This is a genomic window from Rubrivivax gelatinosus (genome assembly GCF_016583785.1).
GTDB lineage: Bacteria > Pseudomonadota > Gammaproteobacteria > Burkholderiales > Burkholderiaceae_C > Rubrivivax > Rubrivivax gelatinosus_B.
This window is the reverse complement of record NZ_NRRU01000011.1, coordinates 1-57,238: the sequence shown is the minus strand read 5'-3', so window position 1 is coordinate 57,238 and position 57,238 is coordinate 1. Positions and strand designations below refer to the sequence as shown.

General features: G+C 70.7%; 43 protein-coding genes, 1 pseudogene and 1 riboswitch. Of the genes and pseudogenes, 12 read left to right on the top strand and 32 right to left on the bottom strand.

The features are described from left to right. Positions 1 to 35: 35 nt before the first annotated feature. A complete protein-coding gene (gene atpB / locus CKO43_RS04775; protein ID WP_200231068.1) occupies positions 36 to 908 on the bottom strand; it encodes a F0F1 ATP synthase subunit A in 873 nt (290 codons plus the stop codon). Between the two features lie 25 nt (positions 909 to 933). Continuing rightward, the gene (locus CKO43_RS04770; protein WP_200231069.1) at positions 934 to 1,410 is read right to left on the bottom strand and encodes an ATP synthase subunit I; all 477 of its coding nucleotides are present in this window, start codon (positions 1,408 to 1,410) and stop codon (positions 934 to 936) included. Between the two features lie 211 nt (positions 1,411 to 1,621). Here CKO43_RS04770 and CKO43_RS04765 point away from each other — a divergent pair, with 211 nt between their 5' ends. Then, positions 1,622 to 3,769 carry a protein-disulfide reductase DsbD family protein gene (locus CKO43_RS04765; protein WP_200377986.1) on the top strand — a complete coding sequence of 716 codons (2,148 nt, stop codon included), beginning with the start codon at positions 1,622 to 1,624 and terminating at the stop codon, positions 3,767 to 3,769. Positions 3,770 to 3,776: 7 nt separating this feature from the next. Here the strand turns inward: CKO43_RS04765 and CKO43_RS04760 are convergent, their stop codons facing one another. Genes CKO43_RS04760 through CKO43_RS04740 form a run of 5 tightly spaced genes read right to left on the bottom strand, consistent with a single transcriptional unit; the run spans position 3,777 to position 8,313 of the window. Then, positions 3,777 to 5,354 (bottom strand): FAD-dependent oxidoreductase, encoded by a 1,578-nt coding sequence (locus CKO43_RS04760; protein ID WP_200377985.1) that lies wholly within the window; start codon positions 5,352 to 5,354, stop codon positions 3,777 to 3,779. Then, a complete protein-coding gene (locus CKO43_RS04755) occupies positions 5,351 to 6,238 on the bottom strand; it encodes an SMP-30/gluconolactonase/LRE family protein (RefSeq protein WP_200231074.1) in 888 nt (295 codons plus the stop codon). The genes CKO43_RS04760 and CKO43_RS04755 overlap by 4 nt, the downstream gene beginning before the upstream one ends. 5 nt (positions 6,239 to 6,243) lie before the next feature. Beyond that, positions 6,244 to 7,095, bottom strand: a complete 852-nt coding sequence (locus tag CKO43_RS04750) for an aldose 1-epimerase (protein WP_200231075.1) — start codon at positions 7,093 to 7,095, stop codon at positions 6,244 to 6,246. Between the two features lie 4 nt (positions 7,096 to 7,099). Beyond that, positions 7,100 to 7,615, bottom strand: coding sequence for a GNAT family N-acetyltransferase (locus CKO43_RS04745; RefSeq protein WP_200377984.1), 516 nt, complete (start codon positions 7,613 to 7,615; stop codon positions 7,100 to 7,102). An 8-nt stretch (positions 7,616 to 7,623) separates the two neighbouring features. After that, positions 7,624 to 8,313, bottom strand: a complete 690-nt coding sequence (locus tag CKO43_RS04740; RefSeq protein ID WP_200377983.1) for a cytochrome b/b6 domain-containing protein — start codon at positions 8,311 to 8,313, stop codon at positions 7,624 to 7,626. Positions 8,314 to 8,509: 196 nt separating this feature from the next. On the opposite strand from CKO43_RS04740, the gene CKO43_RS04735 reads away from it, so the two are divergent. Beyond that, positions 8,510 to 8,965 carry a c-type cytochrome gene (locus CKO43_RS04735; RefSeq protein ID WP_200231079.1) on the top strand — a complete coding sequence of 152 codons (456 nt, stop codon included), beginning with the start codon at positions 8,510 to 8,512 and terminating at the stop codon, positions 8,963 to 8,965. Between the two features lie 171 nt (positions 8,966 to 9,136). On the opposite strand, the gene CKO43_RS04730 is transcribed toward CKO43_RS04735, so the two are convergent. From CKO43_RS04730 to CKO43_RS04715, 4 genes are all read right to left on the bottom strand, one after another. Then, positions 9,137 to 9,874, bottom strand: coding sequence for an alanyl-tRNA editing protein (locus CKO43_RS04730; RefSeq protein WP_200377982.1), 738 nt, complete (start codon positions 9,872 to 9,874; stop codon positions 9,137 to 9,139). Further along, entirely contained in the window at positions 9,874 to 10,707 is an 834-nt protein-coding gene (locus CKO43_RS04725) for a PhzF family phenazine biosynthesis isomerase (RefSeq protein WP_200377981.1), read from the bottom strand. Before CKO43_RS04725 ends, CKO43_RS04730 begins: the two co-directional genes overlap by 1 nt. A 123-nt stretch (positions 10,708 to 10,830) precedes the next feature. Next, complete coding sequence (locus CKO43_RS04720) at positions 10,831 to 11,997, bottom strand: aminotransferase-like domain-containing protein (RefSeq protein ID WP_200377980.1); 1,167 nt, start codon at positions 11,995 to 11,997, stop codon at positions 10,831 to 10,833. Further along, positions 11,994 to 12,719: an aspartate/glutamate racemase family protein gene (locus CKO43_RS04715; protein ID WP_200231099.1), complete on the bottom strand. Its 726-nt coding sequence runs from the start codon at positions 12,717 to 12,719 to the stop codon at positions 11,994 to 11,996. The genes CKO43_RS04720 and CKO43_RS04715 overlap by 4 nt, the downstream gene beginning before the upstream one ends. Before the next feature lie 112 nt (positions 12,720 to 12,831). On the opposite strand from CKO43_RS04715, the gene CKO43_RS04710 reads away from it, so the two are divergent. Further along, positions 12,832 to 14,241 (top strand): aminotransferase-like domain-containing protein, encoded by a 1,410-nt coding sequence (locus CKO43_RS04710; protein WP_200231085.1) that lies wholly within the window; start codon positions 12,832 to 12,834, stop codon positions 14,239 to 14,241. 78 nt (positions 14,242 to 14,319) lie between these two features. Further along, the gene (locus CKO43_RS04705) at positions 14,320 to 15,057 is read left to right on the top strand and encodes a hypothetical protein (RefSeq protein WP_200231086.1); all 738 of its coding nucleotides are present in this window, start codon (positions 14,320 to 14,322) and stop codon (positions 15,055 to 15,057) included. 18 nt (positions 15,058 to 15,075) lie between these two features. Here the strand turns inward: CKO43_RS04705 and CKO43_RS04700 are convergent, their stop codons facing one another. After that, positions 15,076 to 16,992 (bottom strand): ATP-binding cassette domain-containing protein, encoded by a 1,917-nt coding sequence (locus CKO43_RS04700; protein WP_200231087.1) that lies wholly within the window; start codon positions 16,990 to 16,992, stop codon positions 15,076 to 15,078. A gap of 62 nt (positions 16,993 to 17,054) precedes the next feature. Between CKO43_RS04700 and CKO43_RS04695 the strand changes: the two genes are divergently transcribed. Continuing rightward, positions 17,055 to 18,383, top strand: a complete 1,329-nt coding sequence (locus CKO43_RS04695; RefSeq protein ID WP_200231088.1) for a serine hydroxymethyltransferase — start codon at positions 17,055 to 17,057, stop codon at positions 18,381 to 18,383. Between the two features lie 151 nt (positions 18,384 to 18,534). Here CKO43_RS04695 and gshB read toward each other — a convergent pair whose 3' ends face one another. The 6 genes from gshB to CKO43_RS04665 all read right to left on the bottom strand — a co-directional run bounded on the left by gshB (position 18,535) and on the right by CKO43_RS04665 (position 26,186). After that, positions 18,535 to 19,482 (bottom strand): glutathione synthase, encoded by a 948-nt coding sequence (gshB, locus tag CKO43_RS04690; RefSeq protein WP_200231089.1) that lies wholly within the window; start codon positions 19,480 to 19,482, stop codon positions 18,535 to 18,537. Positions 19,483 to 19,490: 8 nt separating this feature from the next. Further along, positions 19,491 to 20,681, bottom strand: a complete 1,191-nt coding sequence (locus tag CKO43_RS04685; RefSeq protein WP_242481053.1) for a benzoate/H(+) symporter BenE family transporter — start codon at positions 20,679 to 20,681, stop codon at positions 19,491 to 19,493. Positions 20,682 to 20,886: 205 nt separating this feature from the next. Next, on the bottom strand, positions 20,887 to 22,773 hold the full coding sequence (locus CKO43_RS04680; protein ID WP_200231090.1) for a KUP/HAK/KT family potassium transporter: 1,887 nt from the start codon (positions 22,771 to 22,773) through the stop codon (positions 20,887 to 20,889). A gap of 89 nt (positions 22,774 to 22,862) precedes the next feature. Further along, positions 22,863 to 24,158, bottom strand: a complete 1,296-nt coding sequence (gene gshA, locus CKO43_RS04675; RefSeq protein ID WP_200231091.1) for a glutamate--cysteine ligase — start codon at positions 24,156 to 24,158, stop codon at positions 22,863 to 22,865. A gap of 142 nt (positions 24,159 to 24,300) precedes the next feature. Next, positions 24,301 to 25,812, bottom strand: a complete 1,512-nt coding sequence (locus CKO43_RS04670) for an ammonium transporter (protein WP_200377979.1) — start codon at positions 25,810 to 25,812, stop codon at positions 24,301 to 24,303. A 35-nt stretch (positions 25,813 to 25,847) separates the two neighbouring features. After that, positions 25,848 to 26,186, bottom strand: coding sequence for a P-II family nitrogen regulator (locus CKO43_RS04665; RefSeq protein WP_200231094.1), 339 nt, complete (start codon positions 26,184 to 26,186; stop codon positions 25,848 to 25,850). A 413-nt stretch (positions 26,187 to 26,599) separates the two neighbouring features. Between CKO43_RS04665 and CKO43_RS04660 the strand changes: the two genes are divergently transcribed. Then, positions 26,600 to 28,135 carry a YifB family Mg chelatase-like AAA ATPase gene (locus tag CKO43_RS04660; RefSeq protein WP_200377978.1) on the top strand — a complete coding sequence of 512 codons (1,536 nt, stop codon included), beginning with the start codon at positions 26,600 to 26,602 and terminating at the stop codon, positions 28,133 to 28,135. A gap of 7 nt (positions 28,136 to 28,142) precedes the next feature. Here CKO43_RS04660 and metH read toward each other — a convergent pair whose 3' ends face one another. Next, complete coding sequence (gene metH, locus CKO43_RS04655) at positions 28,143 to 30,866, bottom strand: methionine synthase (protein WP_200377977.1); 2,724 nt, start codon at positions 30,864 to 30,866, stop codon at positions 28,143 to 28,145. Between the two features lie 17 nt (positions 30,867 to 30,883). Further along, positions 30,884 to 30,972, bottom strand: a riboswitch (S-adenosyl-L-homocysteine riboswitch). Positions 30,973 to 30,985: 13 nt separating this feature from the next. Then, positions 30,986 to 32,896 carry a glucokinase gene (locus tag CKO43_RS04650; RefSeq protein ID WP_200377976.1) on the bottom strand — a complete coding sequence of 637 codons (1,911 nt, stop codon included), beginning with the start codon at positions 32,894 to 32,896 and terminating at the stop codon, positions 30,986 to 30,988. 411 nt (positions 32,897 to 33,307) lie between these two features. Here CKO43_RS04650 and glk point away from each other — a divergent pair, with 411 nt between their 5' ends. Continuing rightward, a complete protein-coding gene (gene glk, locus CKO43_RS04645) occupies positions 33,308 to 34,318 on the top strand; it encodes a glucokinase (protein ID WP_207184873.1) in 1,011 nt (336 codons plus the stop codon). A gap of 171 nt (positions 34,319 to 34,489) precedes the next feature. Beyond that, positions 34,490 to 35,707, top strand: coding sequence for a maltoporin (locus tag CKO43_RS04640; protein ID WP_200230210.1), 1,218 nt, complete (start codon positions 34,490 to 34,492; stop codon positions 35,705 to 35,707). Positions 35,708 to 35,827: 120 nt separating this feature from the next. On the opposite strand, the gene CKO43_RS04635 is transcribed toward CKO43_RS04640, so the two are convergent. The 6 genes from CKO43_RS04635 to CKO43_RS04610 form a co-directional block, all read right to left on the bottom strand. After that, complete coding sequence (locus tag CKO43_RS04635; protein ID WP_200230212.1) at positions 35,828 to 36,304, bottom strand: pullulanase-associated domain-containing protein; 477 nt, start codon at positions 36,302 to 36,304, stop codon at positions 35,828 to 35,830. A 52-nt stretch (positions 36,305 to 36,356) separates the two neighbouring features. Beyond that, positions 36,357 to 38,045, bottom strand: a complete 1,689-nt coding sequence (locus tag CKO43_RS04630; protein ID WP_200377974.1) for an alpha-amylase family glycosyl hydrolase — start codon at positions 38,043 to 38,045, stop codon at positions 36,357 to 36,359. A 25-nt stretch (positions 38,046 to 38,070) separates the two neighbouring features. Further along, a complete protein-coding gene (gene malG / locus CKO43_RS04625; RefSeq protein WP_200377973.1) occupies positions 38,071 to 38,961 on the bottom strand; it encodes a maltose ABC transporter permease MalG in 891 nt (296 codons plus the stop codon). 3 nt (positions 38,962 to 38,964) lie between these two features. Next, complete coding sequence (gene malF / locus CKO43_RS04620; RefSeq protein WP_200377972.1) at positions 38,965 to 40,527, bottom strand: maltose ABC transporter permease MalF; 1,563 nt, start codon at positions 40,525 to 40,527, stop codon at positions 38,965 to 38,967. A gap of 122 nt (positions 40,528 to 40,649) precedes the next feature. Then, positions 40,650 to 41,846 (bottom strand): maltose/maltodextrin ABC transporter substrate-binding protein MalE, encoded by a 1,197-nt coding sequence (malE, locus tag CKO43_RS04615; RefSeq protein WP_200377971.1) that lies wholly within the window; start codon positions 41,844 to 41,846, stop codon positions 40,650 to 40,652. A 60-nt stretch (positions 41,847 to 41,906) separates the two neighbouring features. Next, positions 41,907 to 43,022 (bottom strand): sn-glycerol-3-phosphate ABC transporter ATP-binding protein UgpC, encoded by a 1,116-nt coding sequence (locus CKO43_RS04610; protein WP_200230223.1) that lies wholly within the window; start codon positions 43,020 to 43,022, stop codon positions 41,907 to 41,909. A gap of 288 nt (positions 43,023 to 43,310) precedes the next feature. Between CKO43_RS04610 and CKO43_RS04605 the strand changes: the two genes are divergently transcribed. Continuing rightward, on the top strand, positions 43,311 to 44,204 hold the full coding sequence (locus CKO43_RS04605; protein WP_200230225.1) for an SHOCT domain-containing protein: 894 nt from the start codon (positions 43,311 to 43,313) through the stop codon (positions 44,202 to 44,204). Between the two features lie 39 nt (positions 44,205 to 44,243). Here CKO43_RS04605 and CKO43_RS04600 read toward each other — a convergent pair whose 3' ends face one another. Then, positions 44,244 to 45,848, bottom strand: a complete 1,605-nt coding sequence (locus tag CKO43_RS04600; protein ID WP_200377970.1) for an alpha-amylase family glycosyl hydrolase — start codon at positions 45,846 to 45,848, stop codon at positions 44,244 to 44,246. Positions 45,849 to 46,021: 173 nt separating this feature from the next. Between CKO43_RS04600 and CKO43_RS04595 the strand changes: the two genes are divergently transcribed. Together CKO43_RS04595 and CKO43_RS04590 are read left to right on the top strand one after the other, a co-directional pair. After that, on the top strand, positions 46,022 to 49,549 hold the full coding sequence (locus CKO43_RS04595; protein WP_200377969.1) for an alpha-1,6-glucosidase domain-containing protein: 3,528 nt from the start codon (positions 46,022 to 46,024) through the stop codon (positions 49,547 to 49,549). 85 nt (positions 49,550 to 49,634) lie between these two features. Then, positions 49,635 to 51,662 carry an ATP-dependent helicase gene (locus tag CKO43_RS04590; protein WP_200377968.1) on the top strand — a complete coding sequence of 676 codons (2,028 nt, stop codon included), beginning with the start codon at positions 49,635 to 49,637 and terminating at the stop codon, positions 51,660 to 51,662. Here the strand turns inward: CKO43_RS04590 and CKO43_RS04585 are convergent. From CKO43_RS04585 to nhaR, 4 genes are all read right to left on the bottom strand, one after another. Beyond that, positions 51,659 to 52,189, bottom strand: a complete 531-nt coding sequence (locus CKO43_RS04585) for a redoxin family protein (protein ID WP_346014463.1) — start codon at positions 52,187 to 52,189, stop codon at positions 51,659 to 51,661. The two genes, CKO43_RS04590 and CKO43_RS04585, sit on opposite strands and share 4 nt — an antisense overlap. Positions 52,190 to 52,191: 2 nt before the next feature. Next, the gene (locus CKO43_RS04580; protein ID WP_200230234.1) at positions 52,192 to 53,028 is read right to left on the bottom strand and encodes a LytR/AlgR family response regulator transcription factor; all 837 of its coding nucleotides are present in this window, start codon (positions 53,026 to 53,028) and stop codon (positions 52,192 to 52,194) included. Between the two features lie 25 nt (positions 53,029 to 53,053). Further along, positions 53,054 to 54,499 carry a sensor histidine kinase gene (locus tag CKO43_RS04575; RefSeq protein WP_200377967.1) on the bottom strand — a complete coding sequence of 482 codons (1,446 nt, stop codon included), beginning with the start codon at positions 54,497 to 54,499 and terminating at the stop codon, positions 53,054 to 53,056. A gap of 279 nt (positions 54,500 to 54,778) precedes the next feature. After that, a complete protein-coding gene (nhaR, locus tag CKO43_RS04570) occupies positions 54,779 to 55,669 on the bottom strand; it encodes a transcriptional activator NhaR (protein ID WP_200230236.1) in 891 nt (296 codons plus the stop codon). A 98-nt stretch (positions 55,670 to 55,767) separates the two neighbouring features. Here nhaR and CKO43_RS04565 point away from each other — a divergent pair, with 98 nt between their 5' ends. Continuing rightward, positions 55,768 to 56,268: an Rrf2 family transcriptional regulator gene (locus CKO43_RS04565; RefSeq protein WP_200230237.1), complete on the top strand. Its 501-nt coding sequence runs from the start codon at positions 55,768 to 55,770 to the stop codon at positions 56,266 to 56,268. Positions 56,269 to 56,302: 34 nt separating this feature from the next. On the opposite strand, the pseudogene CKO43_RS04560 reads toward CKO43_RS04565, so the two are convergent. Continuing rightward, positions 56,303 to 57,124 (bottom strand): annotated as a pseudogene (locus tag CKO43_RS04560) (TRAP transporter large permease subunit); the annotation flags it as partial. Positions 57,125 to 57,238: the final 114 nt, after the last annotated feature.

The window sequence follows — 57,238 nt, the reverse complement described above, 5'->3', positions numbered from 1 at the left end:
GGGAAAAGGGCAGGAATTGCCCCGGGGTCGACCCGTCAGTGCGATTCGTGCGCCTGACCGATGTACACCAGCGTCAGCATCATGAACACGAACGCCTGGAGCGTGATGATCAGGATGTGGAAGATGGCCCAGACCGTCCCGGCCACGATGTGCAGCAGGGACAGCGCCAGACCGCTGGCGGAAAGGGTGAACGCACCGCCGAGCAGCGCGATCAGCAGGAAGATCAGCTCGCCGGCGTACATGTTGCCGAACAGCCGCATGCCGTGCGAGATCGTCTTGGCGACGAATTCGACGAGCTGCATCGCGAGGTTGACGATGCCCAGCAGCAGCGCGAACACCGGGTTCTTGCTGGTGCCGAACGGCGCCGTCACGAGTTCGTGCGCGAAGCCGCCGACGCCCTTGATCTTCAGGTTGTAGTACAGGCACAGCAGCAGCACGCTGACCGACATCGCCATCGTGATCGACAGGTCGGCGGTCGGCACGACGCGCAGATAGGCCTCGTGGTTGCCGGTGGCGGTCTGCCACATCCAGGGCAGCAGATCGACCGGCAGCAGGTCCATCGCGTTGAGCATGAAGATCCAGATGAAGACCGTCAGCGCCAGCGGAGCGACGAACTTGCGGCTCTGGGCGTTGTGGACGATGTCCTTGGCCTGGCTGTCGACCATCTCGACGAGGATCTCGACGGCGGCCTGGAACCGCCCCGGCACGCCCGAGGTCGCCTTGCGCGCCGCCATCCACAGCAGCCAGCAGGTCAGGATGCCGAGCGCGACCGCGAAGAACGCGGAGTCGAGGTTGATGACGGAGAAGTCGACGACACCCGTCTGGTGACCGGTCTGCGCGTGGTGCAGATGGTGGACGATGTACTCGCCCGCGGTCGGCGCGTGTGCTGCGGTTCCTTCGGCTGCCATGTCTTCGTCGTCCCGTGTCGTCTTGTCAGCGGCCGCGCCACAGGAGCGCGACCCAATATGTCTTGATGCACAGCGCCAGGGCGACCAGCAATGCTGGCCAGCTCAGCGACTGCACGAGCTTCGGAGCCAGCAACAGCATGACGACCGAAACCGCGATCTTCACCGACTCCCACAACATGAAGCTGACGGCGCCAGCGCCGGGCGACATGCTGCCGAATCGACTGGTCATCCCGCGCGCCATCAAGGCACTCGGAAGGACCGCGGTGGCGGCGCCGTAAAGCGCCGACCATCCGGCTGCTGCCCCGCCCGTGATCAGCGCTGCGAGCAACGCGACCACCGTCCCGACCACCGTCTGCGCGAGGATCACCCGCCATGGAGACAGCTGCGGCTTCCTCCGGCGCAGGTCGCGAGCTTGCTCGCGGCTCAGCGGCTCGGGATGCAGGTCTGCCGCGTCATCCTCGTCCTGCCATGGGTCGGCGAGCAATTTCCGGTCGATCGCCATGGTGAGTCGGGAGAAGCGGACAGCAAAGCCAAATCATTATACGGATAAACCCCGGTCAAGACGGAACACCTGCAACCGTGATCGCGGGGCTGCTGCCGCGGCCGTCGCAGCGCTTGCGATGCAGGCTGTCGTGCTGGCCGACAATGGCGCTTTCTCCGGCCCCCGGCACCGCTCTGCGCTGCCGTCCTGTCCGGCCGACGGCCGACCCGCGATGTCCCTGCCCCGACTCCTGCTCCCGCTCGCCCTCCTGCTCGCCGCACCGCTGGTTTCGGCCGCGCCCGCTGCTGTCGTCCAGACACCCCAGGTGCGGGCCGAACTCGTCGCCCATGCGCCCGAAGGTGTCGGCGCCGGCAAGCCGCTGGCGCTGGGCCTGGTGATCCGGCATCAGGACGGCTGGCACAGCTACTGGAAGAACCCCGGCGATTCGGGCCTGCCGACGACCCTGGCCTGGACGCTGCCGCCGGGTGTCGCTGCCGGCGACATCGAGTGGCCGACGCCCAAGCGGCTGCCGGTCGGGCCGCTGATGAACTTCGGCTACGACGGCACGCTCCTGCTGCCGGTGGCCGTGCAGGTGGGCCCGGGCTTCGACGCGCGCACGCTGGACATCCGGCTGCACGCCGAGTGGCTGGTCTGCAAAGAGGTCTGCATCCCCGAGTCGGGCGACTTCGTGCTGTCGCTGCCGCGCGAGCAGGCGACGGCCGGCTCGGCGGCGCTGTTCGAGGCCGCGCGTGCCGCGCTGCCGCGGCGCGTGGCCGGCGTCAGCGCCGCCGCCCGCATCGACGGCGACAGCGTGCAGCTCAGCGTCAAGGGCCTGCCGGCCGACTGGCAGGGCCAGGCGCTGGACCTGCTGCCGGCCACCGCTGGCGCGCTGCGCAACGCCGCCCGGCCCGAAGCTGCCTGGGCCGGCGCCGACTGGAACGCGCGCCTGGCGATAGACCCGCAGCGCACGGCTGCGCCCGAGACGCTGGAGCTGGTGCTGACGCGTGCCGGCGAGCCCGCCGGCATCGAGCTCGCCGCCGCCGTCACCGGCGCCTGGCCGGCGCTGGCTGCGCCTGAGACGACCGAGACGGCCGAACCAGCGGCCGCGGCGCCGCTGCCGCCCGCCGCGGCCGAAGGCGGGCTGCTGCCCGCGCTGCTGCTGGCTTTCTTCGGCGGCATGCTGCTGAACCTGATGCCCTGCGTGTTCCCGGTGCTGTCGCTGAAGGTGCTGGGTTTCGCCGCCCACGCGCACGACCGCGGCAAGCTGCTGGCCGGCGGCCTGGCCTATGCCGCCGGGGTCGTGGTCTCCTTCGTCGCGCTCGCCGGGCTGCTGCTGGCGCTGCGCGCCGGCGGCGAGCAGCTCGGCTGGGGCTTCCAGCTGCAGCAGCCGGGCGTGGTCGCGGCGCTGGCGGCGCTGTTCACGCTGATCGGGCTGAACCTGGCCGGCGTCTTCGAGCTCGGCTCGGTGCTGCCGTCGTCGTGGGCGGCGGCGCGTGCGCGCCATCCGCTGGTCGACTCGCTGCTGACCGGCGTGCTCGCGGTCGCGGTCGCCTCGCCCTGCACGGCGCCGTTCATGGGCGCTTCGCTCGGCGTCGCGATGACGCTGGCCCCGGCGCAGGCGCTGCTGGTCTTCGCGGTGCTCGGCCTGGGCATGGCCGCGCCCTATCTGCTCGCCAGCGCCTGGCCACGCCTGGCCGGCTGGCTGCCGCGGCCAGGCGTCTGGATGCTGCACTTCAAGGTGGCGATGGCCTTCCCGATGTTCGCCACCGTCGTCTGGCTGGTCTGGGTTCTGGGGCAGCAGGCCGGCATCGACGGCGCCGCGGCGCTGCTGGCGCTGCTGCTGGCGCTGGCTTTTGCCGCCTGGGCCTTCGGCGCGCGCACGCTGGGCACGCGTGCCCGTGTCGGCTTCGGCGCCGTCGCCGTGCTGCTGCTGGGCGCCACGCTCGCCTGGGCGCTGCCGGCCTGGCACGAGGCGCCGCCGGCTGCGGCCAGCGCCCGGGCCGAAGGCGACTGGCAGCCCTGGAGCGCCGAACGTGCGGCGACGCTGGCGGCCGAGGGCCGCACCGTGTTCGTCGACTTCACCGCCGCCTGGTGCGTGACCTGCCAGGTGAACAAGCGCACGACGCTCTCGCGCGCCGACGTGCTGGCCGAGTTCCGCAGCCGCGGCGTCGTGCTGCTGCGGGCCGACTGGACACGGCGCGACGCCGCGATCACCGCCGAGCTGGCGCGGCTGGGCCGCAGCGGCGTGCCGGTGTACGCGCTCTACGTGCCGGGCGAGGCGGCGCCGCGTGTGCTGAGCGAGATCCTGAGCCCGGGCGAAGTGCGCACGATGCTGGCCGATCTGCCGCCGGCGGCGGCACCGGTGGGCGCGCCGGCCTGACGCGGCCTCAGGGCAGGCGCTGGTAGCTCGCGGCCAGCGCCTCGAACGGCGCCGGGTCGAGCTCGCGCTCCAGTTCGTCGGCCAGGATCGTGGCCACGGCCGGCGCCAGGCGCGCGGCTTCGGCGGCGTCCAGGAACAGCAGCCGCGAGCGCCGTGCGAGCACGTCCTCGATGCTGCGTGCCGCTTCGTGGCGCGCGGCGAAACGCACCATCGCCTCGCTCAGGCCGCCGTCGCCGTCGCGCCAGAGCCAGCGGTCGGCGCCGGGCAGCGTGCGCAGCAGCGCGGCTTCGCTGCCGTAGAGGTGCTCGCCCGGCGGCAAGGCCAGCGAGCGCCCGGGCGCCGCGCCGACCAGTTGCAGCCGCGTCGTCGCGCCGGCCGGGCGCCGCGGCAGCAGGCCGTGCGCCATGCAGCGCTCCAGCACGTCCTCGGCCATCGCGCGGTAGGTCGTCCATTTGCCGCCGGTGACCGTGACCAGGCCGCTGCCGCCGACCAGCACCGTGTGCTCGCGCGACAGCGCCTTGGTGTCGCCGGCGTCGCCGTCGTGGCGCACCAGCGGGCGCAGGCCGACCCAGACCGAACGCACGTCCTCGCGCCGCGGCGCCTGCTGCAGGTAGCGCCCGGCTTCGCGCAGGATGAAGTCGACCTCGGCCGGGAAGGGCCGGGGTTCACGCGCCAGGTCGGCGCGCGGCGTGTCGGTGGTGCCGAGAATGGTCTTGCCCAGCCAGGGCACGGCGAAGAGCACGCGGCCGTCGGTCGTCTTGGGCACCAGCAGCGCGTGCGTGCCGGGCAGGAAACGCCGGTCGACGACCAGGTGCACGCCCTGGCTGGGGGCGACCAGCGGTGAACGCGGCGGCGCACCGGCGTCGCGGTCCAGGTCGCGCAGCATGTCGACCCAGACGCCGGCAGCGTTGACGACGCAGCGCGCCGACAGCGTGGTTTCGGCGCCGGTCTCGGCGTCGCGCACGACGACGCCGTGCACCCGGCCGTCGCGGCGCAGCAGCTCGGTGGCGGCGCAGTGGTTGAGCACGACGGCGCCACGCGCCGCGGCGGTGCGTGCCAGCAGCAGCGCGTAGCGGGCGTCGTCGAACTGGCCGTCCCAGTACTTGACGCCGCCCCACAGCCCGCGCGGCTGCACGCCCGGCAGCAGCGTGCGCACCCCGGCGCTACCCAGCCACTCGGTCGCGCCCAGCCCGCGGCTGCCGGCGAGCGCGTCGTAGAGCTTCAGCCCGGTGCCGTAGAAGCCGCGTTCCCACCAGTGGTAGCCCGGCATCACGAAGGGCAGCGGCTGGGCCACGTGCGGCGCGTTCGCCAGCATCGCGGCGCGCTCGTGCAGCGCTTCGCGCACCAGGTGCACGTTGCCCTGCGCCAGGTAGCGCACGCCGCCGTGCACGAGCTTGGTCGCACGCGACGAGGTGCCCTGGGCGAAGTCGTGCGACTCGACGAGTGCGACCGAAAAGCCGCGCGCCGCGGCGTCGAGCGCGACACCCAGGCCGGTGGCGCCGCCGCCGACGACGACGAGGTCCCATTCGCGCCGCTCGTTCAGCCGGGCCCAGCGCCCGGCGCGGTCTTCGCCGGCCGGTTTCACGCGCGCACGAAGTTCACCGGCAGGCCGGGCACGTCGACGCGCAGCGCGAGCACGCGGCCGGCCAGCGGCTCGGCCGCGGCCTGCTCGGCGGTCTTGGCGGCGGCGGTGGTGATGTAGAGCGTGCGCAGGTCGGCGCCGCCGAAACACGGCATCGTCGGGCAGCGCACCGGCAGCGCGAGCTCGGTCAGCACGCTGCCGTCCGGGGCCAGCCGCAGCAGGCGTGCGCCTTCGTACAGCGCGACCCAGTAGCCGCCTTCGGCGTCGACCGCGGCGCCGTCCGGGCGGCCGCCGTAACCGGCCAGGCTGCCGTCGGCGGGTTTGGGCGCGAAGCGGTGCAGCACGCGCCGGCGCGACAGCGAGCCGTCGCTCCCGTCGAAGTCGAAGGCCTCGATGCAGTGCGCCTGGGTGTCGCTCCAGTAGAGCGTGCGCCCGTCGGGGCTCCAGGCCAGGCCGTTGCTGGTGCTGACGCCGTCGAACAGACGGTCCAGCCTGTCGTCGGCCCAGCGGTAGAGCGCGCCGCGCGCCGGCAGCCGCGGCTCGCAGATCGTGCCGACCCAGAAGCGGCCTTGCGGGTCGGCCTTGCCGTCGTTGAAACGCTGCGACGCCCGGTCATAGGGCGGCGGCGCCAGGCGTTCGCTCTCGCCGCTGGCCGCGTCGAGCCGGAACAGGCCGTCGCGGCGCGCCAGCAGCAGGCCGCCGTCGGGCAGCGGCGCGATGCTGCCCACTTCCTCGGGCTGCGGCCAGCTGGTGTGGGCGCCGTCGCGCGGCCGCCAGCGGTGCACGCGCCGGCCCGGGATGTCGCACCAGTAGAGGGCGCCCTGCTCGGGCCACCAGAACGGCGACTCGCCCAGGCCGCAGGCAACCGGCAGCGCGTCGAACACCATGGCGCCTAGACGTGGGCGATGTCGATGCGCATCCAGGCTTCGGCGCCGGCGTCGGGGGCGACGTCGATCAGCCCGTGCGCCAGCGGGTCGGCCATGTGGATGGCGTTGCTGACGTGGCTCACCGGCTCGACGCAGAAATAGGGCTTGGTCTCGGGCGTGTAGACGACCAGGTAGCGCAGCGACGAGCTCAGGCGCAGCGACAGCTTCTCGTCGCGGATGCGGGCCGCGCCGCGCCAGCCTTCGAAGCAGTTGTCGAAGGCGAGGTGGGCGACGTCGGCGTCTATGCCCGGTTGCGGCAGCTTGCGCGTCGGCAGGCCGCTCGGATCGCTGTCCCAGCGGTCCGAGACTTCGGCGTGCAGCCGGCTGCGTGCGCGTTTCGGGAAGTACGGGTGCCAGCCCAGGCCCACTGGCTGCGAGTCGGGGCCGGTGTTGCGGAACTCGAGCCGGGCCTCGAGCGCGTCGGGCTTGAGCGAAAAGCGCTGCAGCAGCTCGAACGCGAAGGGCCAGTGCGAGTCGCCGGCGTGCACCAGGCGCAGCGTCGCGCTGTCGGCCGTGGCTTCGAGCGTCTCCCAGCCGCGCTGCCAGGCGATGCCGTGCAGCGAGTGCGGGCTGTCGGGTTCGTTCGGCGCGGTCGTGTGGTCATGGCCGTGCCAGCGCAGCCGGCGGTAGCCGAGCCGGTTGGAATAGGGCGCCAGCGGATAGCAGGCCGAGGCGCGTGCCGCGGCGAGTTCGGCCGGTTCGGTGCTGCGCAGCACCGGCAGATCGCCCAGCCAGAGGCCGGCGATCGAGCCGCCGAGGTCGGGGCGCAACGCCAGGCGCAGGTCGCCGGCACGCAGTTCGAGGGAGTTTGCAGTCATCGGTTCACCAGCGCGTCAGGCCGTCGTTGAGGTCGGCGCGCAGGTAATGCGCTCCGGGGATCGGGTTGAAGTAATAAGGCGGAATCTCCTCGAAACCGAGCGACTCGTACAGGCCGCGTGCGGCCTCCATGTCGTCCAGCGTGTCGAGCAGCATATTGGAGTAGCCGGCCTGCAGCGCCCGTTCGAGCAGTGCCTGCGCCAGCCGCCGGCCGATGCCGAAGCTGCGGAAGGCGCGTCGCACGTACAGGCGCTTCATCTCGCAGGCGTTGGCGTAGTCGACGTCGGCGAGCGCGCGGAAGGCGCCGCAGCCGGCCACCTGGCCGTCGACCAGCGCCAGCAGCAGCGCACCGCCGGGCGCGGCGTAGTCGCCGGGCAGCGCCGCCAGTTCCGCTTCGAAGCCCTGGAAACACAGGTCGATGCCCAGCGCCGCGGCGTACTCGCGCAGGATCTCGCGGGCTGCCTGCAGCAGCGCCGCGTCCTCGGGCGCGGGTTCGACGAGCTGGATGTCGGGCGTGTCCACGGGCAGGTTCAGAGCTGGCCCAGCGAGACGACCCAGTTCACCAGCGCCGCGACAACGGCGCCCAGCACCAGCGCCATCAGGCGCTGCTGCAGGCCGTCGGCGCTGGCCGGCGTGCCGGGTGGCAGCGGCTTGTCGCCGGTGAACATCGGCAGCACCAGGTTGTGGCCCTTCAGGCGGTGGAAGACGATCGAGGCGACGTGCAGCGACACGAGGCCGATGATGATCCATTGTCCCGGCCCCTTGTGCCACGCGGTCGCGTCGAGTGCGGTCTCGCCGCTGACGAAACGCCACAGCGGGCCGGTGTTGGCGATCTCGTCGTCGGCGACGAGGCCGGTCGCGACCTGGACCGAGACGATGCCCAGCAGCGCGAACACCGAGAAGCTGCCCAGCGGGTTGTGGCCGACCTCGATCAGCTCGTCGGGCCGCGAGCGCCCTTTCAGATAGCGCAGCAGCGCACCGGGCCCGTAGATGAAGCTGGCAAAACGCGACCAGCGACCGCCGATCAGGCCCCAGGCGAGGCGGAAGACGACCAGACCGAAGGCGACGTAGCCGCTGTTGAAGTGCCACTGCATCGCGTTGCCGCCGACTTTGCCGCTGACGAAGCAGACGGCGATCGTGGCGGCCAGGGACCAGTGGAACAACCGTGTTGGCAGATCCCAGACACGGACGGGGCGGGGCGGGTTGGCAGTCGGTGCCATGGGGACTCTGATCCTCCTCGTGGATGCGTTCGGCGAGGCTCAACCATAACCGCATCCGCGGCTGCTGCCGACGTCGGCTGGCCAGGCGAGCGATGTTTGTCCGAACCCCCGGTGGTATCGGCAAACACCCGCTTAGACTCGCCGCGCCGGGCCTGCGTGCCCGCGCCTAAGTTCATAACCCCAACGGAGTGCCTGCATGAAGAAGATGCTTCTCGTCACCGCTGCCGTGGCCGGTCTGGCCACGGCCCTGCCTGCCGCCGCGCAGTTCCAGAAAGCGGAGGACGCGATCCACTACCGTCAAAGCGCGTTCACGCTGATCGCCAACCATTTCGGCCGTGTCGCCGCGATGGCGCAGGGCAAAGCGCCGTTCGACGCCAAGATTGCCGCCGAGAACATCGCGATCGTCTCGACCCTGTCCAAGCTGCCGCTGACCGCCTTCGGGCCCGGCACCGACAAGGGCGGCTCGACCAAAGCCAAGCCCGAGGCCTGGAGCGATGCCGCCGGCTTCAAGGCCGCCGCCGACAAGTACGTCGCCGCGGTCGACAAGCTCGACGCCGCCGGCAAGAGCGGCGACTTCGGCCAGATCAAGGCCGCGGTCGGCGAGACCGGCGGCGCCTGCAAGGGCTGCCACGACAAGTTCAAGGCGAAGTGACGTACCGCGGCGCCACGGGCGCCGCACGTCGAACGGCGGAGCCCGCAGCGCGGCCTTCGCCGTTTCTTTTTATGCGGCCGGCTCGGCAAAACCGAGCACGACCCTGCGGGTCTGCTGCGGATCTTGGTGACCGCTCACGTGCGCGTGGCGCACATGAGCGTTCCCCAGCCCTCAGCCCCGGCCTGCGGCCGGCTCGGCAAAGCCGAGTACGACCCTGCGGGTCCTGGCCGACTTCTTCTCGATCTTGGTGACGATGACGGGTCCGATCTCGGCGGTGTTGGCGACGTGGGTGCCGCCGCAGGGCTGCAGGTCGACGCCGTCGATCTCGACCAGGCGCACGCGCCCTTGGCCGCGCGGCGGCTGCACGCTCATGCTGCGCACCAGCTGCGGATTCGCGTCGAGTTCGGCTTCGGCGATCCAGCGTGTGCGCACCGGGTGCGCCTCGGCGACCAGGCGCGCCAGGCCGGCGTTCAGCGCGTCCTTGTCCAGCGGCTCGGTCATGTGGAAGTCCAGCCGCGCGTAGCCGGCGGTGATCGAGCAGCCGTCCACCGGCTGCGGCACCAGCGCGCACAGCAGGTGGGTGGCGCTGTGGAAACGCCGGTGCGCCTGCCGGCGCACGAGGTCTATCGATGCCATCACCCGCTGCCCCGGCAGCAGCGCCGACAGGTCGGCGCCTTCGGCCGGGCGGTGCACGATGACACCGGGCTGCTCGGGGTGCTTGCGCGTGTCGGCGATGGCGACGCGCCGGCCTTCGGCGGTGAGCAGTTCGCCGGCGTCGCCGGCCTGGCCGCCGCCCTGCGGATAGAACACCGTGCGGTCGAGCACGATGCCGCCGTCGGCCTCGACCGCCAGCACCGTCGCCTCGCAGCAGGCCAGCGTGGCGTCGTCGCGGAACAGTTCTTCGGTCATCACAGCTCGACGCTGCCGGCGATGCAGGGCGCGACCTCGCCGCCGATCCAGATCGTGTCGCCGTCGCGCTCGACGTGAACCCGGCCGGTGCGCCCCAGTGCCGTGCCCTGCGCCGCGACATAACGGCCGGGCAGCACGCCGCTGCCCACCAGCCACAGCGCCAGGCCGGCGTTCAGGCTGCCGGTGACGGGGTCCTCGGGCACGCCGACGCCGGGCACGAAGGCGCGCACCTCGGCTGCGGTCTCGCCGTCGTCCTCGACCGCGACGACGCCGAGCTTGAGCGCGCCCATCGCCGCGACGTCGGGCTTCAGCGCCAGCACCGCGGCACGCGAGCGCAGCCGCAGCGCCAGCCATTCGGGGCCGTTGCTGACCCACTGGTGGTCGACGACCTCGTCGGACGTGATGCCCAGCGCCCGCAGCGCCTGCGCCAGCGTCGCCGCGTCGGCCGGGCCGCTGCGGCGCAGCGGCGGCGCCGCGAACGCCAGCCGGCCGCCGCTGCGGCGCAGCCGCACCAGGCCGATGCCGCACTGCTGGACGACGAAGCCGTCCTCCTGCGGCTGGCCACCGGCGGCCAGCCAGGCCCAGGCGCTGCCGAGCGTCGGGTGGCCGGCAAACGGCAGTTCGCCGCCGGGCGTAAAGATGCGCACGCGGTAGTCGGCGCCGGGCTCGGTCGGCGGCAGCAGGAAGGTCGTTTCCGACAGATTCGTCCAGCGCGCGAACGCCGCCATCGTGGCCTCGTCCAGCGCTTGGGCGTCGTGCACCACGGCCAGCGGGTTGCCACGGGTCGGCTGGTCGGCGAAGACGTCGACCTGGTGGAAGCGGTGCGTGCTCACTGCGGCACCCTTGGCGTCAGGCGGGAATGAGCCCCGGACAAGTCCTGAGGGCTCATGGGGCACCCTTCGGCCTGTCGGCCGGTCCCGTCAGGCGGGAATGAGCCCCGGACAAGTCCTGAGGGCTCATGCCGCCGCCTTCAGCACGCCGCCCAGCAGCGCGACGCCGCGTTCGATCTCTTCCGGCGGCACGGTGACGAAGCTCAGGCGCAGCGTGTTCGCACGCGGCGTGTCGGCGAAGAAGGGTGCACCCGGCACGTAGGCGACGCCGGCGGCCACCGCGGCCGGCAGCAGCGCGGTGGCATCCAGGCCCGCGGGCAGTTCGATCCAGAAGAACATGCCGCCGGCCGGCACCTCCCAGCGGCAGCCCGCCGGCAGGTGGTGTTCGAGTGCGGCGCGCATCGCGTCGCGGTGGCGGCGGTAGCGCGCGCGGATCGTCGGCACGTGTTCGTCCAGGAACCCGTCCTTCACGACCTCGTGCACGATGCGCTGGTTGAAGCCCGGCGTGTGCAGGTCGGCAGCCTGCTTGGCCTGCAGCAGCTTGGGGAACAGCACTCGCGGCGCCAGCATCCAGCCCAGGCGCAGCCCCGGTGCCAGCACCTTGGAGAACGAGCCCAGATAGAGCGCGTTCTCGCCCGCGTGAGCGGCCACCGGTGCCGGCGGCGGCGTTTCGTACCAGAGCTCGCCGTACGGGTTGTCCTCGACGATCGGCAGCCCGGCCTCGGCGGCCGCGGCCGCCAGCGCGCGCCGGCGGGCCTCGCTCAGGCAGCGCCCGCTCGGGTTCTGGAAGTTGGGCAGCAGGTAGAGGAAACGCGCGCCGGCGGCAGCCGCCAGCGCCTCGGGCCGCGGGCCGTCGGCGTCGCCTTCGACCGCGACGAAGTCCGGCTCGTAGGCGTTGAAGGCCTGCAGCGCACCCAGGTAGGTGGGCGACTCGACGGCGACGCGGCTGCCGGCGTCGATCATCACCTTGCCGACCAGGTCCAGGCCCTGCTGCGAGCCGGTGGTCACGAGGATGCGCGCCGGGTCGGCGTCCAGCCCCTGGGCGCACAGGCGCGCGGCGATCCACTCGCGCAGCGGCGCATAGCCTTCGCTCGCCGCGTACTGCAGCGCCTCGCGGCCGCTGCCGTGCAGCACGCGTGCGGTGGCTTCGGCCATCGCCGCGATCGGGAAGGCGTCGGCCGCCGGCAGGCCGCCGGCCAGCGAGACGATGCCCGGCTTCTCGGTCAGCTTCAGGATCTCGCGGATCGTCGAAGGATTCAGCCGCTCGGCGCGGCGGGCCATCTGCCAGCTCATCGTGTCGCTCCAGTTTCGGGCGCCTGCGCACCCAGCATCCAGTCCAGGGCCGCCGCGGCGTGCAGCGCGGTGGTGTCGAATACCGGCAGCGGCGTGTCGTCGGCGCCGAGCAGCAGCATCAGCTCGGTGCAGCCGAGGATCACCCCCTGCGCGCCCTGTTGCCGCAGCGGCTCCAGCAAGGCGAGCAGTTCGGCGCGCGAGGCGTCGTGCACGATACCGCGGCAGAGCTCGTCGAAGATCACGCGCTGCAGCGTCGCCCGGCCTGCGTCGTCGGGCAGCAGGCATTGGATGTCGTGGCGCTCGAACAGGCGCTGCTGCACGATGCTCTCGTCGTCCAGCGTGAAGCGGGTGCCCAGCAGCGCCGGGCGGCGCACCCCGGCGCGGGCGAGCGCGGCGCCGGTGGCGTCGGCGATGTGCAGCAGCGGCAGGCCCGACTCGGCTTGCACCGCCGCAGCCACCTTGTGCATCGTGTTGGTGGCGATCACCAGCGCCTGGGCGCCGGCGTCGCGCAGCCGGCAGGCGGCGCCGGCCAGCAGCGCCGCAGCGCCCTGCCAGTCGCCGGCACGCTGCAGCGCGGCGACGGCAGCGAGGTCGAAGCTGTGCATCACGATGGGCGCGCTGTGCAGCCCGCCCAGACGGCGCTGCACGCCTTCGTTGATCAGGCGGTAGTAGACCGCGGTCGACTCCCAGCTCATGCCGCCGAGCAGGCCCAGCGTCTTCATCGTCGTCGTCATCGGCCCAGTCTAGGGCTGCCGATCAGCACAGCAGCAGTACACTTTTCCGGCACACAACAACGATCTGTATCGGTGATGAGACCGATACACCGCCCGCACGATGGACGACACCCCCTGGCTGGCGCGTGCCGCCGGCGAGACGCTGGCCGAGCAACTGGCGGCGCGTTACAGCGAACGCATCACCCAGCGCCTGCTGGCGCCGGGTGCGCGCCTGCCCTCGGTGCGCGACTGCGCGCGCCGGCACCGGGTCAGCGCCAGCACCGTCGTCGGTGCCTACGAGCGGCTGCAGGCGCGCGGGCTGGTCGAGGCGCGGCCGCAGCGTGGTTTTTTCGTGCGCGAAACGGCACCGGCGCGTGCGCTGCCGGCCTCGCCGACGGCAACCGCGCCAATGCCGTTGCCGGTGGACGCGACGGCGCTGATCCGCAGCATGTTCCAGGCGCAGTCGGGGCGGCCGGCGCCGGGCATGGGCACACTGCCGCAGGAATGGCTGGACGCCGCGCTGCTGCAGCGCGCGCTGCGCCGCGTTGGCCAGGCCGACGCCTCGGCCTGGCTGCGTTACGGCGAACCCGCCGGCGACGGCGCGCTGCGCCAGGCGCTGGCGCAGCGCCTGGCCGATCTCGGCATCCCCGCGGCGCCGGCGCAGATCATGACCTCGATGGGTGCGACGCACGGGCTGGACATCGTCTCGCGCACGCTGCTGCGCCCGGGCGACGCGGTGCTGGTCGACGAACCCGGCTGGTCGGTCGAGTTCGCACGCCTGACGGCCGCCGGCATGCGGCTGCTGCCGGTGCCGCGCGGTGTCGACGGCCCGGACCTGGCGGCGCTGGAGGCGCTGGCGCGCGCGCACGCGCCGCGCCTGTACGCCACGGTGTCGGTGCTGCACAACCCGACCGGCACCTCGCTCGGCGCGGCGGCCGCGCACCAGGTGCTGCGCATCGCCGAGGCGCACGACTTCCTGATCGCCGAGGACGATACCTACGCCTGGCTGGCGCCGGCGCACGCCCCGCGGCTGGCGCAGCTCGACGGGCTGCGGCGCACGATCTACGTCTCGGGTTTCGCCAAGATCCTGACGCCGCAGTGGCGCGTCGGCTTCGTCGCCGCGGCGCCGGCGCTGATCGAACGTTTCATCGACACCAAGCTGCTCGGCTCGCTCGGCACGCCCGGGCCGCTGGAGCACGCGCTCGCCTGGTGCCTGGAGCAGGGCCTGCTGCGCCGCCACGCCGAACGCATCGGTGCGCGCCTGGACACGGCACGCGCGCGTGTGGTGCGCCTGGCGGAGGCTGCCGGCTGCCGTTTCGTGACGCCGCCCCAGGGGCTGTTCGGCTGGATAGACGTCGGCGCCGACACCGAGCGTCTGGCTCAGAACTTGCTCGATGAAGGCTGGCTGACCGCGCCCGGCGTGTTGTTCCACCCGACGCGGCGGCCGACGACGCTGATGCGGGTGAACTTCGCGACCTCGCTGGAGCCGGCTTTCTGGCGCCGGCTGCGCGAGTTGGCCGATGCGGGCTGAAGGCCTTTTCGCCTTTGTCACCCGGCATCCGTACCATCGGTCCCACGGCTTTATCGAGTCGAGGCGGGAATGAACGGTATGTTCGAGTCGACCCTGCCGGCCGGTGTCCCGGACCTCCTGAGCGTCAGCGCCTTCCGGCGCTACCTCGACGAGATCGCGCGGGACGTCGAGGCCGAGAGCGGTGCCGGCCGGCTGTCGGGGTTGAACCCGTCGCTGCTGCAGGATCTGCTGCGTTTCGATGGCCGCCAGGACCGCGAGGGCCTGGAGGTGCTGGAGGTGCTCGCGGCCTGCGTGCGCCACGGCCGCGCCTTGCTGGTGCATCTGCAGGACGGGCAGCGCGTCGTGCCGCTGACCGTGTTCCCGGCCGAGCGCCTGGTGCACTGCCCGGTGTCGCCGCCGGAGCTGCTGGCCGCCAACCCGACCGCGCTGCGCGTGCTGCACGTCGAGCCGGCGCTGCAGCGCCCGCTGGGCCACCCCGACCGTGCGCTCGTCGGCGAAGCCGAATGCCACGCGCCGCTCGGGCCGCTGCTGTGGGAGCTGGCGCTGCACGGCGCGCGCGAGGACCTGCTGCCCGAGATCGCCGGCCCGGCCGCCTACCGCCTGGCGCCGGGCGTGGACCTGGCCGGCCTGAAGCTCGCCGGTTCGCTGGCTGCGGCGGTCTACCGGCTGCGGCGCAGCACCAGTTCGCTGCGGGAGATCGCCGAATGGCCCGGTTTCGACCGCGGCCGCGCGATGCGGCTGCTCAACGGGCTGTACCTGCAGGCGGGCTTGATCGTCTCGCGCTCGCACCCGGCGGCGGCGGACGGCTGGTTCTGACCGGACGGTCCGGCCGGGTCAGCCGCCCACCGAAGCCAGCGCCTCCCAGCGTTCCAGCGCCGCGAGCAGTTCGGTCTCGATCGTGTCGTGGCGTGCCTGCAGCCCGGCGACGGCCTGCGGTTCCTTGACGTAGAGCTCGCTGCTGGCCAGGCGCTCGGCGATCTGCTTCTGCTCGGTTTCCAGCGCCTCGATGCGCGCCGGCAGCGCGTCGAGTTCACGCTGTTCCTTGTAGCTCAGCTTGGTGCGCGCCGCCGCCGGTTTCGCCGTGGCGGCCGGTGCCGCCACCGCTGCCGGCGGCGGCGGTGCTGCGGCTTCGGCTGCCGCGCGCGAGCGTGCACGCTGCAGTTTCCAGTCTTCGTAGCCGCCTTCGTACTCGCGCCACAGCCCGGGACGCCCGCCCCAGAGCGGGTCGCCTTCCCAGGCGATCGTGCTGGTGACGACGTCGTCGAGGAAACGCCGGTCGTGGCTGACCAGGAAGACGGTGCCGGCGTAGGCCTGCAGCAGCTCCTCCAGCAGGTCCAGGGTGTCGATGTCCAGGTCGTTGGTCGGCTCGTCGAGCACCAGCACGTTGGCCGGCAGCGCGAACAGCCGCGCCAGCAGCAGGCGGTTGCGTTCGCCGCCGGAGAGCGTGCGCACCGGCGAGTTCGCGCGTTCCGGCGCGAACAGGAAGTCGCCGAGGTAGCTCATCACGTGCTTGCGCCCGCCGCCGACCTCGACCCACTCGCTGCCCGGGCTGATGGTGTCGGCCAGCGTCGCGTCCAGCTTCAGCCCGGCGCGCATCTGGTCGAAGTAGGCCACCTGCAGCTTGCTGCCGCGCCGCACCGTGCCGGCGCTCGGTTCGAGCTGGCCGAGGATGAGCTTGAGCAGCGTCGTCTTGCCGACGCCGTTCGGCCCGATCAGCCCGACCTTGTCGCCCCGCAGGATCGTGGCGCTGAAACCTTCGATCAGCGAGCGCTCGCCGAAGCGCATCGCCACGTCCTGCAGTTCGGCGACGATCTTGCCCGGCGGCAGGCCGGCGTCGAGCTCCAGCCGCACCTGGCCCAGCACCTCGCGCCGTGCGCGCCGCTGCTCGCGCAGCTTCACCAGGCGTGCGACGCGGCCGACGCTGCGGGTGCGCCGGGCTTCGACGCCCTTCCTGATCCACACCTCCTCCTGCGCCAGCATCTTGTCGGCGCGTGCCGCGGCCATCGCCTCGGCTTCGAGTTCGCGCAGCTTGGCGGCCTCGAAAGCGGCGAAGTTGCCGGGGTAGCTGCGCAGCTGGCCGCGGTCGAGTTCGATGATGCGCGTGGCCACGGCGTCGATGAAGGCGCGGTCGTGCGAGACGAAGACGAGCGCGCCGCGCGCGCCGGCGGCCGCGCCGCGCCAACCCACCAGCAGCTCCTGCAGCCACTCGATGGCGTCGATGTCGAGGTGGTTGGTCGGCTCGTCGAGCAGCAGCACGTCGGGCGCCGCGACCAGCGCACGCGCCAGCGCGACCCGCTTCTTCATGCCGCCGGAGAGCGCGTCGACGCTGGCGCCGGGCGCCAGGCCCAGGCGCTGCATCGCTTCCTCGACCCGCTGCTCCCAGGTCCAGCCGTCCAGCGCCTCCAGCCGCGACTGCAGCGCGTCCAGGTCCTCGGCGTCGTGGGCTTCGTAGCGTGCGCGCAGTGCGCGGGCCTCGGCTACACCTTCGGCGACGGCGTCGAAGACGGTCGCGCCGGGCTCGAACAGCGGCTCCTGGGCGACGTAGACGCGGCGCACACCGGTCTGCAGCTGCAGCGTGCCGTCGTCGGCTTTCTCCAGCCCGGCTAGGATCTTCAGCAGCGAGGACTTGCCGGCGCCGTTGCGGCCGATCAGGCCCAGGCGCTCGCCGGGTTCGAGTGCAAGGGCGGCGCCGTCGAGCAGCGGCACGTGGCCGTAGGCGAGGTGGGCATCGGCAAGGGTGATCAGGGCCATGGCGCGATTGTCGCTGCCAGGCTGCAGCCGTCGCGCTGTCCCCGCCGTAGCATCGGCCGATCATGCTGCAACGCCGCGCCTGGGTCCCCACCCGCTCCGAGAACCTCGTGCAGACCATCGCCGCGGCCACCGCGGCGGCCACGAGCGAGGCCACCGCCGCCGAGATCACCCGGCTCGTCACCGAGAACCGTCGCCTGCACGACGAGGACGGGATCAACCTGAACCCGGCCTCGAACGTGATGAACCCAAAGGCCGAGGCGCTGCTGGCCTCCGGCCTGGGCTCGCGCGCCTCGCTGGGCTGGCCCGGCGACAAGTACGAGATGGGGCTGCAGGCGATCGAACGCATCGAGGTCGTCGCCGCCGAACTCGCGGCCGAGGTCTTCGGCGCCCATTTCGCCGAGGTGCGTGTGGCCTCGGGGGCGCTGGCCAACCTCTACGTCTTCATGGCGACCTGCCAGCCCGGCGACACCATCATCGCGCCGCCGGCCGAGATCGGCGGCCACGTCACCCACCACGCTGCCGGCGCCGCCGGGCTGTACGGGCTGAAGACGGTGCCGGCGCCGGTGCACGCCGACGGCTACACCGTCGACGTCGACGCGCTGCGCACGCTGGCGCACCAGGTCAAGCCGGCGCTGATCACGCTGGGCGGCAGCCTGAACCTGTTCCCGCACCCGGTGGCGGCGGTGCGCGCCATCGCCGACGAGGTCGGCGCGACGCTGATGTTCGACGCCGCCCACCTGTCCGGCATGATCGCCGGCGGCGCCTGGGCCAACCCGCTGGCCGAAGGCGCCGACGTGATGACGATGAGCACCTACAAGAGCCTGGGCGGCCCGCCCGGCGGGCTCGTCGTCGGCAACGACGCGGCGCTGTTCGAGCGCATCGACGCCATCGCCTACCCGGGCCTCACCGCCAACTTCGACGCCGGCAAGACCGCGGCGCTGGCGCTCGGCCTGCTCGACTGGAAGGACTACGGCCGGGACTACGCCGCCACGATGCAGGCCACCGCCCGCGCGCTGGCCGAGGCGCTGTCAGGCGCCGGGCTGCCCGTCTACGCGCGCGAACGCGGCATGACGGAGTCGCACCAGTTCGCCGTCGAGGCGGCGCGCTGGGGCGGTGGCCAGGCCGCCGCGCGCCGGCTCGAACGCGCCCGGCTGCTGGCTTGCGGCATCGGCCTGCCGACGGCGCGTGTGGCGGCGATAGCCGACGACGTCAACGGCCTGCGCCTGGGCGTGCCCGAGATCGTGCGCCTGGGTTTCGGCCCGGCGCAGATGGCCCAGCTGGGCGCGCTGATCGTGCGTGCGCTCGAAGGCGTGCCCGAGGCGGTGGCGCCCGAGGTGACGGCGCTGCGCCGGCGCGTGGCCAACGGCGCTTTGCGCTTCGTGCGCGCCTGAAAGCCGGCGCGGCAGGACCGGCAGCGCGCCGAGCCCGCAATTCGTCAAACTGACTGGAGCCTCCCTCGCGGAGGGAGGCTGGAGGGTGCGGTCCGACAAGCGGGAGCACCCTCGCGGAGGGGGCTCGGGGGAGCCGTACGTTCAGTCCCGGCTAAGCCGCGATAGCGGCTTGCAGCGCGTCGACGAACATCGCCGCGACGTCGAAGCCGGTCTGCTGCTGGATCTCCTGGAAGCAGGTCGGGCTGGTGACGTTGATCTCGGTGATGCGCTCGCCGATCACGTCCAGGCCGACGAGCAGCAGCCCGCGCGCCGCCAGCACCGGGCCCATGGCCTCGGCGATCTCGCGGTCGCGCGCGGCCAGCGGCTGCGCCACGCCCTTGCCGCCGGCGGCAAGGTTGCCGCGGATCTCGCTGCCCTGCGGGATGCGCGCCAGCACGAAGGGCACCGGCTTGCCGCCGATGATCAGCACACGTTTGTCGCCCTGCACGATCTCGGGCAGGTAGCGCTGGACCATCAGCGTGCGCGTGCCGCCGGCGTTCAGCGTCTCGATGATGCTGCCCAGGTTCAGGCCGTCGGCGCCGACGCGGAAGATGCCCATGCCGCCCATGCCGTCCAGGGGCTTGAGGATGACGTCGTGGTGTTCGGCGTGGAAGGCGCGCACCGCGGCGGCGTCGCGTGTCACCAGCGTCGGCGGCGTGAACTGCGGGAACTCCATGATCGCCAGCTTCTCGGGGTGCTCGCGCAGCGCCGCCGGCTTGTTGAAGACGCGCGCACCTTCGCGTTCGGCCTGGCCCAGCAGGTGGGTGGCGTAGAAGTACTCGCTGTCGAAAGGCGGGTCCTGGCGCATCAGCACCGCGCCGGTGTCGGCCAGGCGCGTGCGCTGCGTCGCGACAACGCGGAACCAGTCGTCGGCGTCGCCGGTGAGTTCGATGCGGCGCGTTTCGGCGACGACGCTGCCGCCGCTTTGCCAGCCCAGTGCACGCGCTTCGCAGTGCAGCAGGCCGTGGCCGCGGCGTGCGGCCTCGCGCATCATCGCGAAAGTGCTGTCCTTGTAGGTCTTGAAACCTTCCAGCGGGTCGGCGACGAAGAGCAGGTCCATGCGGGGTCCTAACGGGTGGGGCGCCAGTGTTGCACGGCCAGCGCCAGCGCGCCGGCGGCCACGCCCCAGAAGGCCGCGCCGATGCCCCACAGGCTCAGGCCGCTGGCGGTGACGAGGAAGGTGATCAGCGCCGCCTCGCGGCTCTTCTCGTCCTTCATCGCGACCGCCAGCCCGCTGCCGATCGTGCCCAGCAGCGCGAAACCGGCCAGCGCCAGCACCAGCTCCTTCGGGAAGGCCGCGATCAGGCCGACGACGGCGCCGCCGAGCAGGCCGACGACGACGTAGAAGATGCCGGCCATCGTCGACGCCCAGTAGCGCCGCGCCGGGTCTTCGTGCGCTTCGCGGCCCATGCAGATCGCCGCCGTGATCGCGGCCAGGTTGAGCGCGTAACCGCCGAACGGCGCCAGCAGCAGCGATGCCAGCCCGGTCGTCGTCACCACCGGCGACACCGGCGTGTCGTAGCCGGCGGCGCGCTGCGCGGCGACGCCGGGCAGGTTCTGCGAGGCCATCGTGACGATGAACAGCGGCAGCGCCAGGCCGATGGTCGCGGCGAGGCTGAACTCCGGCATCGTGAACACGGGCTCGGCCCACTGCCAGGAGATGCCGCCCCCGTGCAGCTGGCCGCGTGCCGCGGCGATCGCGGCGCCGACCGCGAGCACGCCCGGCACCGCGTAGCGCGGCCACCAGCGCCGTCCGGCGAGGTAGGCCAGCAGCATCGGGAAGACGAGCGCGAACTCGCGCTGCATCGCGCCGAAGGCGTCGAAGGCAAAACGCGCCAGCACGCCGGCCAGCAGCGCCGCCGCCAGCGCCTGCGGCAGCCGGTTCATCACGCGCGCGAACAGCCCGCTGGCGCCGGCCGCCGTGATCAGCAGCGCGCAGACGATGAAGGCGCCGACCGCCTCGGCCATCGAGAAGCCGGCGCCGGCCGTGGCCAGCAGCGCCGCCCCCGGCGTCGACCAGGCGGTCAGCACCGGCTGGCGGTACCAGAGGCTCAGGCCCGCGCTCGTCAGGCCCATGCCCAGGCCCAGCGCCCACATCCACGACACCGTCTGCGCCGGCGTCGCCCCGAACGCGGCCGCGGCCTGGAAGACGATCACGACCGAGCTCGTGAAACCGACCAGCACGGCGACGAAGCCGGCGACGACCGCGGGCAGGGACAGGTCGCGCAGCGAGATCCGGCGAACGGCGTCAGGGTTCAAGGCGGGCAAGCGGCACTCTGGTGGCACCCAGCGGGCGCATCAAGCGGACGCCGCGGAACCGGCTCTGCCGGGCCGCTGGCGTCGCCCCCCTGGAGGGGCTTCGGCGGGACGTGGACCGTCCGGTGGACGGGCCGCGCCAGTCGAAGGGCCGGGCCACTGGCCCGGCGCGGCCTGCAAGGTGCGCCGAAGGCGCTACGGGGGGGGGTCATATCTCGACCTTCGCCCCGAGTTCGACGATGCGGTTGGCCGGCAGGTTCAGGAAGTCCCCGGCCGCGGCGGCGTTGCGGTGCATGCTGGCGAACAGCTTTTCGCGCCACAGCGCCATGCCGCCGCCGAAGGTCGGGATGACGGCGTCGCGCGACAGGAAGTAGCTGGTCTCCATCTCGTCCAGCGGCACACCGTGCTGGCGCAGCAGCTTCAGCGCCTCGGGCACATCGGGGTCGTTCATGAAGCCGAAGTGCAGCCGCACCTGCCAGCAGCGGTGGCCCAGCGCCTGGACCTCCAGCCGCTTGTCGAAGCCGATCCACGGCACCTCGTGGTGCTGCACGGTGACGAACACGTTGTACTCGTGCAGCACCTTGTTGTGCTTGAGGTTGTGCATCAGCGCGTTGGGCGTGAGGCCGGCTTCGCTGGACAGGAAGATCGCGGTACCCGAGACGCGTGTCGGCGGGCTCACGAACACCGCCTCGAGGAAGCTCTTCAGGTCGATGGCCTCGTCGCGCAGCCGTTCGCCGACCAGGCGCCGGCCGTCGACCCAGGTGCGCATCAGCGTGAACATGCCGACGCCGATGACCAGCGGGAACCAGCCGCCGTTGAGCAGCTTCAGCGCGTTCGATGCGAAGAAGCTGATGTCGATCGCGAGGAAGATGCCGGTGGCCAGCAGGCACAGCGCGAGCGGGTACTTCCAGCCGTAGCGGATCACGAAGAAGGTCATGATCGTCGTGATCGTCATGTCCAGCGTCACCGTGATGCCGTAGGCCGAGGCCAGCTTGGACGAACTGCCGAACAGCACCACCGCCAGCACGATGAACAGGTACAGCCCCCAGTTCACGAAGGGCACGTAGATCTGGCCGGTGTCGCGCACCGAGGTGTGCAGCACGCGCAGCCGCGGCAGCAGGCCGAGCTGGATCGCCTGCTTCGTGACCGAGAACGACGCGGTGATCAGCGCCTGCGACGCGATCACGGTGGCCGCCGTCGCCAGGAACACCAGCGGCAGTTGCGCCCAGCCCGGCGCCAGCAGGAAAAAGGGGTTCTCGACCGCGTCCGGGTCCTCGAGCAGCAGCGCGCCCTGGCCGAAATAGTTGATCACCAGCGCCGGCGCCACCAGGCTGTACCAGGCGATGCGGATCGGCAGCCGGCCGAAGTGACCGAGGTCGGCGTAGAGCGCCTCGCCGCCGGTGACGACCAGCACCACCGAGCCGAGCGCGATGAAGGCGATCATCGGCTGCGAGACGATGAAGTGCAGCGCGTGCGTCGGCAGCATCGCCACCAGCACGCCGGGGTGCTCGATGATCTGCGGCACGCCGAGCGCGATCAGCACCGCGAACCACACCATCGTCACCGGGCCGAAGGCGCGGCCGATGCCGCCGGTGCCGAAACGCTGCACCGCGAACAGCCCGGTGAGCACGACGAGCGTGATCGGAACCACCCAATGGTCGAGCTGTGGCGCGGCGATCTTCAGGCCTTCGACCGCCGACAGCACCGAGACCGCCGGCGTGATGACGCCGTCGCCGTAGAAGATCGCGGTGCCGAACATGCCCAACGCCAGCAGGCCCTGGCGCAGCCGCGGCTTGCCCGCCACGGCCGAGGTCGCCAGCGCCAGCATCGCGATCAGGCCGCCTTCGCCGCGGTTGTCGGCGCGCAGGATCAGCAGCACGTATTTCAGCGAGACGATGATCGTCATCGTCCAGAAGATCAGCGACAGCACGCCCAGGATGTTGGCGCGCGACACCGGCACGTGGCCGGCGTGGAACACCTCCTTCAGCGCGTACAGCGGGCTGGTGCCGATGTCGCCATAGACGACGCCCAGCGCGCCGAGCGTGAGCGCGGCGACGGCGGCGGGGGTGCGGGGAAGTGGGGCGTGCGGAGTCACGAGACGGCGGACTCTTTCGGCCGCGGCTGGCGGCGCGATCGTAGCCAAAGCCGGGCCGACGCGCTTGCGCACGCCGGCCCGGCACTCGGTTACTCGTAGATCTCGGCTTCGGGGTCGGTGGCTTCGAGCTCGTAGGCCGCTGCCAGCATCGCCAGACGGCCGATGACGCCGTACATGTAGAAGCGGTTCGGCGCGCTCGCGCCGGGCTTGGCGCCCGGGCGCGGCAGTTGGTGCGTCTCGGCGAAGGCCAGCGGCACGACGTCCGAACCCGGCGAGTTCAGGTTCTCGTCGATGCCGCGTTCGCCGTGCACGCGGTAGAAGCCGCCGACGACGTAGCGGTCGATCATGCAGACCACCGGCTCGGCGGCGGCGTCGTTGACGCGTTCATGCGTCGGCACGCCTTCCTGGATGATGACCTCGGTGATCTGCAGGCCGTCCTTCACGACGCTCATGCGCTCGCGCGTGCGCCGGCTCAGCTCCTCCAGCTCCTTGGCGTCGCGCACCGTCATCACGCCCATGCCGTAGGTGCCGTTGTCGGCCTTGACGACGACGAAGGGCTTTTCGGCGATGCCGTATTCCTTGTACTTGCGGCGCACCTTGCCGAGCAGCTGGTCGGCGGCCGACTGCACGCACTCCAGACCGGTGGCCTCGTTGAAGTCGACCTCGCCGCACTGGCCGAACATCGGGTTGATCAGCCACGGGTCCATGCCCAGCAGCTTGGCGAACTTCTTCGCCACCTCCTCGTAGCTGCGGAAGTGGCGGCTCTTGCGGCGCACGCCCCAGCCGGCGTGCAGCGGCGGCAGCAGGTACTGCTGGTGCAGGTCCTGCAGCACCGGCGGCGTGCCCGCCGACAGGTCGTTGTTCAGCAGGATGGTGCAGGGGTCGAAGTCCTTCAGGCCCAGGCGGCCGCGGGCGCGCACCAGCGGCTCGAGCAGCAGTTCGCCGCCGTCGGGCAGCGCCAGCGGCACCGGCGCCTTCTGCTCCTCGTCCAGCGAGCCCAGACGCACATGGAGCCCGGCCTGGTTGAAGATCTGGATCAGGCACTGCAGGTTGGCCAGGTACTCCGGGTTGCGCGTGTGGCGCTCCGGGATCAGCAGCAGGTTCTTGGCTTCGGGGCAAATCTTCTCGATCGCCGCCATCGCCGCCTGCACCGCCAGCGGCAGCATCTGCGGCGTCAGGTGGTTGAAGCTGCCGGGGAACAGGTTGGTGTCGACCGGCGCGAGCTTGAAGCCGGCATTGCGCAGGTCCACCGACGAATAGAACGGCGGCGTGTGCTCCATCCATTCGAGGCGGAACCAGCGTTCGATCGCGGGCATCGACTCGAGCACACGCTGCTCGAGTTCGTTGATCGGGCCGTTCAGGGCGGTGACGAGGTTGGGGACCATGGCCGGGCGGGGTCGGGTAGGAGGGAAATTCTGGCACGTGGGGGCCACGCGGCGAAGCACAAGCGCCGACGGTGCCGCCGCGGCGGTGTCGCGACCATGAAAAAGGCCGCCCGAAGGCGGCCTTTGTGGTGGGGCGAGCGGCTTACTTGTTGTACGCCGTTTCGCCGTGCGAGGTGATGTCCAGACCTTCGCGTTCCTCTTCTTCCGGCACGCGCAGGCCGATCGTCAGGTCGACGATCTTGTAGGAGATCGCGGCGACGACGGCCGACCAGACGATGGTCACGCCGACGGCCTTGGCCTGGATCAGCAGCTGGGTCAGGATGTCGTTGGAGCCGACCGTGGCGGTGACCCAATCGGTCACCAGGCCCGGGCCGCCGAGCGCCTGATTGTTGAAGACACCGGTCAGCAGCGCACCGATGATGCCGCCGACGCCGTGCACGCCGAACACGTCCAGCGAGTCGTCGGCGCCCAGCAGCTTCTTCAGGCCGGTGACACCCCACAGGCAGGCGAAGCCGGCGATGAAGCCGATGACCAGGCCGCCGACGATGCCGACGTTGCCGGCAGCCGGGGTGATGGCCACCAGGCCGGCGACGGCGCCCGAGGCGGCGCCCAGCATCGAGGCCTTGCCCTTGATCAGCGCTTCACCGACGCACCAGGCCAGCACCGCGGCGGCGGTGGCGGAGAAGGTGTTCAGGAAGGCGAGCGCGGCACTGTTGCCGGCTTCCAGCGCCGAGCCGGCGTTGAAGCCGAACCAGCCGACCCACAGCAGCGAGGCGCCGACCATGGTCATCGTCAGGTTGTGCGGGGCCATGGCTTCCTTGCCGTAGCCGATGCGCTTGCCGATCATGTAGGCGCCGACCAGGCCGGCCACGGCGGCGTTGATGTGCACCACGGTACCGCCGGCGAAGTCGAGCGCGCCCCATTGCCACAGCAGGCCGGCCTTGGCGTTCATCGCGTCGACGACTTCAGGGCCGGTGTAGGCGTCCGGGCCCATCCAGTACCACACCATGTGCGCGATCGGCGTGTAGCTGAACGTGAACCACAGTGCCATGAACAGCAGCACGGCGGAGAACTTCACGCGTTCGGCGAAGGCGCCGACGATCAGCCCGCAGGTGATGGCCGCGAAGGTGGCCTGGAAGGCGACGAAGACGATCTCGGGGATGACGACGCCCTTGCTGAAGGTCGCGCCCATCGCGAACGCGCCCGTCGCCGGGTCGAACACGCCCTTCAGGAACAGCCGGTCGAAGCCACCGACGAAGGCATTGCCCTCGGTGAAGGCCAGGCTGTAGCCGTAGACGACCCACAGCACCGTGATCATCGAGAAGGTGACGAACACCTGCATCAGCACCGACAACATGTTCTTGCTGCGCACCAGGCCGCCGTAGAACAGGGCCAGGCCGGGGATCGACATCATGATCACCAGCAGCGTCGAGACGAGCATCCAGCTGACGTCGCCCTTGTTCGGCACCGGCGCGGCAGCGGCCGGTGCGGCTTCGGCGGCGGCCGAGGCCGCTTCGGCCGGAGCCGCGGCAACGGCGGAGACGGCCGCCTCCGATGCGGCGGCGGCCGCCGAAGCGCCGTCCTGCGCCACGGCCAGGTCCACCGACCCGAGGAGCGCGAGCCCCAGGGCCAGGATCGATAGCAGTTTCTTCATGATGGGTGGTTTTCTCTGGTTGGTCTCGTGGTGCCTCAGAGGGCGTCGGTACCGGTCTCGCCGGTCCGGATGCGAACCACCTGCTCGAGCGTGCTGACGAAAATCTTGCCGTCGCCGATCTTGCCGGTGCGCGCGGCGCCTTCGATCGCCTCGATGACGCGGTCGACGATGGCGTCGTCGACGGCGGCTTCGATCTTCACCTTGGGCAGGAAGTCGACGACGTACTCGGCGCCGCGGTAGAGCTCGGTGTGGCCCTTCTGGCGGCCGAAGCCCTTCACCTCGGTCACGGTGATGCCCTGAACGCCGATGCCGCTGAGGGCCTCGCGCACTTCATCGAGCTTGAATGGTTTGACGATCGCAGTCACCATCTTCATGGTCGGTCCTCTGGTCCTCTAGGAGTGTTGCGTGAGCCTGCCGACGGACGCCGCGCCGGGGCGCGCCGTCCGGACGCAGCCGGCCGTGGCGACGGGGAAGTGCATCGACACCGGAGTCGCGCGGCCCGAGACCAGCACCGCGCTGTTCGCTGCGGTGTACGGGCCGGCCGGGATCAGTCTCTTCATGAGGGGCTGGATGCTGCGAGAGGGTGACGAGCGCCATGGGTCCTACTGCAGCTTCCATGCCAGAGGCGACAATCGGTTACAGCCGCCGCTGCACGAGGCGCGGTGTGCTGGCTCTGCATGCACCAGCCTGTGCATCCCTCTTTTGGTGCACTTCCTTGGTGCGAGGCCGGAGAGGCCATGCGCCGTCAGGACGCGTCCGACAATCGCCGCCGGGGAGGCGTGAAACGATGACGCTGGCCGTGGTGATGAGCCGCGCGCTCGACGGGCTGGATGCCCCGGCGGTGCATGTCGAGGTGCAGCTGGCCAACGGGCTGCCCAGTTTCACCCTCGTCGGCCTCGCCGACACCGAGGTCAAGGAGTCGCGCGAACGTGTGCGCGCGGCGCTGCAGCACAGCGGCTTCAGCTTCCCGCACAACAAACGCATCACCGTCAACCTGGCGCCGGCCGACCTGCCCAAGGAGTCCGGCCGCTTCGACCTGCCGATCGCGCTCGGCATCCTGGCCGCCGACGGCGTGCTCGACGCCGCCCGGCTGGCCGCCTGCGAGTTCGCCGGCGAACTGTCGCTGGCCGGCGAGTTGCGCCCGGTGCGCGGTGCGCTCGCGCTCGCGCTGGCGATGCGGCGCGACGACGCGACGCGCACGCTGGTGCTGCCGGCGGCCAGCGCCGGCGCCGCGGCGCGTGTTGCCGGGCTGGACGTGCGCGGCGCGGCGACGCTGCTCGACGTGGTGCGTGCGCTGCTGCCCGGCGACGAGGCCGAGCCGCTGCTGCCGGCGCGGCCGCCGCCGGCCGCCGACGCCGAGCCGCCGCCCGACCTGCGCGAGGTGAAGGGCCAGGCGGCGGCCAAACGGGCACTCGAGATCGCCGCCGCGGGCCAGCACTCGCTGCTGCTGATCGGCCCGCCCGGCACCGGCAAGTCGATGCTGGCGGCGCGCCTGCCGGCGCTGCTGCCGTCGATGGACGACGAGGAGGCGCTGGTCAGCGCCGCGCTGCAGGGGCTGACGCCGCAAGGCCTGGACGCCGCGGTCTTCGGCCGCCGCCCCGCGCGTGCGCCGCACCACAGCGCGAGTGCGGTCGCGCTGGTCGGCGGCGGCTCGCCGCCGCGGCCGGGCGAGATCTCGCTCGCGCACGGGGGCGTGCTCTTCCTCGACGAGACCCCCGAATTCCCGCGCGCGGCGCTGGAGGCACTGCGCGAGCCGCTGGAGACCGGGCGCATCACGATCTCGCGCGCCGCGCACCAGGCGCAGTTCCCGGCGCGCTTCCAGCTCATCGCGGCGATGAACCCCTGCCCCTGCGGCTATCTGGGCGCTTTCGCCGCCACCGGCCGTGCCTGCCGCTGCGGCGCCGACACGGTCGCGCGCTACCAGGGCAAGCTGTCCGGCCCACTGCTGGACCGCATCGACCTGCAGATCGAGGTGCCGGCGGTGCGCCCGGCCGAGCTGATGGCCGCGCCCGACGGCGAAAGCACGGCCGCGGTCGCCGCGCGTGTTGCGGCCGCGCGCATGCGGCAGCTCGAACGCCAGGGCGAAGCCAACGGCCTGCTCACGGCGGCACGCACCGACACCTGCTGCGGGGCCGACGCGGCGGCGCGGCGTTTCCTGCAGGGCGCAGCCGAGAAGCTGGGCTGGTCGGGCCGGCGCCTGCACCGCACGCTGCGTGTCGCGCGCACGATCGCCGACCTGGCCGGCGAGCCGCAGATCGGCGTCGCCGCGATGGCCGAGGCGCTGCAGTTGCAGCGCGGGCTGGACGCGCTGCGCGGCGGCTGATGCCGCTTCAGCGCAGCTGCGGCGCCAGCCGGCGTTCGGCGTCTTCGAGCGTGATGCCCTCGCGCCTGGCGAAGTCGGCCACCTGGTCGGCGCCGATCGGCCCGACGTTGAAATAACACGCGTCGGGGTGCGCCAGGTAGAAGCCGCTGACGCTGGCGGCCGGCGTCATCGCCAGGTTCTCGGTCAGGCCCATGCCGACTTCGCTTGCCTTCAGCAGCTCGAACATCGCGCGTTTCGGGCCGTGGTCGGGGCAGGCCGGGTAACCGGGTGCCGGGCGGATGCCGCGGTAGCGTTCGGCGATCAGTTCCTCGGGCGCCAGCGCCTCGTCGCCGGCATAACCCCAGAGCTCGGTGCGCACGCGCTGGTGCAGGCGTTCGGCAAAAGCCTCGGCCAGGCGGTCGGCCAGCGCCTTGACCATGATCGACGAGTAGTCGTCGCCCGCGGCGTCGAAACGCTGCGCGCGTTCATCGCAGCCGATGCCGGCGGTGACCGCGAACATCCCGATCCAGTCGGGTTTGACCCCTCGCGGCGCGACGAAGTCGGCCAGGCTGCGGTTGGGCCGCGGCACGCCGTCTATGACCGGGCGTTCGCCCTGCTGGCGCAGCGGCGTCCAGCGCATCGCCACCGTGCTGCGGCTGTCGTCGGTGTAGATCTCGACCGTGTCCTCGTCGACGGTGTTGGCCGGCAGCAGCGCGACGACGCCGCTGGCCTGCAGCCAGCGGCCGTCGATCAGGCGCTCGAGCATCTGGCGGCCGTCGGCGAGCACGCGGCGCGCGGCGTCGCCGACGATCTCGTCGTCCAGGATCGCCGGGTAGGGCCCGGCCAGGTCCCAGGTCTGGAAGAACGGGCCCCAGTCGATGCAGCGCGCCAGCTCGGCCAGGTCGTAGTGGCGGAACAGGCGCCGCCCCGGCGCACGCGGCGCCGGCGGCTCGTAGGCCGCCCAGTCGAGCGCCGTGCGGTTGGCGCGTGCCGCCTGCAGCGTCACCAGCGGCGCCTTCTTCTTGCCGGCGTGCAGCTGGCGCACCCGTTCGTAGTCGGCGCGCAGCTCGGCGAGGTAGGCGCCCTGGCGCTCCTCGGACAGCAGTTCGGAGCAGACGCCGACACTGCGCGAGGCGTCGGGCACGTAGATCACCGGCCCTTCGTAGTGCGGCGCGATCTTCACCGCGGTGTGCACCCGGCTACAGGTGGCGCCGCCGATCAAGAGCGGCGTGCCGCGTTCGCGGAACCAGGGGTCGCGCTGCATCTCGGCGGCGACGTGCTGCATTTCCTCGAGGCTGGGCGTGATCAGCCCGGACAGGCCGACGATGTCGGCACCTTCGATGCGCGCCTTCTCGAGGATGTCCTGGCACGGGACCATCACGCCCATGTTGACGACCTCGAAGTTGTTGCACTGCAGGACGACGGTGACGATGTTCTTGCCGATGTCGTGCACGTCGCCCTTGACGGTGGCGATGATGACCTTGCCCTTGGGTTTGACGTCGCCGCCGGCGTCCTGCAGCGCCTGCTTCTCGGCCTCGATATAGGGCAGCAGCTGGGCCACCGCCTGCTTCATCACGCGTGCGCTCTTGACCACCTGCGGCAGGAACATCTTGCCCTGGCCGAAGAGGTCGCCGACGGTGTTCATGCCCGCCATCAGCGGGCCTTCGATGACGTGCAGCGGCCGGCCGCCGCCGGCGCGCACCGTCTGCCAGGCTTCTTCGGTGTCGGCGGCAATGAACTCGGTGATGCCGTGCACCAGCGCGTGCGACAGGCGCTGCTCGACCGTGCCGGCGCGCCAGGCCAGGCGCGCGCTGTCGTCGCGCGCCGCGCCCTTGGCGCGTTCGGCGATCTCGATCAGGCGCTCGGCGGCGTCGTCGCGGCGGTTCAGCACCACGTCCTCGACCCGTTCGCGCAGCTCGGCGTCCAGGTCGTCGTAGACGCCGACCATGCCGGCGTTGACGATGCCCATGTCCAGGCCGGCCTTGATCGCGTGATAGAGGAAGACGGTGTGGATCGCCTCGCGCACCGGGTCGTTGCCGCGGAAGCTGAACGAGACGTTGCTGATGCCGCCCGAGACCTTGGCGCCGGGCAGGTTCTGCTTGATCCAGCGTGTCGCCTCGATGAAGTCGACGGCGTAGTTGGCGTGCTCCTCGATGCCGGTGGCGATCGCGAAGACGTTGGGGTCGAAGACGATGTCCTCGGGCGGGAAGCCGATCTCGTCGACCAGCAGCCGGTAGGCGCGCGCGCAGATGTCGATCTTGCGCTGGTAGGTGTCGGCCTGGCCCTGCTCGTCGAAGGCCATGACGACGGCGGCGGCGCCGTAGCGGCGCACCAGCCGCGCCTGGCGCCGGAACTCGGCCTCGCCTTCCTTCAGCGAGATCGAGTTGACGATGCCCTTGCCCTGCAGGCACTTGAGGCCGGTCTCGATGACGCTCCACTTCGAGCTGTCGACCATCACCGGCACGCGCGCGATCTCGGGCTCGGAGGCGACCAGCTTCAGGAAGCGGTCCATCGCCGCGGCCGAGTCCAGCATCGCCTCGTCCATGTTGACGTCGATGATCTGGGCGCCGTTCTCGACCTGCTGGCGCGCGACCGACAGCGCGTCCTCGAAGCGGCCTTCGAGGATCATGCGGGCGAAGGCGCGCGAGCCGGTGACGTTGGTGCGTTCGCCGATGTTGGCGAACAGTGCGCCGTCGCCGAGCGAAACGGGTTCCAGACCCGACAGGCGCATCGGGGGCAGGGCTGCGGTCATCACTTCACTCCAGGGGAATGGGACGAGCGCCGTTGCCGGGCACGGCTGGCGCCGCGCACGCCCCGAGCCTGGTGGCCGCCCGGCCATCGCAACGCTCCTCGGGGCTGAAGTTCGCGATTTTATCGGCTATGCGCGGTCAGGTGGGCCAGCGGGCCGGCGGTGCTGATGCCGGGGCCGGCGCGCCGGGCCCCCGGCGGCGGCGTTTCCAGCGGCGCCTCGTCGAAGCCGACGATCTCATCGTGCGGCAGTTCGGCCACGCGTTCGGCGCCGCGGCGCATCGCGACGCCGACGGCGAGGATGTCGATCACGAGCAGGTGCAGGATGCGGCTGATCATCGGCACGTGCGTCGACGGGTCCTCGAGGTGGTCGACGATGATCGCGACGTCGGCCTTCTTGGCCAGCGGCGACTGGCTGGCGGTGATCGCCAGCACCGGCGTGCCGCGTTCGTGCGCCTTGTCGGCGACGGCCAGCAGGTCTTCCACCTGGCCACTGCTGCTGATGATCACGGCGACGTCGCTGGGGCGCATCACGTTGGCGGTCAGCACCTGCAGCCGGTGTTCGGTGACCGACATCGACGGCACGCCGAAACGCAGGAACTTCAGCTGCGCGTCGTCGGCGACGACGCCGTAGTGGCCGACGGCGAAGAACTCGACACGTTCGGCCGCGGTCAGCAGGTCGATCGCGCGGTCGATCGCGTCGCGGTTCAGCTGCTCGCGCACCTGCAGGATCGCCGACGCCGTGTTGCCCAGCACCTTGACGCCGAGCTCGAGCATCGTGTCCTCGCCGGTGACCTGGACGTGCGAGACCGGCACCGTGCCGGTCAGGCTGGAGGCCAGGCGCAGCTTGAAGTCGGACAGGCCCTCGCAGCCGAGCGAGCGGCAGAAGCGGATCACCGTCGGCTGGCTCACCGAGGCGGCGCGTGCGATCTCGGCGATCGGGTCCGACAGCGTCGGCCGCGGGTGCGCGAGCACGTGCTCGGCGACGCGCCGTTCGGCCGGCGAGAGCTTGTTGCGCACGCGCCGGATCAGCCCGAGGATGGCCGAGTCCTGGTGCGCGTCCAGCCGGCGCAACTGCTCGGCGAGGATGGCCGAGGCGCCGGCGAAGGTGGCGTTGTCGGCGGTGACGACGAAGGTCGGGATCGTCGTCACGTAGCCGCTGAAGCGGCCCTTGTCCTCGAAGCGGCTACGGAAGGCCGAGCGGTCGAAGTAGTCGCCCAGCCGCGGCACGATGGCGCCGCCGATGTAGATGCCGCCGAAGGCGCCCAGCGTCACCGCCAGGTTGCCGGCGGCGGTGCCGAGGATGGCGCAGAACGCGTCCAGCGCCTGCACGCACAGCGCGTCGCCGCCTTCGAGCGCGCGGCGCGTGATCTCGGTGGCGGGCAGGTTCTCGCCGCCGCGGCCTTCGGAGACGGCACGGTGGATCAGCTCCAGCCCCGGGCCCGACAGCAGGCGCTCGAAGGACACGTGCTCGTGCTGGCGCGCGGCGTAACGCAGGATCGCGATCTCGCGTTCGTCGCGCGGCGCGAAGCTGGCGTGGCCGCCTTCGGTGCCGAGCGCGACATAACCATCGCCGGTCGGGATCAGCCCCGAGACGCCCAGGCCGGTGCCGGCGCCGATGACGCCGATGACGCTGTGCTCACGCGCGCTGCCGCCACCGACCTGGCGGCGCTGGGCGCTCGTCAGCCGCGGCAGCGCCATCGCCAGCGCGGTGAAGTCGTTGATCACCACCAGCGTCTGCAGGCCCAGGCGCTCGCGCATCTGCTCGATCGAGAACTGCCAGTGGTAGTTCGTCATGCGCACCAGGTCGCCTTCGACCGGGTTGGCAATGGCCACTGCGGCGTGCTGGATCGCGGCCGACAGCGCGGCCGGCAGCGAGCCCAGATAGGCGCTGACCGCGCTGTGGAAGTCCGGGTGGGCGGAGCAGGGAATCGAGGCGACGTGGCCGAAGACCGCGGGTGCGGCTTCGACGGCGAAGCGGGCATAGCTGCCGCCGATGTCGGCGATCAGGCGGGGGTTGTCGAAAGGCGTCATGACTGTTGCGCGAATTCGGCCCTCCCGACGGTGGGGGCCTCGTGACGATGTAGCCGGACTACCGTTCCGGTGGGTTCCGTCGTGTCAGTCCCATGCACCATGTTGCGGCGTCGGGACATCCGGGCCCTGCGAATGCAAGCTGCATGCACGCTGCGCTCGCTCAAGGTCAGGGGGAAGTCCTCAGTTGCCGTCCTGCAACATTGGCTTGTCGTGTGTTTGTAGTTTTGCTACCTTTTCTCCGCTTTGCAAGAGGGCTTGCCGGCGGACACAGAACCGGCGGCAAGCGGACCCGAGAACCGAGGAGGGCCACGTGAACCAGTATCCGATCGTCGCGACGCGCGTCGGCCGGTCCTCGTCGTGCCCTTCGTGTTCCGCGGGGAAGGGATTGTCGTGACCGGGGGCGGGAGCGACTTGAGCCGACCCTGGCTGGTGGCCGATATCGGCGGTACCAATGCACGCTTCGCGCTGATCGACGGCGCGTCCGGCGTGCCGCGCGACATCCAGCGGGTGCGCTGCGCCGACTACCCCGGCCCGGTGGAGGCCGCCGCTTCGTATCTGGCCGGCCAGCAGGCCGCTGCCGGCGCCGCCTGGGCGACGCCGCGTTGGGCGGCGTTTGCGGTCGCGACGCCGGTGGGCAGCGACCGCATCGATCTGACCAACAGCGCCTGGTCGTTCTCGCGTGCCGAGAGCGAGGCCGCGCTCGGCCTGGACGGGCTGCTGATGCTCAACGACTTCGAGGCCCTGGCGCTGTCGCTGCCGGGGCTGGGGCCGCATCAGCTGCGCGCCCACGGGCCGCTGCCGTCGGGCCAGGGCACGCTGGCCGTCATCGGGCCCGGCACCGGTCTGGGTGTCGGCGGCCTGCTCGACACCGGCCGCGGCTGGCACGCGATCGCCGGCGAGGGCGGGCACGCGACGCTGGCGGCGGCCGACGACTTCGAGGCCGAGATCCTGCGCGTGGTGCGCGCCGAGCACGAACACGTGTCGGCCGAACGGCTGCTGTCGGGCATCGGCCTGCCGCTGCTGTACCGGGCGCTGGCGCAGGTGCGCGGCGAGGCCGCCGAAGCGCTGGCGGCCGAGGACATCGGCAGCCGCGGTGCCGACGGCAGCGACGCGCTGTGCGCGGCGACGCTGGCCACCTTCTGCGCGATGCTGGGCGGCTTCGCCGGCAACGTCGTGCTGACCTTCGGCGCCCGCGGCGGGCTCTATATCGGCGGCGGCATCGTGCCGCGTTTCGCCGACTTCTTCTTCGCCTCGGATTTCCGCGCGCGTTTCGAGGCCAAAGGCCGTTTTCGCGCCTACCTCGAGGCGGTGCCGACGGCGCTAATCGTCGAGCCGTACGCCGCGCTGCACGGTGCCGCGGCCGCGATCGAGACGCGGCTGCGCGAGACCGGCATCACCACCAACCAGGGCAGCGCCGCATGAACGCGTGCTGCCAGCCATGCGCCCGTCGGGCCGGAGGGACCGAGATCCCCCGCGCGACGGCGATTGCCGCGACCGCCGGACGACGGTCGCGGGCCCGGGCGGGGCTTGTTCGATGGGCGCCCGCCGAAGTCTCCCCGTCCTTTTCACCAGACCACGAATGAGGAGTTAACGATGTCCCGCCTTCACACCCGACTGCTTCCATTGGCCGCCGCTGCCGCCGCGGCACTGTTCAGCACTGGCGCCAGCGCGCTGGAGTTCCACGGGTACCTGCGCTCGGGCTCCGGGGTTACCAGCGGCGGCGGTGAACAGACCTGCTTCTCGCTTCCGGGCGCCTACACCAAGTACCGCCTGGGCAACGAGTGCGAAACCTACGGCGAAGCCCAGCTCGACCAGAACCTGTACGACGGCAAGGACGGCGTCAAGTTCGACTACCACCTGATGTTCGCCTACAAGGGCACCTACTCGTCGCAGCAGGACTATGAAAGCCTGACGACCGACGACGATTCGCGCGACTGGGCTCTGCGCCAGAACTGGATCGGCGTGAAGGGCCTGCCGATGCTGCACGGTGCCAGCGTCTGGGCCGGCAAGCGCTACTACAAGCGTGAAGACGTCCACATCACCGACTTCTACTACCACGACACCTCGGGCTACGGCGCCGGTATCGAGGACATCAAGGTCGGCCCGGGCAACTTCTCGTACGCGCTGCTGCGCAACACCGACGGCGACCGTGGCATGACGCGCCACGACTTCCGTTACGAAGGCCTGAGCCTCGGCCGTGCCGGCAGCCTCGACTTCTCGGTCGAGATCAACCGTGCCGACTCGACCAACGGCGCGACGGCCGAGAACGGCGGCTTCGTCCAGGTCGAGCACATGATCCCGATGCTGGGCGGCTTCAACAAGGTGGCCGTCCAGTACGGCAAAGGCTCGGCCAGCAACATGTCGCTCGGCTACCCCGACTACACCGCCGACAGCGACCACAAGACCTGGCGCATCGTCGACTTCGGCATCGTCGAGTTCGCGCCGGCCTTCAGCGGCATGTACACCTTCGTCTACCAGGACCAGAAGGACAACTACAAGTGGACTTCGCTGGGTGTGCGGCCCGCCTGGCACCTGAACGACTACTTCAAGCTTCAGGCCGAACTGGGTTATGACCGCGTGAAGCCCGAAAACGGCGACACGATGCACCTGACCAAGCTGACGATCGCCCCGACGCTGGTGGCCGGCCGCGGCTTCTTCGCGCGCCCGGAACTGCGCCTGTTCGTGACGCACGCGAAGTGGAACGACGCGGCGCGTGACCAATGGGGTGGTGTCGCCGGCGGTGCAACCGGCCGCTTCGGCGCCGACACCAGTGGCACGACCTACGGCTTCCAGGTCGAAGCCTGGTGGTAATGGACTGAGGGGTGCCGGGCAGCCGGCGCCCTTCGCGTTTCCCGTCCAGTGACGACAAAGGCGCTCCTCGGAGCGCCTTTTTTCGTCGTCCGCCTGGCGTTCCGCCAGGCAGTGCCGCCCTTACTTGCGTGCCTTCAGCGCGTCCTCGAGCGTGAAGTACGCGGTGCAGTCGCCCTGGTTGATGAAAACCTGCCGGCCCTGCGCCAGCATCCAGGTCGAGTCCTTGGTGCAGTCCTTGGTGTCGCCCTTGTGGATGATGTAGTTGATCTTGCCGTTGCGGAACTCGTTGGCCTTGACCTGCCAGTACATGCCGAAGCCGTCCTGGCCGGTGGGCTTCATCGGGCTGCCCCAGCTGATGGCCATGATCGGCATGTCGGCCTTGTCGCGCGGGCCGACGACCTTGCCGTCCTGCACCTTCTCGAACGATTCCCAGAAATGCACGCCCCAGCCGGCGTAACTGCCGTCCGGGCGGTAGTAGTGCAGCGAGATCATGTCGGCCGGCACCTCGGCGGCCTTGACGGCATCCTGCGCGCTGGCCGGGCCGGCCGAGAACAGGGCGGCCGTGCCGAGCGCGGCGATCCAGGCGAGTCGTTTCATCGTCTTCTCCTTCGTGGGCATGTCGATACGGCCGCCACCCGCGGCCTCGGGGTCATGGCAGGGCTTCCAGCAGGACGAGCCCGCGCGCGTCGGCGTCGAGCGTCACTTTGCCGGCGGCCACCGTCGCACTCGTGCCGCCGTAGGCGTCGCGCACGCGCGTCCCGTCGGGGAACACGTCGCCGACGGCCAGCGTGACGCGGCCGGCGGCGCCGACCGCCGCGACGATGCGGTCCTCGGCGTGCACGCGGGCGAAGGTATAGGGTTGGGCCGCGATCTGCCAGTGGCGGCCCTTGGCGACGGCGACGTGGCGGGCGCGGAACTGGCCCAGCTTGCGCCAGTGCGACAGCAGCGCGGCGTCGATGCCGGCCCAGTTCATGTCGGAGCGCGTGGACTGCTGCGGGTCGCCGTTGGCGGCGGGGCCGTCGGGGCGCGCGGTCTCGTCGCCGTAGTAGATCTGCACGCCGCCGGGTGCGAGCATCAGCGCGGTCGCGCCGTCGTAGAGCGTCTTGCGGTCGAAAAGCTTGGTGTCGTGCGACGAGATGTAGGACAGCACGTTGTGCGTCGCCGGCGCCGCCAGCGCGCGCGCGTACTCGGCGTAGAGCTTGTCGAGTTCGGCTCCCCGGGCGTCGGCGCGGCGCTGGAAGTCGAAATTGATCATGTTGTCGAAGCCGATGTCGTAGTGCCGCGTGCGCGTGATGTCGTGGCCCCAGTCCTCGCCGGTCATCCAGAACGGCGCGGCGTCGACCGCAGCCTTGGGGTTGGCGGCCTTCCAGTCGGCCAGCGCCTTCGCCGACGCCTCCTTCAGCGCCGTCCACGAGGCGTACTCGACGTGTTTGACGGTGTCGGCGCGGAAGCCGTCGACGCCGTATTCGCGCACCCAGCGCGAGAGCCAGTTCACCAGGTAGCCGCGCACCGTCGTGTCCGGCAGCTCGACGGCCTCGGTGTCGGCCTTCTTCTTCAGGAAGGGCGGCAGGCCCACGGCCTTGGGCGACTCGGTCTTGAAGTCGGGCAGGTAGGCGAGCTGCTTGGTCAGGTCGTCGCTGCCGCCTTCGGTGTAGCCGCGCAGGCCTGAGCGGATCCAGTCGGGGCCCCACCACTGCAGCCAGGCCGGGTCGTTGTAGTCGATCCACGAGTGGTAGTCGCGCAGCGTCGCGGCTTCGTAGCCCTTCCACAGCATGCCGCGCTTCTTGTCGGTCTCGGGCTCGGTGACGTACTCCGACAGGCTCTGGATGTCGCCGTAACCCGGGTGGTTCATGACGACGTCGAAGACGACGCGTATGCCTTGCGCGTGCGCCGTGGCGACGAACTCGCGCAGTTCGGCCGGGGTGCCCATGTTCGCGTCGAGCCGGGTGTAGTCGAGCGCGAAGTAGCCGTGGTAGCCGTAGTGCTTGAACTCCTTGCTGCCGCCGACCACCCAGCCGTGCATCTGCTCGTAGGGCGCGGTGATCCAGATCGCGTTGACGCCGAGTTCGCGGAACCAGCCTTCGCGCAGCTTCTGCGTCAGCCCGGCGAGGTCGCCGCCGTGGAAGGTCCCGATGTCGTCCTGCGGCCGCGGCTCGCGGGTGCGGCCGTAACTGCCGTCGTTGGCCGGGTTGCCGTTGGCGAAGCGGTCGGTGACGACGAAGTAGACGATCGGGTTGTCGGCGAAGCTGCCGGGGCGCGCGACGGGCTCGTCGGCGGCCCAGGCGCCGGCGACGGCGAGTGCGGCCGCGAGCGCGGCGACGGTGCGGCGGAACATCATGTGGCGCGAACTCCGGCGAGGTGCGTCAGCCCTTCACGCCGCCTGCCGTGAGGCCGGAGACGATCCATTTCTGCGCGAAGAGGAAGACGAGCGTGATCGGCAGGCCCGACAGCACCGCCGCGGCGGCGAAGTCGCCCCAGAGGTAGCGCTGCTCGTAGAGGAAGTACTTGGAGCCGACGGCCAGCGTCAGGTTGTGCTCCTGGCGCAGCAGGATCGACGCCACCGGGTACTCGATCACCGCGCCGATGAAGGCGAGCACGAAGACCACCATCAGGATCGGCACCGCCATCGGCAGCAGCACGTAGCGGAAGGCCTGCCAGTGGGTCGCGCCGTCGACCTTGGCGCATTCCTCGATCTCGACCGGAATGGTGTCGAAATAGCCGCGTATGGTCCAGATGTGCATCGCGACGCCGCCGAGATACGCGACGATCAGCCCGGCATGGGTCTCGATGCCCAGCCAGGGCACGTAGTTGCCGATGGTCTCGAAGATCGCGTAGATGGCCACCAGCGCCAGCACCGCCGGGAACATCTGCAGCAGCAGCATCGAGTTCAGGATCTGCGTCTTGAAGCGGAACTTCAGCCGCGCGAACGCGTAGGCGGCGGTGGTCGAGATCGCGACGATCAGGAAGGCCGAGATGCTGGCGATCTTCACCGAGTTCCACAACCAGCGCAGCACCGGGAAGGGCGGCTGCACCAGGCTGCCGTCGGCGGCTTCGTAAGGGATGCCGAGCGCGAGCTTCCAGTGCTCGAAGCTGATCTGCTCGGGGATCAGCGAGCCGGTGGCGAAGTTGCCCGGGCGCAGCGAGATCGAGATGATCGCCAGCAGCGGGAACACCGTGAGCGCGATCAGCGCGATCAGGAACAGATGCGCGGCGAGCACGCGCCAGCGCTGCGACTTGCCGGTGACGATGGCCATGGTTTACTTGCGCTCGTCGTTGACCTTGGCCAGCTTCAGGTTGGCCATCGACAGCATCGCCACCAGGAAGAAGATGATCGTCGAGATCGCCGCGGCGAGCCCGAAGTTCTGCCCCGAATCCTGGAACGCGATGCGGTAGGTATAGGACACCAGGATGTCGGTCGTGCCCGCCGGCACCTTGGTGTTGAGGAAGTCGGGCCGCCCGTTGGTGAGCAGCGCGATCAGCACGAAGTTGTTGAAGTTGAACGCGAAGGACGCGATCAAGAGCGGCGTCAGCGGCTTGACGATCAAGGGCGCCGTGATCTTCCAGAAGTTGGTCAGCGGCTTGGCGCCGGAGATCGCCGAGGCCTCGTACAGGTCGGCCGGGATCGCCTTGATGAGCCCGGTGCAGAGCACCATGATGTACGGGTAGCCGAGCCAGGTGTTGACCAGCAGGATCATCACCTTGGCCAGGAACGGGTCGGCGAACCAGGACGGCTTGATGCCGAACAGCGCGTTCAGGATCAGGTTGATTTCGCCGAAGTTCTGGTTGAACAGCCCCTTGAACACCAGGATCGAGATGAAGCCCGGCACCGCGTAGGGCAGGAACAGCAGCGTGCGGTAGACGGTGCGGAACCGCAGCGCCTCCCAGTTCAGCAGCACCGCCAGCGTCGTGCCGACGGCCAGCGTGAACAGCACCGTCAGCCCGGCGAAGACCACGGTCCAGACGAAGATGCGCATGAACGGGCCGCGGAAGTCCGGGTCCTCGACCATGCGCAGGTAGTTGCCGAAGCCGATGCCGACCTTGAAGCCCGGCTGCAGGCGCTCGCCGGCTTCGCTTTCGTAGAAGCCGGTGTCGCCATTGGCGCGGAACAGCGTGCCGGTGGCGGTCTGGCGCAGCACGCCGTCGGCTTCGCGCGTGAAGGTCGGGGTCAGCGTCGCGAACTCGCGCACGCCGGCGTAGGACAGCTTGCTGCCGTCGGGCAGCGCCAGCTTCAGCGTCGCGAGCGCCTGGCGGCGCTTGAGCACCTCTCCCAGCGGCAGCGGGTCCCCCGGCGTGAAGCCGGATGCGGCCAGCGGCACGAGCGCGATCTCGTCGCTGGCCTCGCCGGGGGCGAGCGCCAGCGGCGGCGTCACGACGCTGCGTGCGGCCAGCGCTTCGGGGGTCTCGTCGTCAGGTGCGTCGTCGGCCGCCAGCAGCAGCCGCCAGCGGCTGCCGTCGGGGTGCAGCGTGAAGTGCCAGCCGGCGCCGTCGCCGGGGGTCGACTGCTCGAGCAGGTAGGCGGTCGCCCGTTCCAGCGTCAGCAGGTTGGCCGACGAGTAGTTCGTGAACCCGATCTGCACCGTGTACAGCAGCGGGAAGGCGACGAACACCAGCATGCCCGCCAGCCCCGGGAACAGGTAGCGGTAGGCGAAGGCGACGTTGGACAGGTAGACGAAGAAGCCCAGCCCTAACAGCCCGAGCGCGAGCAGCGCCCACAGCGGCTGGCCGCTGGCGTAGATGCGGAAGACGAGCCACAGGCAGGCCAGTGCCGTGACCGTCGTGAACGGCCACTTCAGCAGTCGGCCCCAGTCGGTTCGTCCCATCGTCGTCCCGTGGCGCCTTCGTGGCGGGCGCCGTCGCTCGGTGCGGGGCGGCATGCGTGCCGCCCCCCGCTAGGCATCGCCCGCACGGCCTCGCGGCCGTGCGGGGCTGGTCGCGTGCCGGCTTATTTGCCGAGCATGCGCGCGGCTGCCGCGTCGAGCGCTTCCTTCGGGGCCTGGCGGCCGTTGGTGATGTTCTCCAGCGCCGAGGCCATGGACGACCAGAAGCGGCCCATCTCGGGGATGTTGGGCATCGGCTCGCCGCGACGTGCGTTCTCCATCGTCGCCTTGATGTTCGGGTTGCCCGACAGCTCCTTGAAGAAGGCCTTGTTCGCGGGCGTGCCCAGCGGCACGTCGGCGTTGATCGTCTTCAGCGACTCCAGCTTCAGCAGGCCGTTCTCGATGAACTCCTTGGCCACGTCCTTGTTCTTGCTGGGCGCGGCGATCATGCAGCCGAGCACGCCGACGAAGGGCCGCGAGGGCTTGCCGGCGACGTCGGGGATCGGCGCGACGCCGAAGTCGATGTTGCTCTTGCGCAGGTTGTCCCAGGCCCACGGGCCGGTGATCATCATCGCCACGTCGCCCTTGTTGAAGGCGGCTTCCATCTCGGCGTAGCCCGAGCCTTTGGGCATGTTGCCGTTCTTGATCATCGAGGCCAGCAGTTCGGCACCCTTGACCGCGCCGGCGGAGTTGACGCCGACCTTGGCCGGGTCGTACTCGCCCTTGGCGTCACGGCCGAAGACGCTGCCGCCGCCGGCGGCCAGGATCGGCCAGGTGAAGTAGGTGTTGTTGTAGTCCCAGAGGATCGCGTGTTTGCCCTTGGCCGCGAGTTCCTTGTCGAGCTTGATGACCTCGTCGAAGCTCTTGGGCGCCGTCTTCACCAGCGCCTTGTTGTAGACCAGGCCGATGGCCTCGACCGAGATCGGGTAGCCCCAGGTCTTGCCTTGGTAGCCGAAGGCCTTCCAGGCGGTGTCCTCGATGTCGTCGCGCACTTTCTTCGACGGGTTGATCGGCACGATCAGACCCGACTTGGCCCACTCGCCCATGCGGTCGTGCGGCCAGCAGAAGACGTCGGGGCCCTTGCCGGCGGCTGCCGCCTGCTGGAACTTGCCCGGAGCATCTTCCGGGTGTTCGACGGTGACCGGAACGCCCGAGGACTTGGCGAAGGCGTCGCCGACCTTCTGCAGCCCGTTGTAGCCCTTGTCGCCGTTGATCCAGACCAGCAGCTTGCCGGCCTCCTGGGCGCTGGCTGCGCCGGCGAAGGCGAAGGACGCGACGATCGCGGCGGCAGTGGCGATCGGCTTGATGGAACGTGTCGTCATGGGCTCTCCTCAGTCGTTGTCTTGACGGTATGGAACGAAAGCGCGCGTGGTGTCCGCTCGTCAGGCGGCTTCGCGCTGCGGCAATCGGTAGTGGCGCTGGAAGGCCCGGCCTTCGGCGTCGAAGAGATGGCACTGGGCGGGCGGGATGCCCAGGCTGAGGCGGTCGCCGGCCAGCGCCGTCGAGCCGCCGCCGAGCTCGCAGGTCAGCGCCTCTTCGACGCCGGGGCAGCTGACGTACCCATGGGTCTGGCTGCCCAGCGACTCGACGAAGGTCAGTTCGGCCTCGATCGCGTTGTCGCGCTGTCCGACCTCGAAGTGTTCGGGGCGTATGCCCAGCGTCACCTTGTCGCCGGGTTTGGCGGCCGCGGCGTCGACCTCGGCGCGCAGCACGCTGCCCGAGGCCAGGCGCAGGCTGGCGCCGCTGGCGTCGGCCGCGACGATCTCGCCGGCGATGAAGTTCATCTTCGGCGAGCCGATGAAGCCGGCGACGAAGAGGTTCACCGGATATTCGTAGAGCTCGAGCGGCGCGCCGACCTGCTCGACCTTGCCGGTGGACAGCACGACGATGCGGTTGGCCAGCGTCATCGCCTCGACCTGGTCGTGCGTGACGTAGACCATCGTCGTCTTCAGGCTCTCGTGCAGCTTGGCGAACTCGTAGCGCATGCGCACACGCAGCGCGGCGTCGAGGTTGGACAGCGGCTCGTCGAACAGGAAGACCTCGGGCTTGCGCACGATCGCGCGGCCGATCGCCACGCGCTGGCGCTGCCCGCCCGACAGCGCCTTGGGCTTGCGGTCGAGCAGGTGGTCGATGTTGAGGATCCTGGCCGCGCCGTGCACGGCCTGGTCGATCTCGGCCTGCGGCACCTTCGCCAACTTCAAGCCGAAGGCCATGTTGTCGTACAGCGTCATGTGCGGGTACAGCGCGTAGGACTGGAAGACCATCGCGATGCCGCGTTCGGCCGGCGGCACGTCGTTGACGACCCGCCCGCCGATCTGCAACTGCCCCGAGGTGATGTCCTCGAGACCGGCGATCACACGCAGCAGAGTGGACTTGCCGCAGCCCGAAGGGCCGACGAAGACCATGAACTCGCCGTCGTGGATCTCCAGATTGATGTCGTGAAGCACTTTCGTTTCGCCGAAAGCCTTGTTCACGTTCGTCAACCGGACGTCTGCCACCGTTCGCACCTCCGCCATCGCGCCCCGGATCGGGCTCGACCACCACGACCCTTGCGCTCCAGGCGCATGCCGATGTAGAGAATATACATCGACGTACCTCGATGAAACCGGGTTTACTCTATTGGTTGGCTATGTCAATCGTTGTGAATCAAGCACTTAGCGTTCAGTCGCTGTTGCTGATGTAGGATTGTTACGGCGGCTGGGCCGAGCCCGCAGCTACGGTGGCCTGTTGGCGACCGCCGGCTGCGGCGCAACGGCCCGCCATGTCCTGCCATGAGGAGGGTTTCGATGCGTGCCTTTCCGTCCGGCGCCTGGCGTCCGGTGTCCTGCGCGGCCGTGCTGGCCTGCGCTGCCTCGATCGCGTTCGCGCAATCGCCCACCGGGCGCGCCGAACGTTTCCTGCCCGACAGCAGCGCGGGCCGCGTCGTTTCGACCGTCTACGCCGACGCGCACGACTTCGTGCGCATCGAGCGCGCCGAGCCCGGTGCAGCACCGTCGCTGCACCCGGCGGTGGTCTCGAGCGAGCAGCTGCGCGCGGCGCTGTCGCCGCTGCGCAACGCCGCCAAGGACGACGAACTGTTCAGCGAAGACGAGCTGAAGACGCTGGTGCCGGCGCTGGTGAAGGCGCTGGCGCAGGCCGAACCTGGCCAGGACGTCGCGTTCGCGGTCACCGGCCGTCACGGCGGTTTCGGGCCGCTGGTGCCGCGCACCGTGACCACCGGGCGTGTGTTCCGCAGCGCCGACGGTCTGCAACTGATCGCCGGCATGGTCTGGGCCCAGTTCGAAGGCCAGTTCCGCGCCACCGGCGTCCGCATCGCGTTCGAACCCGGCCACCGTGCGGCGCCGGTGGACGCCGGCGTTCGCATCGCCGCGCCGAACGGCCGCAACGTGCGCTCCGACTGGGTCTCGGTGCTGGTCGCGCCGCCAGCGGTGGCGGCTCCGGCCGTGCCGGCTGCGGTGCCGGCGGCACCGGGCAAGGCCGGCGCGCCCGCAGCACCGGCTGCCACCGCGGCCCCGGTGGCGCCGGCCGCGGTGGCGCCGGCGCCGCAGCGCCCGCGAGATGCCGGCTTCTTCGAGGAGCAGGAGCAACGCCTGCGCACCCTGAAGCGCCTGCACGACAGCGGCCTGATCACCGACGAGGAATACCGGCAGAAGCGCTACGAGGTGCTGCAGCAGCTCTGACCGGCGCGGCCGGCGCGAGCCGGCCGCCATCGCTGCCGCTCAGCGCAGGTCGAAGACGCGCACCGAGCGTGCGGCCATCGTGATCGAGGCCTGGCCGGCGGCGCTGGCCGTCGTGCCGCTGCTGCCGCTCGGGTACAGGCTGGCGAGCGTCGCACTCGCCGGCAAGCCGGTGACGGTGGCGGTCGCGCTGGTGCTGCCGTAGTTCAGCACCACCAGCGTGCGCTCGCTGCCCTGCGTGCGCTGGAAGCTCAGCAGCGTGCCGCTGGCCGCCGGCTGCAGGTAGTCGCCGGCCGAGATCGACGGCCGCGCGCTACGCAGCGCCAGCATCGTCTTGTAGAAACCCAGCAGCGAGTCGGCGTCGGCCTCTTCGGCGGCGACGTTGTAGCTCGCGACGTTGGCCGCCTTCGCGCGGTAGGGCGTGCCGCTCGTGAAGCCGCCGGCGGCCGTCCAGCTCATCGGCGTGCGCAGCTTGGGGTCGCCGCTCAGCGACGAAGCCCCGGCCATGCCGATCTCCTCGCCGTAGTAGACGAACGGGATGCCGGGCTGCAGCAGGTAGGTCGCGGCGGCGAGCTTGTACTGGGCGAGGTTGCCTGCGAGCTGGTCGTATGGCCGCTCGCCGGCGAAGCTGTCGTGGTTGGACAGGAAGTTCGCCGCGCCGGCCGGCGCCGTGCTCGGGTAGGCGGCGACGGCGGCGATCGCCGCCGTGTCGCCTTGCGCCGCGGCGATCAGATCGCTCTGGTGGCCGAAGGCGAAGGCGCTGCCGCAGCTGGCGGCGTAGCCGGCCGGGTCGCTCGGGCCTTCGCAGACCATGTAGCGCTTGGCGTAGCCGCCGACGAGGCTGCGCACCGCGGCCATCAGCACATGGTTCTGCGGCTGGTTCTCCCAGGCCGAGGCGCCGTTTTCGACCAGGTTGCCCACGGCGTCGAAACGGAAGCCGTCGACGCCGCGGTTCAGCCAGAAGCGCAGGTTGTCGTGGTGCCAGGCGACGACGGCGGCGTTCGTCAGGTTGAAGTCGGGCATCTGGTCCCAGAACGGCGCGTAGTACCAGTCGCTGCGGTAGGCGCGCCACGGGTCGCTGCCGTAGATGCTCCAACCGCTGGGTTGCGAGCTTTGCCAGACGTACCAGCTGCGGAAGTTGTTGGACGCACCCGCGCGGGAGTTCAGGAAGGCCGGGTGCTCGGCGGCGCTGTGGTTCATCACGTAGTCGACGATGACACCCAGCCCGCGTGCGTGCGCCGCCGCAACCAGCGCGTCCAGGTCGGCGAGGCTGCCGTAGTCGCTCTCGACGGCGCGGTAGTCCTTCACCGCGTAGCCGTGGTCCTGGTCCTGGCTGGCGGTGATCGGCATCAGCCAGATGCCGCCGACGCCCAGCGCCTTCAGGTAGTCCAGGCGCGAGATCAGGCCCTGCAGGTCGCCCTTGCCGTCGCCGTCGCTGTCCTGGTAGCTGCGCACGAAGATCTGGGCGATGCCGCGGCGCTGCCAGCCCTCGGCGAGCACGCTGCCCGGGTCGGCGGCGGCGACGCTGCTGGTGTCGACGGAGGGCAGCGCGGCGCCGCTGCCGCCTCCACCCCCGCCGCAGGCGATCAACGAAGCCGCCGCAGCGGCGATGGCGAGAAGTCGGACGGCGCGGGCTGAACTGTGCATGGTCGATTGCGGACGATGAAGCGCTTGCGACTGTAGTCCCACTACACCCCCGGTTCACATGGCCGGCACACCGGGTTAGCTCGGGTCACCGTCGCATGCCGTCTCAATAGCATCGGCACCCCCGGCGATGACGGTCTGCCGCCGGAGGCTCCGGCCGTCAGAGGAGACAAGACATGAATGGATCGTGGCAGGCGCTGCGGCGCTGGTGGCTGCTCGCTATTACCTCGGTGATGCTGGCTATCGTGCCGGGTTGCGGCGGCGACGGCGGCGGTGACCAGGACCTGTCGGTGGGCGACGCCACCGACCTCAAGCAAGTGCTCGCGGCGGTGCCTGCCGACACCGGCGGCGAGCCGGTCACGGTGCGCCTGCACTACAGCCGCCCGGACGCCAACTACGCCGGCTGGACGCTGTATGTTTACAACGCGCCGGGCGAAGCGCTGGGCGGCTGGCCCGGTCGCGCGCCCGACGGCGTCGACACCGCCGGCAGCTACTGGGATGTGCCGGTCGCGGCCTCGGCCTTCAACTTCATCATCGTCAAGGGCGGTGGCTCGGAGCGTGAGCCCTCGGGCTGGTCGGGCGCCAACGGCGACCAGCAGCAGTACTGGTCGCTGGCCGAAGGCACGGCGATCTACAAGCTCGCCAGCGACCCGACGAACTACGCCCGCAACCCCGTCGGCGCCAGCGCGCCCGACCTGGACACGGTGCGCGTGCACTACCGCCGCTACGACGGCGGCTACACGAACTGGGGCCTGCACCTGTGGAGCGGCAGCGGTCTGGACGTCTCGCGCCTGCCCGGCGTGACGATCAGCGACTGGCAGGCCGCCGTCGCCTTCGATGCGATGCCTGGCTATACCGCCGGCGACGGCGAGATCGTTTTCGACACCCCCGTGCTGAACCCGAAAGACGACGCCGCACGCACCGTGCTCGAGTTCATCATCCACGGCCGCCCGCCGGGCGGCTCGCCCGACGACAAGGACGGCCGCGACGCCAACATCGCCGTCAACTATGCGACGCTCGCGGCCACCGCCGGTGTAGCCGAGGTCTGGCTGGTCGAAGGCGACGCCACCGTCTACACCGCGCCGCCCGACCTGCGCCAGGCCTCGACGCGCGACGCGCGCGCCTACTGGCTGACACGCGCCCTGATCCAGGCGCCGCGCTGGGACGCCACCGGCGTCTTCAAGCTCTATTACGCCTCGCGCGGCCAGATCCAGGCGCCGCGCGGCGGCAAGGCGAGCGGCGCCGACGGCGCGCTGACGCTGGAGGTGTCGACCGCCGAACTCGACGCCGCCGTCGCCGAACGTTTCAAGTTCGTCGCCCCCGGCGTGCGCCTGGCCGTGCGCAGCGCCGACCAGGCCCGCATCGGCGAGCTGCTCAAGCGCCAGCTGGTGCTGGTGCAGGAGACGGCCGACGGCGAGGTGCGCAACGCGACGACGGCGCAGCTGCCCGGCGCGCTCGACGACCTGTACGCGGCGGCCGCCGATGCCGGCGACCTGGGCGTGACGCCGAGCGCCGAGCGCAGCGTCTTCAAGCTCTGGGCGCCGACGGCGCAGAAGGTCTCGGTCGCGATCTACGACAGCGCCACCGGCCCGACAGTGGCGCTGGAGGACGCCAGCTTCGACGCCGCCACCGGCGTCTGGCGCGCCGAACGCAGCGGCGACCTGTCGGGCCGCTACTACCGCTGGGTCGTCGAGGTCTTCGTGCGTGGCGTCGGTGTCGTGCGCCAGCTCGTCACCGACCCGTATTCGGTCAGCCTGTCGGCCGACTCCAGACGCAGCTACATCGCCAGCCTGTCGGCCGCTGCGCTGAAACCCGCCGGCTGGGACGGCCACACGCGCCCGGCCGCGCTGGCTGCCGCGCCCGACATGTCGATCTATGAATTGCACCTGCGCGACTTCTCGGCCAACGACGCCACCGTGCCCGAGGCGCACCGCGGCAAGTACCTGGCCTTCACCGACACCGGCTCCAACGGCATGCGCCACCTGTCGGCGCTGGCCGGCGCCGGGCTGACCGACGTGCACCTGCTGCCGGTGTTCGACATCGCCACCGTGCCCGAGACCGGCTGCGTGACGCCCAGCATCTCCGGCGCGCCCGACAGCAGCGCGCAGCAGGCCGCCGTCGGCGCGGTCAAGGCCGAAGACTGCTTCAACTGGGGCTACGACCCCTTCCACTTCAACGCGCCCGAAGGCAGCTATGCCAGCGACGCCCAGGACGGCGCGGCGCGTGTGCGCGAGTTCCGCTCGATGGTGATGGCGCTGCACGCGGCCGGGCTGCGCGTCGGCATGGACGTCGTCTACAACCACACGACGGCCGCCGGCCAGAACGACAAGGCGGTGCTCGACCGCGTCGTGCCCGGCTACTACCAGCGCCTGAACGCGGCCGGCGATCTCGAGACCTCGACCTGCTGCGCCAACACCGCGACCGAAAACCTGATGATGGGCAAGCTGATGCTCGACTCGGTCGTGCTGTGGGCGACCCAGTACGGCATCGACTCGTTCCGCTTCGACCTGATGGGCCACCAGCCGCGCGCGACGATGCAGCGGCTGCAGACGGCGGTCGACGCCGCCACCGGCCGCCACGTCGATCTGGTCGGCGAAGGCTGGAACTTCGGTGAGGTCGCCGATGGCGCCCGTTTCGTCCAGGCCTCGCAGCTGTCGCTGAACGGCTCGGGCATCGCGACCTTCAGCGACCGGGCGCGCGACGCGGTGCGCGGCGGCAGCCCCTTCGACTCGGGCGACGCGCTGGTGGCGAACCAGGGCTACGTCAACGGCCTGTATTACGACCCGAACGCACTCGGTGGTGCCAAGACCTCGACCGACCTGCTGCGTGCCGCCGACCTGGTGCGGGTCGGGCTCGCGGGCTCGATCCGCGACTACACGCTGCGCACCTACAGCGGCGACCTGCGCGAGCTGCAGGCGATCGACTACAACGGCCAGCCGGCGGGTTACGTCAGCCAGCCGGGCGAAGTCGTCAACTACGTGGAGAACCACGACAACCAGACGCTGTTCGACGTCGACGTCTACAAGCTGCCGCTGGCCACCAGCGCCGAAGACCGCGCCCGGGTGCAGATGCTGGCCGCTGCGGTCAACGTCTTCAGCCAGGGCATCGCCTACTTCCACGCCGGCATCGACACGCTGCGCAGCAAGTCGCTGGACCGCAACAGCTTCGACTCGGGCGACTGGTTCAACAAGTTGGACTGGAGTTATGCGAGCAACAACTTCGGCGTCGGTCTGCCGCCCGAAGGCGACAACGGCGTCAACTGGGACCTGATGCGGCCGCTGCTCGCCGACACCGACTTGCTGCCGCCGCCGGCGCAGATCGCCTGGACACGCGACGCCTTCCGCGACCTGCTGCGCATCCGCGCCAGCTCGACCTTGTTCCGGCTGCGCAGCGCCGCCGACGTCAAGGCGCGGCTGGTGTTCCGCAACACCGGCGCGTCGCAGCTGCCGACGGTGCTGGTCGGCCACCTCGACGGCAGCGGCTATGCCGGCGCGCGTTTCGCCGAGCTGCTGTACTTCGTCAACGTCGACGACGAAGCGCGCACGCTGACCATTCCCGAGGACGCCGGCAAGTCCTGGGTGCTGCACCCGGTGCACCGGGCCGCCGATGCCGCCGACACCCGCGCCGCGACGGCGGCCAGCGACAACACCAACGGCCGCTTCACGCTGCCGGCACGCAGCGCGGTGGTCTTCGTCGTCGAGTGAGCCGCGGCCCGGGGGCACCCGGGCACCCGGGCCACGTGGCGGGGCGCTTGGGCCTATGATCCGCGCCCCTCCCGACGAACCCTCCATGGCCGAAGCCCCCGCGACGCTCAACCCTGCCCAGCTGGCCGCCGTCCACCACCTGGAAGGGCCCTGCCTGGTGCTGGCCGGCGCCGGCTCGGGCAAGACGCGCGTCATCGTGCACAAGATCGCGCGCCTGCTGCAGGCCGGGCTGGAGCCGCGCCAGATCGCGGCGATCACGTTCACGAACAAGGCCGCCGCCGAGATGCGTGAGCGCGCCAAGCAGCTGGTCGGCGGCCGCGCCGCCAAGGAGCTGGCGATCAGCACCTTCCACTCGCTGGGCGTGCGCCTGTTGAAGACCGACGGCTCGCGCCTGGGGCTCAAGGAGCAGTTCTCGATCTTCGACAGCGACGACGTGCTGGGCGTGCTGCGCGAGGCCGGCGGCTGCAACGACAACGCCATCGCCCGCCGCTGGCAGTGGACGATCAGCCTCTGGAAGAACCAGGGCCTGGACAGCGACGCCGCCGCGCTGGCCGCGGCCGACGACGACGAGCGCATCGCCGCCGTCGTGATGAAGCGCTACGAGGAGCGTCTGGCCGCCTTCCAGGCGGTCGACTTCGACGACCTGATCTCGCTGCCGCTCAAACTGCTGGCGCGCGACGCCGAGGCGCGCGAGAAGTGGCAGGGCACCTTCCGCCACATCCTGGTCGACGAGTACCAGGACACGAACGCGGTGCAGTACGACCTGCTGAAGGCGCTGGTCGGCGAACACACCCCGTTCACCGCGGTGGGCGACGACGACCAGAGCATCTACGGCTGGCGCGGCGCGACGATCGAGAACCTGAAGCGCCTGCCGCAGGACTTCCCGCGGCTCAAGGTCATCCCGCTGGAGCAGAACTACCGCTCCACCGGCAACATCCTGCGCGCGGCCAACAACGTCATCGCCCAGAACCCCAAGATCTACGAGAAGAAGCTCTGGAGCGAGTTCGGCGACGGCGAGCCGGTGCGCCTGCTGGAGTGCGACAGCGAGGAGCACGAGGCCGAACGTGCGGTCGCGCGCATCCAGGCGATGCGCGGCGACGACGCGCGCGTCGCCTGGTCCGATTTCGCCATCCTCTACCGCGCCAACCACCTGGCGCGTGTCTTCGAGAAGAAGCTGCGCCAGGCGCAGATCCCGTACAAGGTCTCCGGCGGCCAGAGTTATTTCGACCGCGCCGAGATCAAGGACCTGTGCGGCTGGCTGCGGCTGCTGGTGAACCCCGACGACGACCCTGCCTTCCTGCGCGCGGTGACGACGCCCAAACGCGGCATCGGCCACCAGACGCTGGCCTCGCTGGGCGAGTTCGCCGGCAAGTGGAAGACCAGCCTGTTCGAGGCGCTGTTCTCGCCGACGCTGGCGACTTCGCTCAAGGGCAAGGCGATCGACTCGCTGCACGAATTCGGCCGCTACGTGAACGACCTCGAGGAACGCGCCAAACACGCGCGTGGTGCCGAGGACGCGAAGGCGCTGATGCTCGGTTTCCTGAAGGACATCGGCTACGAGCAGCACCTGTACGACGGCGAGGAGAGCGAGAAGCTCGCCGCCTCGCGCTGGAGCAACGTGCTCGACTTCGTCGACTGGATCGCGCGCCGCGCCGGCGGCGACGAGGACCGGCCCGAGCAGACGGTGCTGGAGGTGGCGCAGACCATCGCCGTCATCATGAGCCTGGCCGAACGCAGCGAAGACCAGGACGTGGTCACGCTGTCGACGCTGCACGCGTCCAAGGGCCTGGAGTGGCCGCACGTCGTGCTCGCCGGCGTCAACGAAGGCCTGCTGCCCTTCCGCGCCGGCGAGGAGGAGATGACGCCCGAGCGCCTGGAAGAGGAGCGGCGGCTGATGTACGTCGGCATCACGCGCGCGCGGCGCACGCTGGTCGTCAGCACGCTGCGCCGGCGCAAGAAGGGGCGCGAGCTGGTCGCCGCGGTGCCCAGCCGCTTCATCACCGAGATGAAGCTGAACGAATCCACGGGCCGCGAGGACCCGCGCGAGCGCCTGGCCAAGCTGCGCGCCGCGCTGGCCGCCAAGGCTTCGGCGCCGGCACCGAGCGCGGACTAGGCGCCCAGTTCCTTCAGCAACGGCCTGAGCCAGGTGTCGAGGTCGGCCGCGCGCAGCGCGCCGATACGGCGCAGGCGCACGCGGCCGGCGGCGTCGACGACGAAGGTGGCCGGCACGCCCGGCAGCCGCCAGGGCGCGGCCAGCGCGCCGTCGGCGTCTTCCAGCACGACCTGGTACGGGTTGCCCTGGCGCGCCAGCCAGCCGCGGGCGGCCTCGCGGCGGTCCTGGTGCGCGACGCCCACCAGGCTCAGCCGGCGCTCGGCCGCCAGGGCGACGAGCAACGGGTGCTCGTCGCGGCAGGGTGCGCACCACGAGGCCCAGAAGTTCAGCAGCCAGGGCCGGCCGGCGAGGGACAACGACGACCAGGCGAGCGCCGGATCGTCCAGCCGCGGCCCGGCCAGCGGCGGCGCGGGCTCGTCGACGAGCGGCGAGGGCCCGGCCGGGCCGAAGCGCCGCATCAGCTCGCCGGCGCCGACCGCCAGCGCGGCCACGCCGGCGACCCCGAGCACCGCCCGGCGCGGCGTCACCGTCACATGCCCTTGAACAGGCCGGCGTAGCTGCGGCTGACTTCCAGTTTCTGCGGGCTGCCGCGCACGCTGACGATCTGGCGGCCGCGGAAGTCGCGCGTGACGCCCGAGATCGTGTTCACGTTGACCAGCGTGCTGCGGTGGATCTGCCAGAACTGGCGCGGGTCGAGCTCGTCGACCAGTTCCTTGATGGGCTTTCGGATCAGCGCCTCGACCTGCGCCGTCTGCACCCGGGTGTACTTCTCGTCGCTGACGAAGAACAGCACCTCCTGCACCGGGATCATCTGGATCGCGCTGCCGACGCCGGCCTGGATCCACTCCAGGTAACGCGGCGCGGCTGCGGGGTTGAGCTGCGCCGCCAGCTTGTGCAGCAACTGCTGCATGTTCGCTGCCGCCGGCGCCTCCTCGCCTTCGCCGCGCCGTGCCGCCAGCCGCCGGCGCAGGCGCTCGACGGTCAGCTGCAGGCGCTCGCGTTCGGCGGGTTTGAGCACGTAGTCGACGACGCCCTGCTCGAAGGCCTCGACCGCGTACTGGTCGTAAGCGGTGATGAAGACGATCTCGGGCAGCAGCTCGTCTTCGTCGCCGCCTTCGGCCGGCGCGAGCTGGGCGATGCGGCGTGCCGCGTCGACGCCGGTCAGCCCCGGCATGCGGATGTCGAGGAAGACGACGTCCGGCCGGTGCTGCTCGACGAGCTCGACCGCCTCGAGGCCGTTGCGGGCCTCGGCGACGACTTCGAGCTCGGGCCAGACCTCGGCCAGGCGCGCGCGCAGCTGCTCGCGCATCAGGCGCTCGTCGTCGGCGATGACGGCGCGCACGGGGGCGGGGGCGTTCGTGTTCATCGTGTTGTGCTGGGTGAGGGACGTTTCAGGCCGCGGCGCTGGCGCCGGCACCTTCGACCGGACGGTACGGTACCGTGATCGTGACGACCGTGCCGCTGGGCTGGTTCTCGCTCACCGTCAGCGTGCCCTTGTTGCCGTAGAGCAGCTGCAGGCGCTCGCGCACGTTGGCCAGGCCGACGCCGGTGCCGGCGGTCGCCGCCTTGCCGAAGCCCAGCCCGGTGTCGGCCACCGTCACCTGCAGCTTGCCGTGCACGACCTGGGCGCGCACCGTCAGCGTGCCGCCTTCGGCCTTGGGCTCGAGGCCGTGTTTGATCGCGTTCTCGACCAGGGTCTGGATCATCATCGGCGGGAACTCGGCCGACAGCAGGCCGTCGGGCACGTCGAGCACCGTCGTCAGCCGCTCCTCCATGCGTACCTTCAGGATCTCGAGGTAGGGGCGGATCACGCCGACCTCGCGCCCGAGTTCGCGCACGCCGCCGTCGCCGGTCTCGCGCATCGTCGGCATGCTGGCGCGCAGCAGCGCGATCAGGTTCTTCTGCATCTGGCTGGCGCGCGGCGGGTCGGTCTCGATCAGGTGGTCGATGGACGCCAGCGTGTTGAACAGGAAGTGCGGCTCGACCTGGGCCTGCATCGCCGCCATGCGCGCCTCGACGACCTGGCGGCGCAGCGCCTCGGCCTCGGCGGTCTCGGTCGCCTGCGCGGCCTTGGCCTCGGCCTGGATGCGGCCCTTGTAGGTCCCCTTGATCAGCGCCGAGCCCATGATCCACAGCAGCGCCAGGTCGCTCAGGAAGTCGCCCCAATGGATGCGCCGTATGCGGCGGCCGCCGCTGTCGATGACGATCTCCTCGTCTTCGGCGGCGGCCTCGCGGGCGGCGTCGGCGGCTTCGCGCGCCGCGTCGGCAGCGTCGCGCGCGGCCTGCTTCTGGTCCTCTATCGCTTCGCGGATCGCGTCGCGCGCATCGTTGATGGCTTCGCGTATCGCTTCGCGGTCGACGTTGGCCGGAACCGAGATCGTGATGCCGTCGGCGGCGACCGATGCCGCGGCCGAAGCCGCCTGCGCCGCCGAGGCCGCGGCCGAAGCCGCCTGCCCGGCGGGCTCCAGGTCCTTGGGCGTGATGCGGATGCCGTGTTCGTCGATGCGGATGTCGACCGCGCCGCCGGCCTTGCCGCCCGAGGCCGTCGGCGGCTGGGGCACGGTCTCCACCGGCGGCGCCGGCGGGGTCGGCGGCTGCACCGGCTTGCGCGTGCTGCGCGTCGGGCGGTCGTTTTCGATCGTCTCGGTCACGGTCCAGCGGAACGGCGGCATCTCCTCGAGGATGGACGCGGCCACCAGCAGCAGGATGGACAGGACGATGAAACGCTTCCAGCTGATGCCGACCAGCCAGTTGGCGTAGGCGTGGAAGGTGCGGATGGTGCCTTCCCTCAACCGGGGCCAGTCGAAGTTGGGGGTGCTGCGGGTGGCGGGATTCATGGTGGGATGCGGGGTTGCATCGACGATGGCGTCACTGTACGCAGGCACCGAAACGGGGCCAGGGCGGGGCGACACGCTGCGGGTGCGGCCGACAGGATGCGGCGATGTCCGACAAGACGAAGGGGAACTTTTACCCCGTGGGGGCCTTCTGTAGGAGAGATGCTTGCCGTGGATCTTCTTCAACCGCCGATGCCAGACCACCAACACCCCATTCCCGCCACCCCGCTTGCCGGTACGGATGCCGGGCTGCGCGGTGTTGGTGGGTGCTCGCTTGGTGGTTCAGGCCCCGAAAAGCTCACGCCGTGCCGCCTGCGTGATCGCGACCACACAAGGGTGGGTGAGCCGGCGTTCGACCGAGATCGCGTAGAACTCGGCGACGATCTCGTCGCTGCGGCCGAGCACGCGCACGCCGTCCTGCGCCACCAGTTCGGCTTCGAGCACGGTCGGCCACAGGAAGACGCCGCGGCCCGCGCGCCCGAAGGCCCGTGTCAGCGCTCCGTCGTCGAACTCGCCGACGACGCGCGGCGCGACGCCGTGGCGCGTCAGCCAGGCCTCGAGCAATTGCCGCAGCGGCGAGGCCGCGCCCGGCACCAGCATCGGCACGCCGTCCAGGCACCGCGGGAACTCGCCTTCGAGCGCCATCCCGGGCGCGGCGACGAAACTCGTCGGGCTGGTGCCCAGCGCGTGATTGAAGGCCTTGATGCTGATGCGGCTGGACAGCGGCTCGTCGGCGATCACCAGATCCAGCCTGTGCAGCGCCAACTGCGCCAGCAGTTCCGCATGTTTGCCTTCGTGGCAGACCATGCGCACCCGGTCGGGCAGCGCCAGCGCCGGCTCCAGCAGGTGGCAGGCGACGGACTTCGGCACCGAGTCGGCGATGCCGACCCGGAAGTCCAGCACCTTCTGGCCGTCGCGCGTCTCGCGCAGCGCCGCTTCGAGCGCGTTGCCGAGGGCGAATATCTCGTCGGCGTAACCCAGCGCGACGTGTCCGTCCTCGGTCAATTCGAGCCGCCGGCCGCTTTTGCGGAACAAACGGCGTCCCAGGCGGTCTTCCAGCAGCTTGATCTGCGCCGACAGCGTCTGCGGCGTCGTGTGCAGCTGTTCGCCCGCTTTCACGACGCCGCCCGCGCGGGCGGCAACCCAGAAGTAATGCAGGTGCTTGAAGTTCATGCTTCGAGTTTTACGAACGTAACTTCTTCGAATATCGCATTTACGCGAAGTGAATGCGGCTCTAGATTCTCCATCGGACCCAAGAAAGGAAACCTGCCATGCGCATGAGCACCCGGACCCGATTCGCCGTCAACGCCCTCGTCGACCTTGGCCTTCGCCAGCAGTCCGGCCCCGTCGCGCTGGCCGCGATCTGCGGCCGCCTGCAGGTGTCGCTGTCCTATATGGAACAGGTCTTCGCCCGTATGCGGCGCCAGGGGCTCGTCGAGAGCACCCGCGGCCCTGGCGGCGGCTACACGCTCGGCCGGCGCGCCGACGCGATCACGATCGCCGACATCGTCTCGGCGGTCGAGGACCGTCCGCCGGCGGCCACGGAGGCCACGCCCGGCCAGGCGCTGTGGACCGAACTGGACGCGGTCATGATGCAGCACATGTCGGGCATCACGCTCGAGTCGCTGCTCGAGGAACAGCGTGCCAAGGGCGTGGACATCGAGGTCGCGCCGCGCCGTCGTGCGCTGGCGATGCCGCGTCCGGCGCCGCGTGCGCTGACGACGCGCGCGCCGAACTCGGTGTTCGCGTTCGCACGCTCGCTCGCCGACTGAGACGGGGCGGGGCTCGCGGGCCCCGCCTCCTGCCTCAGCGGTACAGCACCTGCGGCAGCCACAGCCCGATCGCCGGGAAGTTGTAGAGCAGCACGATCGCCAGCACCTGGATCGCCATGAACGGCAGCATGCCGGCGAAGATCTGGTTCAGCGTCACGTGCGGCGGGCTCACGCCCTTCAGGTAGAAGGCGGCCATCGCCACCGGCGGTGACAGGAAGGCCGTCTGCAGGTTGAGTGCGACCAGCAGGCCGAAGAACAGCGGGTCGACGCCGAAGTTGTCCAGCAGCGGCACGAAGATGGGCATGAAGATCACGATGATCTCGGTCCACTCCAGCGGCCAGCCGAGGATGAAGATGATCACCTGCGACAGCAGCAGGAACTCGGTCTTCGTCAGGTTCATCGACAGCACCCAGTTCTCGACCAGTTCCTGCCCGCCCAGCAGGGCGAAGGCCGAGGAAAAGATCGCCGAGCCGACGAACAGCCAGCAGACCATCGCGCTGGTCTTGGCCGTCAGGAACACGCTCTCCTTGACGACGTTGAAGGTCAGCTGGCGGTAGGCCGCTGCCAGCAGCAGGCCACCGAGCGCTCCCACCGCGGCGGCTTCGGTCGGTGTCGCCAGGCCGAAGACGATGGAGCCCAGCACCGCCATGATCAGCACCATCAGCGGGAAGAACGAGCTCAGCAGCATCTTGAAGACCTCGAGCCGCTGGAAGCTGAGCAGGGCGTAGAAACCCAGCAGCGCGAACGCGCCGACGCCGACACCGATCCAGTAGCTGCGTGGAGCCGGCCGGCGCTCGGCCGCCACCGCCTCGGCTGCCGGGCCGCGCGCCTGGCCTGGCTCGGCCAGACCGTCGGCGGCCGAGCGCCGGCCGGCTCCACGCAGCTACTGGATCGGTGTCGGCGTCGGCGCGTTCGCGCTGCTGGGTTTCTACGCCCTGCTCAGCTTCCAGCGGCTCGAGGTCTTCAAGAT

What these genes read in the sequence shown, in the direction of transcription:
- atpB (WP_200231068.1), bottom strand. Translation starts at nt 908, where the DNA reads ATGGCAGCCGAAGGAACCGCAGCACACGCGCCGACCGCGGGCGAGTAC.
- CKO43_RS04770 (WP_200231069.1), bottom strand. Translation starts at nt 1,410, where the DNA reads ATGGCGATCGACCGGAAATTGCTCGCCGACCCATGGCAGGACGAGGAT.
- CKO43_RS04765 (WP_200377986.1), top strand. Translation starts at nt 1,622, where the DNA reads ATGTCCCTGCCCCGACTCCTGCTCCCGCTCGCCCTCCTGCTCGCCGCA.
- CKO43_RS04755 (WP_200231074.1), bottom strand. Translation starts at nt 6,238, where the DNA reads ATGGTGTTCGACGCGCTGCCGGTTGCCTGCGGCCTGGGCGAGTCGCCG.
- CKO43_RS04750 (WP_200231075.1), bottom strand. Translation starts at nt 7,095, where the DNA reads ATGACTGCAAACTCCCTCGAACTGCGTGCCGGCGACCTGCGCCTGGCG.
- CKO43_RS04740 (WP_200377983.1), bottom strand. Translation starts at nt 8,313, where the DNA reads ATGGCACCGACTGCCAACCCGCCCCGCCCCGTCCGTGTCTGGGATCTG.
- CKO43_RS04735 (WP_200231079.1), top strand. Translation starts at nt 8,510, where the DNA reads ATGAAGAAGATGCTTCTCGTCACCGCTGCCGTGGCCGGTCTGGCCACG.
- CKO43_RS04730 (WP_200377982.1), bottom strand. Translation starts at nt 9,874, where the DNA reads ATGACCGAAGAACTGTTCCGCGACGACGCCACGCTGGCCTGCTGCGAG.
- CKO43_RS04720 (WP_200377980.1), bottom strand. Translation starts at nt 11,997, where the DNA reads ATGAGCTGGCAGATGGCCCGCCGCGCCGAGCGGCTGAATCCTTCGACG.
- CKO43_RS04715 (WP_200231099.1), bottom strand. Translation starts at nt 12,719, where the DNA reads ATGAAGACGCTGGGCCTGCTCGGCGGCATGAGCTGGGAGTCGACCGCG.
- CKO43_RS04710 (WP_200231085.1), top strand. Translation starts at nt 12,832, where the DNA reads ATGGACGACACCCCCTGGCTGGCGCGTGCCGCCGGCGAGACGCTGGCC.
- CKO43_RS04705 (WP_200231086.1), top strand. Translation starts at nt 14,320, where the DNA reads ATGTTCGAGTCGACCCTGCCGGCCGGTGTCCCGGACCTCCTGAGCGTC.
- CKO43_RS04700 (WP_200231087.1), bottom strand. Translation starts at nt 16,992, where the DNA reads ATGGCCCTGATCACCCTTGCCGATGCCCACCTCGCCTACGGCCACGTG.
- CKO43_RS04695 (WP_200231088.1), top strand. Translation starts at nt 17,055, where the DNA reads ATGCTGCAACGCCGCGCCTGGGTCCCCACCCGCTCCGAGAACCTCGTG.
- gshB (WP_200231089.1), bottom strand. Translation starts at nt 19,482, where the DNA reads ATGGACCTGCTCTTCGTCGCCGACCCGCTGGAAGGTTTCAAGACCTAC.
- gshA (WP_200231091.1), bottom strand. Translation starts at nt 24,158, where the DNA reads ATGGTCCCCAACCTCGTCACCGCCCTGAACGGCCCGATCAACGAACTC.
- CKO43_RS04670 (WP_200377979.1), bottom strand. Translation starts at nt 25,812, where the DNA reads ATGAAGAAACTGCTATCGATCCTGGCCCTGGGGCTCGCGCTCCTCGGG.
- CKO43_RS04665 (WP_200231094.1), bottom strand. Translation starts at nt 26,186, where the DNA reads ATGAAGATGGTGACTGCGATCGTCAAACCATTCAAGCTCGATGAAGTG.
- CKO43_RS04660 (WP_200377978.1), top strand. Translation starts at nt 26,600, where the DNA reads ATGACGCTGGCCGTGGTGATGAGCCGCGCGCTCGACGGGCTGGATGCC.
- metH (WP_200377977.1), bottom strand. Translation starts at nt 30,866, where the DNA reads ATGACCGCAGCCCTGCCCCCGATGCGCCTGTCGGGTCTGGAACCCGTT.
- CKO43_RS04650 (WP_200377976.1), bottom strand. Translation starts at nt 32,896, where the DNA reads ATGACGCCTTTCGACAACCCCCGCCTGATCGCCGACATCGGCGGCAGC.
- CKO43_RS04640 (WP_200230210.1), top strand. Translation starts at nt 34,490, where the DNA reads ATGTCCCGCCTTCACACCCGACTGCTTCCATTGGCCGCCGCTGCCGCC.
- CKO43_RS04635 (WP_200230212.1), bottom strand. Translation starts at nt 36,304, where the DNA reads ATGAAACGACTCGCCTGGATCGCCGCGCTCGGCACGGCCGCCCTGTTC.
- CKO43_RS04630 (WP_200377974.1), bottom strand. Translation starts at nt 38,045, where the DNA reads ATGATGTTCCGCCGCACCGTCGCCGCGCTCGCGGCCGCACTCGCCGTC.
- malG (WP_200377973.1), bottom strand. Translation starts at nt 38,961, where the DNA reads ATGGCCATCGTCACCGGCAAGTCGCAGCGCTGGCGCGTGCTCGCCGCG.
- malF (WP_200377972.1), bottom strand. Translation starts at nt 40,527, where the DNA reads ATGGGACGAACCGACTGGGGCCGACTGCTGAAGTGGCCGTTCACGACG.
- malE (WP_200377971.1), bottom strand. Translation starts at nt 41,846, where the DNA reads ATGACGACACGTTCCATCAAGCCGATCGCCACTGCCGCCGCGATCGTC.
- CKO43_RS04605 (WP_200230225.1), top strand. Translation starts at nt 43,311, where the DNA reads ATGCGTGCCTTTCCGTCCGGCGCCTGGCGTCCGGTGTCCTGCGCGGCC.
- CKO43_RS04600 (WP_200377970.1), bottom strand. Translation starts at nt 45,848, where the DNA reads ATGCACAGTTCAGCCCGCGCCGTCCGACTTCTCGCCATCGCCGCTGCG.
- CKO43_RS04595 (WP_200377969.1), top strand. Translation starts at nt 46,022, where the DNA reads ATGAATGGATCGTGGCAGGCGCTGCGGCGCTGGTGGCTGCTCGCTATT.
- CKO43_RS04590 (WP_200377968.1), top strand. Translation starts at nt 49,635, where the DNA reads ATGGCCGAAGCCCCCGCGACGCTCAACCCTGCCCAGCTGGCCGCCGTC.
- CKO43_RS04580 (WP_200230234.1), bottom strand. Translation starts at nt 53,028, where the DNA reads ATGAACACGAACGCCCCCGCCCCCGTGCGCGCCGTCATCGCCGACGAC.
- CKO43_RS04575 (WP_200377967.1), bottom strand. Translation starts at nt 54,499, where the DNA reads ATGAATCCCGCCACCCGCAGCACCCCCAACTTCGACTGGCCCCGGTTG.
- nhaR (WP_200230236.1), bottom strand. Translation starts at nt 55,669, where the DNA reads ATGAACTTCAAGCACCTGCATTACTTCTGGGTTGCCGCCCGCGCGGGC.
- CKO43_RS04565 (WP_200230237.1), top strand. Translation starts at nt 55,768, where the DNA reads ATGCGCATGAGCACCCGGACCCGATTCGCCGTCAACGCCCTCGTCGAC.